Genomic DNA, 57,671 nt, shown 5'->3' with positions numbered 1-57,671 from the left:
GTATTGCTCGATGGAGGTCATGTTACTAGTGCAGGACGATTAGCCGGGGCATTTCGTAATATCGGTAGAGACTTAATTGCCAATAACATCATTAAAGGCATGGATGCTGTGGACTTTAAGGTAAGAGAAGTTGATCCATTTGAAGATAAAACACACATTACCTTTGGTCGCCGTGAGGTTTCACCCTACGTAAATCGACTGCGTTTACTGTGGCACAGCATGCGAACCGATGTGATAGCCCATTTTCCTGATGCGCCTGTCGCTAAAATTAATGTGCAAGATTATTTGGCTGAAGTAGAAGACAAGTTTGTTACTGATGCTTACCACTCACTATCTATTGAAGGCTACCGGGTTACGCATGAGTTAATTGAGCATGTACGCTCAGGTAACTGGAATCCTGAACAATCTGACGATAGTAGAAAACATTTAGATGTAATGGCTGCAAAAGGTTATTGGGATTCCTTTCAACAAGTAAAGTTAGCTGTTGAACAAGTATTAGATGGTGCAAACCCAGGTGAAGTATTAGAAGCGACTCATGCTGATTGGTATTTAGCTTTATTTGGCCCAAGTGTCGCTACTGGTATTATTAAACAATCTGATTTAGCAGGCTATCGAACAGGGCCCGTTTATATTCGAAAATCAAAACATACACCGCCAACAAAATTGGCTGTTAGGGATATGATGCCTGCGCTTTTCGATTTGTTAATGGAAGAAGAAAATCCTGCGATTCGAGTTGTATTAGGTCATTTTGTTTTTGTTTATATTCATCCATATTTTGATGGTAATGGCCGCATGGGACGATTCATTATGAACTTGATGATGGCCGCAGGCGGCTATTCATGGACTGTTGTGCCAGTTGAGCGAAGAGATGAGTATATGGAGGTATTAGAAACCGCTAGTGTAGAGCAAAATATTGCCCCTTTTACAAAATTTTTAGCTTCGTTATTATAGCCATAGCTCTTTAAATAGCTAAAAACTACAGGTGATAATGCAACCTTGAGCGGTTGTTTTGTCGTTCGGATTTCAGTCCGTCAGCTGTTAAGCTGTTGATTTAAGTGATTGGCAATCAAGCATTTACAGCTGAGTCTTGTTTTTTCAGTCGTCATTTGTGCCAAAGACAGTTAACTGAAAGCTGATCGCTATTTTTACTGACAGCTATCTATACCATGCCTTTAAATTTTTGTTAAGTAATGACTAATAATTGGCAATTTTTTGTTCGTCAGCCCAAGCGATTGCTTGATTATAGCTTTTAAGGACAGTGGCTTTGTTTAAGCCAAGCTTGGCCATGACTATGTTGGTTTTTGACCACTCAGCTCGTTCAATAAACTCTAACAGTATAATTAAGGCCGCCATATCACCTTTACGGGTTAATAACGTGTCTTTGATTTCTTGAGCTAGTGGCAGCTTGGTGAGAATATTTGCTAAGTCTTCGTCAACAATGGCATCAATTAACGACAATAAACCGGTTAAAAAAGCTATTGAGCTATCTAATGGTGATTTAATTTCACTGGCCATTAAATCACAAAACTTTGCTCGGGTCATCGCCGCGTTAATAAGTTCAGATGGTTTATCGGGATTAATATTTGCTGCAAACATTAAACCAAGAAAACGTATTAATTCAGCTGAGCCTAATACAACAAGTGCTTGTTTAATCGTGGAAATATCAGTACGACGTTTAAAGATTGCTGAGTTGGCATAACGCAGTAGTTTGTAGGACAAAGTCACATCGCGTTCAAAAACTGATGTAATACTGGCAAGATCTAACTCTTTTTTTGAGGTTTCATAGAGGAGTTCTGCCATTGCTATCTGTGATGGTGATAGACTTTTGGTTTTTATCATCTCAGGCTTAGCGAAAAAGAAGCCTTGAAATAATTCAAAATCTAACGCTAATGCTTGGTTATATTCTTCGTAGGTTTCAACTTTTTCTGCCAGTAATTTAATGTGTGGAAAATCTTTAATGGCAGATTTTACAATTTTTATGGTGTCTAATGTGGTGATTTGCCAGTCAATTTTAATAATGTGTATAAAAGGATAAAAGTGCTGCCATACAGCTTGATGAATATAATCATCTAACGCTATGGTATAGCCTTTTTCATACAAACCTTTGCATATCGATAATAACTTTTTACCTGGCTTTACGGTCTCTAAAATTTCAACAACCACTTCTTCTGGTGTTAATGTTTCTGGATAACCTTTAATGAGGGTTTCTAAAGTAAAATTAATAAAGGCAGGTTTATTGCCAGTAAATTCACTAATGCCAAGATTAAAGTTACTGGCTTCAATAATTTTTGTTGTCGCTTCATCGCCATCAATATCGGGGAAAACATTGATGATGCTATCGCGAAACAAAAGTTCGTAGGCAAATAGATTTTTATCTATATCTAATATGGGCTGCCTAGCTGCGTAAAAGTACATTCAAATTCCTAATTAATGCTATGTTATAAAAAATAATTTTATTATTTTTATTTAGTATTATTGTTTAGTTAACTTAATTTTCACATTAGCTGATTCATTTATAACACAAATAATTGTTAATACTTACGAAAAACATGGAATCAATTATTAACTAAGCCTATTATTGTTGTTCACGTTCAATTGAGTAGCAATGTGCTATTTATTTGAACAGTTTTAATGCCAAACAAATTAATTACCGTTAAGTGGTAAAATAAAGTAGTTTGATTGGCATAATGTTTTTCGGAGGTTAAATGGCTGTAGGAACGATGATTTCATTGGCACTATACTTTGTTGTTATGTTGGGAATAGGTATTTATGCCTATAGAAAATCAACTAGCGATGTATCTGGTTTTATGCTTGGAGGACGTAGTTTAGGACCTGGGGTAACAGCGCTTTCTGCCGGGGCCTCTGACATGAGCGGTTGGATGCTAATGGGTGTACCCGGGTTAATGTTCACAGTAGGCTTGAGCAGTGCTTGGATTTCTTTTGGTTTAGTCCTAGGTGCTTATTTAAATTACCTTATCGTAGCACCAAGATTAAGAACTTATACCGAGATGGCAAATGATTCGATTACTTTGCCCGATTTTTTCGAAAATCGCTTTGCTGATAGCTCACACGCACTTCGCATCACTTCTTCGATTGTTATTATTTTATTTTTTACCTTATATACTTCTTCAGGCATTGTTGCCGGTGGTAAATTATTTGAAAGTTCGTTTGGCCTAACCTATGAAGTAGGTTTATATATTACCGCTGGTGTTGTTGTACTTTATACACTTTTTGGTGGTTTTTTAGCCGTGAGTCTGACTGATTTTGTACAAGGCTGTATTATGTTTGTTGCCTTGGTGCTTGTGCCCATTGTCGCGATCTCTGATGTTGGAGGTACTGACGCTATGATGCAAGCTATTGAAAAGGTCGACCCCACATTCATAGACTTATTTAGTGGTGTCACTATTATCACCATAATTTCTGCCATGGCATGGGGATTAGGTTATTTTGGTCAGCCTCACATTATTGTACGCTTTATGGCTATTCGTTCGGTAGAAGATGTACCGGCAGCCAGAAGAATTGGTATGAGTTGGATGATCGTTTCATTGTGTGGTGCTATGGCTACGGGTCTTGCCGGTGTGGCTTACGCGGCTAAAGTAGGCTTGGTAGTTGATGATGCGGAAACAATATTTATCTTATTAGGGCAGGTACTGTTTCACCCTCTTATCGCTGGCTTTATTCTAGCGGCGATTCTAGCGGCGATTATGAGCACCATTTCTTCGCAATTATTGGTGACATCAAGTTCATTAACGGGCGATATTTATCAAGCCTTTTTGAATAAGAACGCTAGTGAAAAGCAATTAGTCTTGGTTGGCCGCATATCAGTCGCCTTGGTAGCCATTGTCGCTATTTTTCTTGCTTACGATAGAGAAAGCTCAATATTAACTTTAGTCAGTAATGCTTGGGCCGGTTTCGGTGCTGCATTTGGACCCTTGGTTATTATGAGTCTGTACTGGAAGAAAATGAATCGACATGGTGCATTAGCCGGTATGTTGACAGGAGCTATTACCGTTTTAGTGTGGATATATGCGCCTATAACGCTAAATGGTCAGCACCTTAGTGACGTGATGTATGAAATTGTACCTGGCTTTATTATGGCCAGTATTGCTATTGTATTGGTCAGTCGTTTAACAACAAAAGAGCAACCAGAAATAGAGAAATTATTTGATGAGGTTGTTGCTAAACATAGTTAAATATAGCTAAACACTAAAATAAGCTGATAGAGATAGCTTTTAGTTTTAAGTTATTAGCTGTCAGCTGTCAGTCAAAACTTTAAATTCTTAAGTAGTGTTAAGTAAGTTATAGAAGCCGTTAATCTAGATTAACGGCTTTTTTTTTGATGTCTTCGTTCTGAGTAATAGTTTTTTAAGCTGACGTTTTTAATATCTGCCTATTGTTAAACCGTGGAATTTAAACCCAAGCCATTAAGCCAGTTCTTACTTAGCGTTTGCCAGAGCTTTGAGAATAAATAGAACTTTGTATAGTTACTACCTATGTAAGAAAACTATGAGTGGTTATCAATGTCTGCAGTAATTAACACATGGATGTAGGTATTCAGGTTCAGTCTGAAACGATGAACCTGTAATCTAAGCTTTTTTAAGTTTGCTAAGTAGTAAGGGGTTTATTGGCATGAGTATAAGTTTGACTACTAAATTGACCAAGTAATATGATCACTCACTCGTTCCTGCCACTGCTTTATAGGCTCGTTCTTATCACCGACTACAATGATATTTGAATGATTAAAGTTTAATGACCGACCTTGTAACTTATCATTAGCAAAATTAGCAATAAACTTAATGTCTTCGTCATCGGGTAAAATAAAAATATTGACCGGACTTGATTGACCTTGAAACACTAAATGCAGGCTTTTACTGCCATCAAATCGACAATAATCAGCGAAGATTAAGCTACCAAAGGTACTATCAAAACTGCCCTTAAATTTCGCCATTTTCTCATTTAATGAGGCCAGTGTTACCCTTGGCTGATCATTGTTAGAGAAGTGTGATGCCTCATGATTAACATGCGCAATAGCATAGTCACCCAGGTTTTTATAGGTGCTAGAGAACATCATAAAGTTAGCAGTTAAGCCCATCACTAGTGCAACAGATGCTGCCATCGACAAACGTACACGTGTTTTACGTTTTTGTTGCTGATGGCTAGCAAAAGTTTGTCGTAAAATTAATTTATTAGTTAAATCTTCAGGCACGGGGATATGCATGGCTTGCGCGATTTTATCTTCTAATGTGTCAAGTTCTTGCGAAAATTTTTGTTTTGCCGAATCACTTTTAATCGCGGCCTTGATAGCATCATCACGGTTATTTGGATCTGCTAGTAAACTGCGTCTAAATTTTAAGTCATCCATTGTGTAGACCTCTTAATTTTGGCTCGTCGTCTACGGCCTCTTTCAATTGATTGCGTGCGCGAAATAATCGTGTCATTACGGTATTTTTATTGAGTGACAAGATGCTGGAAATTTCTTCACCACTGAAACCACCAATCACTTGTAAAACTAAGGGTTCACGATACTCTTCAGGCATTTGTGCTATTTTTTCCCGTAGCCAATAGTGTTCAATTTCCTGTTCGCTACTGGTGGCTTTGACATCGGCAATAGTGGCTTCTTCATATTCGCTCATGTCAAAACGCTTACGCTCAAAACGACGAGCGTTTTCTCTGCGCAGAATAGTGATTAACCATGACTTTGCCGCCTTTTCGTCTTTCAACGAGTCAAGCGCGCGCCATGCACGTAAAAATGTTTCTTGCACTAAATCTTCGGCAATATGCTTATCGTGGCATAACCAGTAGCCATATCGATATAAATCTGCATGTAATGCTTTAACGAGTGCTTCGTATCTAACTTGTTTTGTCGCCATGTTGTAAAAGACCTTAGGCTTTGTCATTTTATTTCACACAGATGCATTTATTTACGTAGTTCCACTATAGCTCAAATAACTGTTTGAAATTTAATTGAATTAACGTTTGCTAGATATAGCTGTTGTTAAAAAAATTTTAAGTTAAAAGTGATATTTTTTAGTGGTAGGTTTTTAACGGTAAATTTTTTTGGGTCTATGAGGTTAATTGTTTGCTTAACGCTTGACGGACTAAAGTCCGACCTACAAAAAAATCGCCAAGGTTGCATTGTCATCCATAGTTTTTTTGTAGATTGGACTTTAGTTCATTAAGTTAAATAAAATTTAACTACCTTTGACACAAAAGTCGACCTTTAATAGGCCGGAATTTGTGTTGAACAGGTGGTTTCAATAAAGCTAATGTAGAGAAGCTTGATTGCTAGGCGCTGCTAAGGATTAATGCTGATATCAGCCTCGGGTGATTTGCTGAGTTTACTTTTATGCAGTGCTTGAATGGCAAGGATCAGCTTGTTGCCTGACCAAGCACTTGGATTTTTTCCATAATAGCTTTGTTGCAACTCAATAATAGCGTTAGACAGTGCCGGGTCGTTAAAATAATCGTGCAATGAGTCAAGTGTTGTTAGTACTTGGCTTTGATTATCGCCTAATGATTGTGATTGAGAGCGTGCCCATGGCAGCAAACAGGCTAAGGCTAATTCGCCATTATTTTTCTTACAGGCAGCTAAGATAGCAAGATGAGCATTATTGACCTTAGTGTTAGTTTCACTATTGGCTTGCTTAGGCTTAAAAGGGCGCTTTGCTGTGATATACCAAGCCAATAAGGTGAGTAGCCATAAGGCTAGAAATAGCCATTGTAAGAAGCTGTTTTGCTGAATAATTACGCTTTCTACAAGCTTGGGTGTTGTTGGGTTTTCAAGATTCATGCGCGGTGGTTGCTGAATGGTACTTGGGGCTATATCAGCGTTGGGTAATACGATGATTTTTTGCCCTGCTATTGTGGCTATTTCTGCTTTATTAGTGACGGTATTCCACCAAGGAATACTAATTTCGGGTAACTGATATTCACCGGCTTTACTGGCAACAATGGCAAAGTTAACCACTTTTTGGCTGACTAAACGTTCATTGTTTAGACCAGTATGTAGCTTAGCTTGATCTGGGTACACTTTTAGTCCTTGCGGAACTTTCATGGTAATTTCAGGTAGTTGCTCTTCTGAAAGCCCCACTGCGGTAAGTGTAATGGTGCGAGTGATCGGTTCGCCCACTTTAAATTTTCTTGGCGCGGGTTGAAACTCTTGCTGTAAAGCGAATAATTCGCTGGGCAACCATAGCCCGCTAACTTGCGCTGGAATAGCTTTAATCGTTAACGCTATATCGTCACCTACGACACTAACTGGTTTAGTATCAGCAAAACTTAAAAAGTTAGATCGCCTTGCCGAAGCTTTGATGATCTCGCCAGAAAAAATCGGTGCTTTTAATATCATATCACCACTTTTTTGTGGGCTAATGGCGTACACGCGTTCAATAACGCGATAACGTTTACCTTTGATAATACTTTCTGATTCTTTGTCTTTGCCGATTTGTAAAATATTCGCGCTGACTAGGCTTGGCTCGCTTAAACTGCCACGCTTTAATTCTGCAGCGAAGTGTAGCTTTACGGTTAGCGTTATTTGCTGTTGAACGTATAAGTCGGTGGCAGAGGCTTGTGTGGTGATAAATAGGTCTTGCTGGTTTGAAGTGGCTGATTCGTTTGCCGCTAGTGAATTAATGGTGATGATTTGTGTTTTGAAACCATTAATGTCAAACGCGGGTATCACTAGCTCACCTGAACTTCGAGGTACTAACACCGTATTCCATGTGGTGGTGCGTGTGGTATCAAAATTGATCATGCTAGTTTGTGAGCTAACCGATGTTCTACCGACAATAAAGTCAGTTAATAGTGCTGATGTATCTAAGGCGTTTGCGTTAACATCATCATCGGCGGTAATGGTTAATATTATTGATTCATTAGCCATGGTCAGGCTTTTATCAACCGATGCGCTGACTTTTGTTAATGCGTAGCTATGACATGATAATAAAATAGCCAACAAAGAAATTATAACTTTTACCACTTTTTCTTAACTCCTACATTTCGACGATCTTGACTACGTTTTTGATACTCTAACTGCATTTTATTTCTCAGTAACATATAGGGGTCATCAGTGACTTTGTTGAGTAATTGTTGATGTTTTTGTTCGGTTTCTTTGGCCAATTGTTCGGCTAGCTCTTTGGCTGCTAGGCTTTGTGCATCGTTTGAATCTTCAGGGGGTTTCGCTTCTTGTGCATTTTTAGCTTGCTGTTGTTCTGATTGCTGTTGTTTATCGCGGTCAGTTTCTTGCTGATTTTTTTGCTCTTGGCCTTCTTCAGCATCTTTTTGCGCAGAAGATTCATCTTGTTTGCCTGGGTCTTGTTTTTCTGAGTTCTGTTGATTTTGCTGCTGATCGCTGTCTTTGCTGTCTTGGCTGTCACCGTCTTGGTTTTCACCTGGTTGGTCATTGTCTTGCTGGTCATTTTTCTGTTCTTCGTCACCTGATTCTTGCTCTTGCTGTTCTTGTTCTTGTTTTAACTTTTCAAGCAAGGCTTTATTAGCTTTTGCATCGGCTAAGTTTGGGTCGCGCTGTAAGGCTTGTTCATAGGCCGCTATCGCATCGTCAAATTTTTCTAATTTAGCTAAAGCATTACCTTGATTAAATAGCGCCTCTGCGCTGTTTTCTTGTTTAAATGCAGCTAAGGCTTGTTGGTAATCACCGGCTTTGTAGTAGGCACTACCTTGCCACTGTGGGTTTTTAAATTGTTCTGCTGCTTGCTGATATTGCTCACTGTTAAAGTGCGCTTGACCTTGTTGATCTTTAGTTTTCCAAAGATCTTGCCAAATATCAGCCTGAGCTTGGTTATTGGGTATTAACATTAAAGCAAACGGCAGGGTTGCTAGTAGTGCGCCACGTCTAAAATAACTTAACACCATAGGCAAAATTAATAACAGCAGGTAGGGGCCAAACTCTTGCCATTGATCGCCGGTATTTTCACTGGCTTTGGTGTTGTCTGCGTCTATGTCAGTGCTGAGCGGTTTGAAGGTTAGTCGTTCAATATCCTTGTTGTTCTGGGTCAGGGTGGCGTAGTTGCCTCTACCGCGTTGAGCTAGGCCCTGTAATGCTTGGGCTGTTAACTTAGGCACAATAATCGCGCCATTGTCATCTTTCATCAGTTCGCCATTACTGAGTTTAATGGGCGCACCAGTTTTTGTACCAATGCCAAGAATATTAAGCCGATAAGGATGATCGCGTGACCATTGGGTTATATCTTGAATATCAATGTTATCGATACCGTCAGTGAACCAATAAATATCGCCGTCTTTATGACCGGCATTGATTAACATTTCATTGGCCAGTGCCAATGCAGCAAATGGGTTGCTACCCAGTACCGGCATAAGTTCGGGGCTTAATGAGGGTAAAAGTAATTTTATGTTATTACTGTCATCGGTTAACGGACTAATATTAAAAGCATCGCCCGCATAGGCAATAAGACCGATTTCACCGTCTTTAATACTATCGAGTAAATCTATGGCTTTATAACGTGCGCGTGTCAGGCGATTAGGAGCAACGTCGGTGGCATACATAGAATACGACATGTCCATGATCAGCACTGAGCCTTGTGCTACTTGATACACCGGCTGTGGTAGTTTTTGCCAACTCGGTCCCGCCATGGCTAAAATTGACAGTAAGCCGATTAAAAACGGTAACAGCAATGAGTTAGATTTTGCTTTAGCGTTACCTTGCACTAATACTTTTGCTAAATGTGCCGGTAACAGTTGCTGCCAGCCTGACTGCTTAATACGCAGTTTTTTTAACATAAACAGCATTAAAAATAAGCCAATGATAGCTAATAGCCAGAGTGGGCGAATAAAATGAAAGTCAGCCATATTAATCCGTCACTCCGGTTGCTGCTTTTTTGTTGAGGAAAAATTGACCATTGGAGATGCTCTTAGTTAACAGCGTGAGTAGGCTTATTAGTAACGCTAAGCCTAAAGGCCAGTGGAATAAAGCGGTTAAAGGTCGCATTTGTTGTTGTTCTTGTTCTACGGGTTCAAGAGCGTCCAATAGTTGATAAATTTCACTCATGTCTTCACTGGCGCGAGCGCGAAAATAATAACCACCGGTTTCATCAGCCAGGCGTTGTAAAGACTCCTCATCAAGGTCACTTGAAGGGTTGACGCGACGAGCGCCAAATAATGAGTTTTGCACCATCACATCAGCGCCAATACCAATAGAGTATATGGTGATGTTTTTTGCCACGGCTAATTCAAGCGCTTGGTCGGGGGTAATTTTACCCGCGGTATTTTGACCATCGGTGAGTAACAATAAAACCCTATTCGATTCTTTTTTTTCATCAAAGCGTTTAACCGCAAGTGCGATAGCGTCACCAATCGCGGTTTTTTTTCCGACTAAACCCAACACGGTTTCATCAAGCATTTGTTGCACGGTTTTACGATCAAAGGTCATCGGCGTTTGCATATAAGCATCGTCAGCGAATAAGATCAAACCTAACCTGTCACCACTGCGTCGTGCGATAAATTCACCCAATAATTTTTTTAACATATTAAGACGATTAACGCTGCGGCCATTGAGGCTCATGTCTTCTACTTGCATACTGCCGGATAAATCAACCGCGATCATCATTTCGCGTCCTTCAGTGGGTACATTGACGGATTCACCTAGCCATTGTGGCTGAGTGCTCGCCAGTACCAGTAACAACCAAATAAGGCTGAGTATGAGTATTGATGACTTTTTCTTTTCGGGGGCAAACTCTGTTGTCTGAATACCTTTAATGATGGTGGGCATTCTAAGTGGCGCGGCTTGTACTTGTTTTTTAGCCGGTAACCAATAGACAAGTAACGGCAGCGGTAGGGCGATTAAGGCCCAGAGGAAATCAAAATGGATCATGATTTTGCTCCGTCATTTTCAATCACCACGTTAGCTGATTTATCTGCTGCTGGGCTGTTATGCAAGGTAGTTTTTGCGTTTTTAATTGTTGCAGGCGCTAACCTAGCTAACTCTTTTTTTGGTGGTAAAGCATGACTAAGCCATAATTTCGCTGCGCTTGAAAATTCAGCCGATATTTTGCTTGCCGTAGTATTTGCCGTAGTACTTTGGTAAACAGAAACAAAGTGTTCGGCGCTAAGTTCAGTAAATTTTTGCTGATGCTTAGTGGGTAATGTGGCGATTAAAAAGCTTTTAAAAGCATGGCCGGTTAAGTGTGCGACTTGTGATCGTGGAAAGTATTGTAAAGCCGCCCATTTTAGTAAGGCTACCATAGCGCTGATGTCAGTTGCTGTTGATAATTGTTTGAGTGCCATTTTTTGCGCCTGACGTTTAATCATGGCTTGTCGCAGTTTTAATAGGCCATAAATGATTATCGCTAAAACAATAACGGCTAAAAGCCACCAACCTGGTGCGATAGGGTAACCGTGCACATTGGCCGGTAGATGAATATCACTTAATTGTGCTAGCGGATCCATGACGCTACTCCGCGATGTAATTGAGTTTCGAGTGCTTCACTGGCACAAAAGTGCAGTAAGCGCACGCCAGCTTTGGTTAGTTTTTCTTCTTTGGTGTTACTTAAATTCAGAGCTTGTTGATGATATTTTTCAGCCAGTGCTGGGTCACCGAGTATTAATTGTTGACGCTCATCACTATCATCACCATTAGTGATGCCAACGCTAATTTTATGTTTACTTTCTGGCAGTTTTTGTTCGAGTGGATCGCTGAGCAAGCAAACGACTAATTCACAATGTCGAGTAATATGAGCTAAATGGCGCACCGCTTCATCCGTGAGATTAAAGGCATCGGTGATCAGATAAACTAAGCTACCAGGTTTAGCGAGTTGGCGTAGGCGCGCACAGTTTTGTTCAAAGGCTAATATTGCTTGTTCACGGTCTAAGGGCTCGCTAGCAATAGTTAAAGAATCAGCGTGTTTCTGGACTAACGCATGCAAGTAATGCAAAACACCTTGTTGTCTGCTACGGGGTTTTAATTCTTGGTGACTGTGTTGGTTAAAGACAATACCGCCAATGCGATCGCCGCGTGACTTGGCATGCCAAGCCACTAAGGATGCAACATGCGCTGCTTGCACTGATTTAAAAAGTAAACGGCTACCAAAAAGCATGCTGGTGCTTAAGTCGGTGGCAATAAGCACGGGGCGTTCCACTTCTTCATGAAATAATTTTGTGTGTGTTTTTCCTGTGCGAGCCGTTACCCGCCAGTCAATAGCACGAATGTCGTCACCATTTTGATAATGGCGAACTTCATCAAACTCCATGCCTCGGCCTTTGCTGCGGGCGAGATAATTGCCTGACATTTTGCCACGTAAACTTTTCGAGGCGGCTAAATTAATCAGTGAGCTTTTAGCCTGATAACGAATTAACTCTTCAATGGTTAATTCGATGCCATTACTGACCAGTTCATTAAGCAATGATTGCGGGTTGTTTTGCTCGGTCGATTTTTTTTGATTAAACCACATAAAGGTAACTTGCGCTTAGGCAACCGCCACTAAGCTGAGTAAGTGATCAAGTAGTTGATTACTACTGATACCTTCTGCTTCAGCTTGATAAGTCATTATTATGCGGTGACGTAATACGTTGTGGAAAACCGCTTGGACATCTTCAGGGCTAACAAAGTCTCGGTTATTTAGCCAAGCTCTTGCTCGTGCACAGCGGTCAAGTGCGATAGTAGCGCGCGGGCTAGCACCGTAGGCAAGCCATTGTTTTAATTTGTCGTCGTACTTTTCTGGATGACGAGTTGCCATGATCAAATCAACGATATAGTTTTCCACCGCTGGCGCCATATGAATTTGCATGGTTTCTTTGCGAGCAGAAAAAATATCAGCCTGAGTCATTTTTTGAATGGCTTTTGTTGCTACTTTTAATGCTTCACCGCGGTTAAGTTTTAAAATTTCTAACTCACTAGCGGCATCAGGATAATCGATTTCAACATGCATCAAAAAACGGTCAAGTTGCGCTTCAGGCAGGGGATAAGTGCCTTCTTGCTCAATCGGGTTTTGTGTTGCCATGACTAAAAATAATTCAGGTAAGGGGTAAGTATTGCGGCCCACCGTAATTTGGCCTTCCGCCATCGCCTCTAATAAGGCAGACTGAACTTTTGCCGGCGCGCGGTTTATTTCATCGGCTAAGACTAGGTTACGAAATAATGGTCCGGGTTGAAAAACAAAGGTACCATCTTCGGGGCGATAGATATCGGTGCCGGTTAAATCTGCTGGTAATAAATCAGGGGTAAACTGAACGCGATGAAAGTCTGCTTCGATACCTTGCGCTAATGCGTTAACCGCACGAGTTTTTGCTAAACCCGGAGGACCTTCTACAATAAGATGTCCATCAGCTAAAAGCGCTATCAGTAAGTTTTCAACAAGGGCGTGCTGTCCAATAATTTGTGAAGATAAATGTTCTTTTAATGAGGAAAAGTGTTCAATAGCCATAGTTTATCGTTCTTATTGATTAAAAAAGTTTAAGTCAGCAGGTCTGACACATAAGTTGATATAAGGTTCAGCTTTTAAAAAAACAACCATCAGGACAAAATTGTAGGGTTTTTTCTTTATCTTTTTAGTTACTTGGTGTGTTCTTGGTATCTTCCTAGTATAAGTTTGCTTATATTTTGAAGCTAATGATTGAATTATTTCTATAGTTGGTTAGAATTATCACAAATCCGAAGAGGTCTGACCTCTTGAGTGTTGCAACAAGATGGAATTAAAAATGACAAAATCAAAATTAATAACCGGCAGTGGAGAGCGCATAGCTATAGTCGCAGGCTTACGTACGCCGTTTGCAAAACAAGCGACTGCTTTTCATGGTGTTCCTGCTGTCGACTTAGGCAAAATTGTTGTCAATGAATTACTACAAAAACATGACGTTGACCCAAAAATTATCGACCAGTTAGTGTTTGGGCAAGTGGTGCAAATGCCAGAAGCGCCAAATATTGCCCGTGAAATTGTGCTAGGTACTGGAATGAATGTTCATACTGATGCTTATAGTGTTTCTCGTGCCTGTGCGACTAGTTTTCAATCTGCCGTTAATGTTGCTGAGTCAATTATGGCGGGTTTTGTTGATGTCGGTATTGCAGGTGGTGCTGACTCTTCGTCTGTTGCGCCCATTGGTGTGTCGAAGAAATTTGCTCGCACTTTATTAGATTTAAGTAAAGCCCGCTCATTTGGTGCAAAAATGGCGCTTATTCGCCAGCTTAACTTTAAGGATATATTACCTGTACCTCCGGCTGTTGCCGAATATTCTTCTGGTTTGTCAATGGGCCATACTGCAGAACAAATGGCAAAAACACATGGTATTACCCGTGAAGCACAAGATGCATTAGCGCATCGCTCACATACTTTAGCCACGAAAAGCTGGCAAGAAGGTAAGCTAGCCGGTGAGGTGATGACCGCCCATAGCGAACCCTATAAGTCATTTATCGAGAGAGATAATTGTATTCGTGAAAACTCAGAGTTAGCCAGTTATGCCAAATTACGCCCCGTTTTTGATCGCAAACACGGTACGGTAACGGCGGCGACAAGTACGCCGCTAACCGATGGCGCTTCTGCCATTTTAATGATGCGTGAAGGCCGAGCTAAAGAACTAGGTTATAAACCTTTAGGCTACATTCGCAGTTACGGCTTTGCCGCGATTGATGTTTGGGAAGATATGCTAATGGGGCCAAGTTATGCTTCGCCAATCGCCTTACAGCGTGCCGGCATGAATTTAGCCGATGTAGATTTAATTGAAATGCATGAAGCCTTTGCGTCACAGGCGTTGGCCAACGTGAAAATGTTTGCCAGTAACAAGTTTGCCCAAACGCATTTAGGGCGTGATAAAGCCATTGGTGAAATTGATATGGACAAATTCAATGTCATGGGTGGTTCGTTAGCTTATGGTCATCCGTTTGCAGCAACAGGTACTCGATTGATTGTACAAACATTGAATGAATTAAACCGTCGTGGCGGCGGTGTTGGCTTAACCACAGCTTGTGCAGCTGGTGGTTTAGGCGCGGCTATGATTGTGGAGACAGATTAATGACTGATGTAACAAATAGTGAACAACCAGAAAATAATAAAAGCTTTAGTTTAGCTCGCCAAGAAAATGGTATAGCGCATTTGATCATGGACGTTAAAGGCGACTCTATGAACACTTTAAAAGCTGAATTTTCTGATGAGATCGCGGAAATATTAAAAGAGATTCGCGAAGACAAGTCGATTACTGGCTTAGTATTAGCCAGTGGTAAAGCGGATTCTTTTGTCGCCGGCGCCGATGTGCATATGTTGGCCAATTGTACTTCTGCTGCACAAGCCACGGCTTTGTCACGTCAAGGGCAAATGATTTTTGATCAACTGGAAAACTTATCAATCCCGGTTGTTGCTGCAGTGCATGGCGCTTGTTTAGGTGGCGGATTAGAGCTTGCTATGGCGTGTCATGCCATCGTTTGTAGTGACAGCCCAAAAACCGCCTTAGGCTTGCCTGAAGTGCAATTAGGTTTACTGCCAGGTGGTGGTGGCACACAACGATTACCCAAACGTGTTGGTATTCAAAAGTCATTAGATATGATGCTAACCGGTAAGCAATTACGTGCTAAGCAAGCATTAAAAGCAGGCTTGGTAAATGATGTAGTGCCGCAGAGTATTTTGCTAAAAGCTGCAGAGCAGCTGGCGCTTTCTGGTAAGGTAAAACCTAAAGCTCGCCAATTATCAATGATGGATAAGTTACTTGAAGGTAATAGCGTAGGCCGAAATATTTTATTCTCTAAAGCGACAAAAATGGTATTAGGTCAAACTAAAGGTAACTATCCTGCGCCTTTAAAAATAATTGATTGTATTCGTGCCGGTGTTGAGCAAGCTGCTTCAAAAGGTTATCAAGTGGAAGCTGATCATTTTGGTCAATTAGTGATGAGTGATGTTTCTGTTCAGCTTAGACAACTATTTTTTGCGACCACAGATATGAAAAAAGAGCAGGGAGTTGAAGGTGTGGCGCCTAAAAAAATAACTAATACCGCAGTGCTTGGTGGCGGTTTGATGGGTGGAGGTATCGCTTTTGTCACAGCAACAAAAGCTAAATTACCTGTGCGGATAAAAGATATTTCAAATCAAGGTATCAGCCATGCCTTAAAATATGGTTATGATTTGTTAAACAAAAAAGTTAAACGCCGTTTTATGCGTCATAGCGAAATGCAAAGTCAATTAGCGCTAATAACTGGTACGACAGAATATACTGGTTTTGGCAATGTTGATCTTGTTGTTGAAGCGGTGTTTGAAGATTTAACCTTAAAACAAAAAATGCTGGCGGATATTGAAAGCCATTGTAAAGAAGGTACTATTTTCGCCAGTAACACTTCAAGCTTGCCAATAGGCCAAATAGCAGAGCACGCTTTACGACCTGAAAATGTTATTGGTCTACATTACTTTTCACCGGCTGACAAAATGCCGTTAGTGGAAATTATCGCTCACGATAAAACCTCTGATCAAACGATTTCGACCACAGTCGCATTTGCTAAGCAGCAAGGCAAAACACCGATTGTGGTAAAAGATAAAGCCGGCTTTTATGTTAACCGTATTTTAGCGCCTTATTTAAATGAAGCCGCGATGTTATTGCTTGAAGGTTGCTCTATTAAAGCGCTTGATAAAGCTATGGTTAAATTTGGTTTTCCCGTTGGACCTATGCAGCTATTAGATGAAGTGGGTCTTGACGTTGGTGCTAAAATCGGTCCAATTCTACAAGCAGAATTAGGGGATAGGTTTGCTCCACCAACGGCATTTTCTAAATTAATTGATGATGGCCGTTTAGGTAAAAAAACTAAAAAAGGCTTTTATCAATATAATACTAAAAGTAAGAAGAAATTAGTCGATGAAAGTGTATATGCCTTGCTAGGGCTTAAGGTGAGCAATACCACGGTTACTGACGCACAAGCTGAGCGCTGTGTTTATATGATGCTTAATGAAGCAGCTCGTTGTTTAGATGAAGATATTATCCGCAATGCCCGTGACGGCGATATTGGCGCTATTTTTGGTATAGGCTTTCCGCCTTTCCTTGGTGGACCCTTTAAATATATGGATAAGATTGGCGCAGTAACTTTAGTGAGTAAATTAACCCAATGGCAAGCTGAATTTGGTGAGCGATTTACGCCTTGTGATGCTTTAGTGAAAATGGCAGAGCAAAATGAAAGCTTTTATAATTAGCCGATACTCTGGCTAACATTACTTTGTACGGTATTTATTTACCGCTAAGGTGGTGACAATTGATTTACTAAGGGGCAATTTATTGCCTCTTTTTTTATTGTTTTTTGAAATAGGAGGCTATTAATTTGAGATAATAAGCTCACAATAAAACACATAGTTTTTGAATAATTACTCTAAACTTGTTAAAATGCACATGTGTGTTGGTTTTTTTACTTTTCAAGTCTAATTTTTCAAAGTGAGTAGAGCATGATTTTGTTATTCAGCGGGGTATTAAGCGTTGTTTTTTCTTTGTTTTTTTATTGTCAGGCCATCAGTAGTGGCTTAGGTATAAAGCGATGGGCAATAGCCGGTTTAATGTTTGGTCCTTTTGTTTGGCCCATGTTCTGCATGAAAAAACGTGTAAAGATATACCAGCGTTTTGGCTTTGATTGCTTGTTATTTCCAGCATAATAAAAAATATAGCCTGTTTTAATGTCAGTAACTTTTAATTTATAAAGACGCTAACTTCCTTGTAGCGTAGTGTCTAATAATCTTTATAAATATCAACAGGCTTTATAAGGTCTTAATTCCACCAAGTACTTGCAGGCATTTCTTTTATTTCGATGCTTGCAGCAATAGCGTTTTCAGTCTTCGCAGTCATAAATAATGATTTAATTAAATTAATCATAAAGCCTCCTAGATACGAACAGTGCCACGACGAGTGCCTATTTCTTCTACACTGGTCCCCTGTGCATTAATGCGAACAGTGCCGCGTCTAGTGCCAACTTCTTCTACATTGATACCCTGAGCATCAATACGAACAGTGCCGCGTCTAGTGCCAACTTCTTCTATATTGATACCCTGAGCATCAATACGAACAGTACCTCGACGAGTACCAACTTTTTCTCCTTTGGTACTATTAGCATCAATGCGAACAGTGCCGCGTCTAGTGCCGGCTACATCAAGGTTTAAATGATTTACAGTTACAGCAGTTGGTGTACCTGACATCACCAAAGATAAAATTAATGAACTAAGCATGGTATTCCTTATTATTATTAAATTAAATTAAATTAAATTCAATAAGAGTAAAGCGAAAATCGTGCCAACAATAAAACCCTTGATACACAGGGGTTTTACACAATTTTTACATGAAAATTACATCGCCAAAAAGTTGACGAATATGTTTAAATGGCATTTTTTCCAAATGAAGTGGATTTATTGGCAATTTGAAAAGAAAGCAGATATTTTTGGAAGTCACCTTTAGGTAGCGGTTTACTATAAAGGTAGCCTTGTAATTGCTCGCAACGTAAGCCAGATAAAAAACTCAACTGCTGATTGGTTTCAACGCCTTCTGCGACCACTTGCATACCTAAGTTATGTGCGATGGTCACTATAGTTGCCACCATATTCCGTCCTTGCTCTGAGGTTTCAATATCATCAACAAAGGCTTTGTCTATTTTTAACGTATTTAAGGGGAATTTTTTCAAATAGGCCAGTGAAGAATAACCCGTACCAAAATCGTCCAGTGATAAATGGATGCCCATCGCACGAATTTGTAACATAGTATCAATCGCTTTTTGTGGTGAGTCCATTACCGTGCCTTCAGTGATCTCTAGCTCAAGATATTTTGCCAGTAAGCCACTTTCTTTTAACGTATCAGCAATCATGGCCACCAAATTCGGTTGGGTAAACTGCACTGCCGAAAGGTTAACCGCGACACGCCCGTCAAAAAGCCCGGTATCGACCCATTTTTTAGTGGCAAAGCATGCTTTGCGTAAAACCACCTCACCAATATCTATAATTTGCCCTGTTTCTTCTGACACAGGAATAAATACCACTGGGCTTATTATGCCTTTATTTGGTGTTTCAAAACGAACCAAGGCCTCCATACCTGCTATTTTACCGGTAGCAATCTCGATTTTTGGCTGATAAAAAACCGAAAATAAATCTTCCTTTAATCCGTGTCGAATTAAGCTTTCTATTTGCAGGCGTTTAACGGCGGTTTTATTCATTGAGTCGCTGAAAAATTGGTATTTATTACCACCCGTGTTTTTCGCATGGTACATGGCCGTATCGGCATTTTTCAGGAGCTCTTGTGGACTCGCGCCGTCTTCAGGGTAAATTACGATACCAATACTACTATAAAGCACAATTTCTTGGCTTTTAAGCCTAAGCGGTAGTGCAATAGATTTTAAAACTTCTTTGGCGATGTGGGTGATGGTATGAAGATCATTAGTATTCTCAACAATTAAACTAAATTCATCGCCACCTAAACGATAAACCGTATCTTGACTTCGCCCTAGAATTTTAATGCGTTCGGCCACTTTGCATAGCAAAACATCGCCAACTTCGTGTCCTAATGAGTCATTAACTTTTTTAAAGTTATCTAAATCAAACACCAGTAAGGCATGTGGTACTTTACTGCTAACTAATTTTTGTTGGTTGGCTTGAAAATAAGCACGATTCGGTAACCCAGTTAAGGTGTCGGTATTAGCAAGTTTTCTTAATTCTGCTTCTGTTTGTTTACGCTTGGTTATATCAGAAAAAACGCCGACAAAGTGTGATATATTGCCACTGTCGTCACGAATTATATCGATATTAAAGTCAGTTGAATAAATCTCGTCATTGTCACGTTTACTTTTTATTTCACCGTGCCAACTACCTTGGGTTATTAAATGCTGTTTAACCTTTTGATTAAAGCTATCAGGATATTGTTCAAAATTAAGTAAAGTCCCTTGCATTTGTAACTTATTTTTACCGGTTATATTTTGAAATGCTTTATTAATATCAACCACAGTAAATTGACGGTCATAAATAACAATCGCGTCTGAAATATTCTCGATACATTTTGCAAAAAGTTTTAAACGTTCATCGGCGCGTTTAATTTGACTAATATCTTTTAAGGTCCCTGTCATTCGGCTGGGTTTGTTTTTTTCATCTCGTTCAACAATTTTTCCACGGTCGAGCACACAGATCCATTTTTCGTTTTTATCTTTAACACGATAGGTCGCCTCAAAGTGTTCGCTATTGTCTTCCATGTGCTGGTTTAAAGCTTCTCGTACTCGTGGGATGTCGTGTTGGTGGATGTTGGTTTCATCTTTGCCAACATTTCGCTTGCCATCTTGCGGGAATTCTAAAATTCCCCAGATATTTGAACGGAATATTTTTCCACTTTTGATATTCCAATCCCACATTTCATCACCACTACCCCACAGTGATAATTTAAGTCGCTCTTCACTTAATTTAATCTGTAAGTGATATAAGCGTTTATGGCGAACTTGTTGCAATATATAGGCAATTATTAACAAGATAACAAGGCTATAGAATAATAGTGCGCTCCGCGATAACCACCAAGGTGGCATGACTGTAATATCTAATGATTTTATTGAACTTTCTTGACTACTTTGTAAGTCATATGCTTGCACTTCAAAGGTATAATCACCTGAACTTAAGTTAGTGTATGTAGCTCTTTGATTGTTTTTACCAGAATCGATCCATTTATCTTCTAATCCAACTAACCGGTAACGATAATTAAGTTGATTGGGTAGTTTGGTGTTTGGTGTGATGAATTCAATGCTAAATTGTGATTGAGTATGCTGTAGAGTTAAAGTACTTAAATAATTTGGAGCTTGATCTAAAAAAAATTCTTTCCCTAATACGTTAGGCTGTGTGTTTTTTCCTACGGGCACTTGCTTATTTGCAATCAATATATTTGATATACTAGGTGTTACTGTAAGTTGTTTTATTTGAGAAACTTCTTGAGGGATGAAGGTATGAAAACCATTTACTCCACCAAAAAAAATAGTATCCCTAGATGTTAGTAAAGAGCTATCGCTAATGTATTCATTGTCACTTAAGAGCATGTCTTTATTAAAAGTTCTGATTAATTGGTTTGTGGGGTTAACTGAATTTATACCAATATTTGTTGATAACCACCCTGTACCTGAGGAGTCAATAACAATGTCGGCTATAAAATTATTACTAAGTCCATTTTTTTCGTTAAAAAATAAATTTTTACTGTTGCTTTTGTTTATTAAGGCTAAGCCATTACGTTGAGAACCTAACCATATCCATTCATCTGATACTGCAATAGTAGAAATTTCACCAAATTTAATTCTATTTGAAAGTAAGTAGGATTTTTTTGAAAATTCCAGCTTAGGAACGCTGAAGCTTAAAACCTCACCTTTATCTGTAGAAAGCCAAATTGTACTATCGTCATCATATCTTAAAGAAGTAAAAGCACTTTTATTTTCTTGTTCATAAGTTTCAAATTGACTAGTTTCAATATCAAATGATGTTAACTGCAAGGTTTTATCAATAAACCAAATTTTATTATTTATTAAGTACAATAGGCTTAAATTGGTGTGATAGGTGTTGTTTTTCCAAGATTTATTTTCAATTAATGTTGATTTTTTGGTGTCGAAGTAATAGAGGTGCCCAGGTTGGTTCGAGCTTTGTGCTTCAGTTCTAAGCCAAAAGTTATCTAGTTTGTCTATCATTAGGCGTGAAATAGGAGATTTATTTCCAATTTTGAGTTGAATAATATCTTCATCTGAATTTAAATAGTTTAATTTTCCATCATCGGTTGCAAACCAAACTTTACCATCTTTAGATTCCGCAAAAGTATAAACTGCGTTTGGGCTCTTGTTATAATTAAACAAACCATGCTTAATATTTAGCTGTAAGCTATTAAAGGTGTTGATTCCACTTCCGTCAGTTCCAATCCAAATATTATCTGCTGTATCTTTGTATAGCTTTAAGATGTAATTATTAGAAATAGCATTTTTATGTTGTACGGATTGATATGAATCTATATTACCAGATAACAAGTTAATGATATTTAAGCCATTTAGCGTGCCGAGCCAAACCATTGAATCATTTAATATCACAATAGATCTAACGTTATTAGATATTAGCTTATCTTTCACATCTTCAGCGTTAGCGGAGTAATGTTTTATTATTTTATACTCTTGAGATATAACAAATAAGCCGTTATCAGTTGCTAACCAATATTGGTTATCGATGAGGTTTAAGTCGTAAAGCGCATTAGCGTTAAGTTTTAAATTCCATTTATTTTCATCGTTTAAAGAAATTGCAAAAGTTAGTGTACTATTAGTTAAATATATACCTTTATCATAAGTACCAAGCCAATAATTATCTTTTTCATCTTGAAAAATAGTTTTAATTTCTTTTAAAGCGGTATCAAAACCACGAATTTTTATTCGTGAGAAATTTTTATTTTCTGGATTGTATTTATGTAGACCTTCTTTGGTGGAAACCCAAATTTTATTGTTGTGATCTTGATAAATATCCCAAATTTCATTGTCTTTTAGTGAATAACTATCGTTAGCTTGATGGAAAAAATTATCAAAATTATCTAATGATTCGTTATATCGGCTTAACCCTTTGTTTGTACCAACCCACATTATATTTTGGTTATCTATAAAAATTTTGCGAATAAAGTTATCAGCAATTGATTTTTTATCCGTACTGTCGTGACGATAATAAACAAAGTTTTTACCATCGTAACGATTTAAGCCGTCTTGTGTAGCAATCCATATAAAGCCATTGTTGTCTTGTATAATATCGTAAACATAGCTCTGTGATAAACCTTCGGCAATTGAGATGCGTTCAAACTTCAGTGGGGGGTTATTAATATTATTTTCTGACGCGAGAATTTTGCCATAAGGGTAAAGGAGAGCCACTAGAGCCAAGACAGCAAGCGTTAGATGAAATTGAGAAATTAATTTTTTTTTGAAAAAAAGAAAAAGCACTAATACAACCCTTTTTAGTTAAACCTATACCTTAATGATTTAGCTTATTAGGTATGCCATATATTTTGATTATTTCTGGATGCTAGGCCCTATTACAATGGATGTAAGGAACTAAGTCAATCTTTGCTGTTATTGTGTCGCTATTGTGTGGTGATATTCTGATTATTAATATATTTTCATGTTTGTATCGGCTAAATTAATATTTTCTTTGACATTTTTTTAATAAAAATTCGATATTGTCATTAATGGTTACATTCTTGGTCATTTTATCTAACTGCGTTTTGTTTTCATAACTTAATAACGACAAGCGATCTTTTATCTCTGCGTCATTAAAATATTGTTGGAGAAATTCAGCTACATTATCTATTGAAATAGTTTTAATCATTGAAATGAGTTTTTGCTTTTGGTCAAAAGAGGCTTCTTTATTACAAATAGCCGCCCAGTAACGCTGACTTTTAATTCTCAAGTTTGTATCTTTTTCTTGTAACTGACTTGCTAGGCCAAATTGTAAATGCTGCCAGTGCTCAATAGGCAAATTGGTAATGTAATGATTTGTTCGAGCGATAAAGTCATTCATGGCCTCTGTTAATGTTACTGAGTCGGTGTGCGGCGATTGAATATAAAAAGCAATGCCTGGGTAGCAATTAATCGGTATAAAACCGACACCAACCAAATAACCATATTGTTTTTCTGTGCGCATTTCTTGGAAGAAAATAGGCGACAATAATTGATTCGTTAACATGGTTAAGGCGATTGTGCGCAAATCTTTATTTGGCATGGGGTAATAGAGTAAAGCGGCGTGATCATGCTCTGGTAACTCCATTGGTAGTGTTAATGGGCCTAGGCCTTGAAGATCTAGACATGGAACTTCAACTTGGTTATTTTGAGATAACTTGCCATCAAATACTTGTTTAACCTTGGTCATAATATGGTCAGCAGATTGTCTGGACCAATTGCCATGAATGAGTAAATTGACCGCGGTGTTTTCAAAAATACGGGCGACAAAATTTGTAAAGGTTTGAAACGATATCTTCTCTAGGGCACTAATTAAACTTTGGTTACTGGGGCTTTTGGGTTGCATTGTAGCGCTAAGGTTGGCAAATAGTTGTGAAATTGATTTGCTGTTTTCTGCGTTTTTCCAGTGACTGAGCAGTTCTTGCTTAAATAATGCGAATCTATTCGGACAAAATTTCCCTTGCATTAAACTAGCTAACAATAGCGGCAATAGTTTTTCTTGTTTTGTACTAATGCCTGATAATTTTAGCGTTAGCCCACTCTGATGAGAATATAGGTGATAATGAATGCCTGCTAATTCGGCGTTGTAATGCTCCTCAATAACAGCGTCGCTGTAAAGGTCAATAAATAAACGTGTCATGGCTATTGTGCTAGCGCTTTCTATTACTGCTGGAGAGTCTATAGAGAGATAGATATAGCCTTTAGGCGTATTAAAACTAGTGTCATGTTTAAACCAAACATTTAAACCATTTTGCTGACAAATCTTTTTGGGCGGTGTCAGCGGGCTATTTTCTGTATCATCATTTTTGATCAGCTCAGGCCGAGACACTATATAGGGGTTTTTGCTGGGTAAAAAAAGCGCGTTTATCTTAGGGGCATTTTGCCATTGCCCAATGTCTTCGGGTTTAATATCCTTGACCGAGTAGGGAACTTGATACCATTTACTGGTGTTGACATGGGGCTGTTGAGGAACATTTTTATCGATAGAAATAATGCGAATATTAGTCGCAACCATTAAGCCAAGTAAGGTATTTAGTGTTGCTTGATTTTGACCTTCCATAACGTAATCACCGAAAATGTAATCTTGCTCTGGATAATGTTGCATATTGATCACAAGTTGGCTGACAGAGTTCAGAGGTGATAGTTTTTCTTGGTAAGAAAATGATAACTCAGCTAAGGCTTTTTTCTCTTGATAATACTGTTGATTAATTGGCGCTTGCTTAAGTAAATTTAGATATGAAAATACGATACTGACAATGGTAGTGATGTGCTGTGTACCTAATTCAGAAAGTGAGATGCTAATATTGAAATCTTTAAAATTAGAGCCATTTATGCCTGAGCCAGCCGTTAAAGTCAGCGCCCATTGTTTACTTTTTAATAATGACAAAATGCTACCCGGACCTTCATGACCAATTAAGTAGGCCAGAATAGCTTCAGGTTTTTGACGATAAAATTGATCAATACTTGGCATGGCAAAGCTAATAATCAGTTGTTGATCGTTTTTAACTGGCTGCACTGTGATCAGTTTCTGTTGATGCTGGGCCAAGTACAGGGGTTCACTAATTTTTGTTTTAGCCATGCCATTAGTGTTGATCTTGGAAAAATGCTCATGGGCTAAATTTTCTAATTCGTTGAGCGTTTGTGGCCCTTCTAACACCAAGGTCATAAAATGCGCTTGATAATGCTTTTGAAAAAACTCACACAACTCATCGCGTAAATTGTAACCGACTTTATCGGCTAAGGTCTCACTGCTACCGACAGAAAACTTTGCGAAAGGGTGAGCTTGATTAATGGTTTCTTTGTGAACGTCGTAAAGGCGTCGAATATCGTCTTTAAGCTTGAGTTTGAATTCGGCGTCAATGTTCTTGCGTTCTTTGTTAACAAATTCTTCAGATAATAACGGCATAGTAAAAAACTCGCCAAAACGTGCTATTGCCGCGCTGAAATGTTGATAACCTATATCAAAGAAAAAACAAGTATGTTCTGTTGCTGTCCAAGCGTTGTTACTGCCGCCATGTTGATTAATAAATTTCTGATATTCACTGCCATCAGGAAAGTTTTTGGTGCCAAGAAATAGCATGTGCTCAAGAAAATGAGCAAGTCCCTGTCGATGATTAGGATCATCAAAATGACCCACGTTAACGGCTAAAGCAGCAGCAGATTTATTTGATTCAGGGTTATGGACCAGTAAAGCTCTTAAGCCATTGCTTAAGGTGATGGTTTGATAGTGTTTAGCGTCATTCGGGCTTTGTTTCACGGTTACTCCCGCACAATTTATGCTGTAGCTCGGCATGGCTATGTTCTATTGATAATCTTTCTAAATTACCTTAAGGAATAAGGTGAGTCCATTTTATTCTTAATAGATGTTATAAAAAGCTAAACAATTCCTTTACTATAGCCAAAATCATTGAGAACTAGGGCTAAACCACTTGAATACATAAGATTCATGTTGTTTAGACATACAATCAACTATATTGAAAATTGTGTTGAAATTAAGGTGTTTATGCAAGTTTTTGTTATGCGTCACGGACAAGCTAAAATGGTTGCGCCGTCTGATGCACTCAGACCGTTAACTGAAAACGGCGTCAAAGAAGCTAAAATCATTGGACAATGGCTATTAGAAAACAGTCTGACATTTGATTGTGTTTTTGTTAGCCCATATTTACGCGCGCAACAAACGGCAGATGCTGTCATTAGCCAGTTAGGCAATGTAGGTAAAAAGCAAACCTTAAGTATTATTACGCCAGAAGATAGTGCTAAAGATGTTCATGATTATCTTGATGCCGTTTGCGCTGTTGAGCAGTACCATAAAATATTATTAGTGTCACATATGCCTTTGGTGAGTTATTTGGTCGCCGAATTAAGCAGTGATGACACTATGCCGATATTTCAAACTGGCTCCGTAGCGCAAATTGACTATGATACCGACAAAATGCATGGCGAGCTTATTAGCTTAATGTCACCTAATGAAGTCGTCAGTTAATGAAGTTCGGCGCTAGGTTGCCATGATGTTGTTGAGACTCAGGCTCGTTAAGTGTTGGCGTTACTCAATACTAAATTTGTCTTTTAATTCGACTAAAACCAGTATGGCGCCATTGCCTCCCCATTCCAATGGCGCTTGATGAAAGGCCATCACATCAGGGTGCTGTACTAACCAGTGTGGCACTTTATTTTTCAATATGCGGCCACCTAAACCATGAACGATACAAACACATTGTGCATGCTCTTTTTCGCAAGCGGCAAGCAATGCCGCAATTTCACGTTTTGACTGGTACAGATCAAGGCCGTGTAAGTCTAAAATTAAGTCTGGGGCGTATTGACCACGACGTAAATTTTTAGCTTCAAAACTATCAACGCCATCACGAACGTACTTTAGAGGACCATTAAGATTCAGCGCGGGTTCAAATTCATCAGAGAAATGAAACTCAGCTAAGGCTTTTTTATCTTTTTGTTTTGCTAAAGTCGTTTTCTGCTTGCTGGTTCTTTTTGCCGGGTGTATTCTGTCCTGCACCATAGGTTTTACCTTACCTATGGTATCTTTAAATAAATTTATTTCTTCCACATTAAGTGCGTCTTTAGATTTCATTTACGAAGTTTAAAAACATCGACGAACAATAACAAGTGAAAGTATAATAATAAAAACAACTGTTATGATAATAAAACCTGAGGAAAGCGTGGGAATAATAAATTTTGTAGAGGTAAGCGAACAATTACATACCGTTAATGATTATGTGCGTTTTGGTGCGAGTCAGTTTAATCAAGCTGAGTTGTATTTTGGCCATGGTACAAACAATGCTTGGCATGAAGCGCTTATTTTGGTGATGCATCAACTGGCTTTACCGCAAGAAATATCTAATGATCTTATGCAATGTCGTTTGGTATCCCAAGAGCGAATAGCGATTTTACACTTGTTTGAACGGCGAATGGTTGAAGGACTCCCTGCAGCATATCTAACTAATCAAGCGATGTTTTGTGGTTTGCCATTTTATGTTGATGAGCGGGTGCTAGTGCCACGTTCACCCATAGGTGAGTTAATCGATAATAAATTTGCCGGTTTAATTGATCATGCGCCAAAGCAAATTTTAGATTTATGTACCGGTAGTGGTTGTATTGCTATTGCCTGCGCTGTTGCGTTTCCTGAGGCAGAAGTTGATGCAGTCGATCTTTCTATTGATGCACTCAATGTGGCGCAAATCAATATTGAAGGTCATGGTTTATCAGCACAAGTTATGCCAATTGAATCTGACGTTTTTTCTGGGGTTGTAGGACAAAGTTATGATTTAATAGTGACAAACCCCCCTTATGTTGATCAAGAAGATGTCGATGCATTGCCGCAAGAGTATTTACATGAGCCAGTAATGGGTTTAGGCAGTGGTTTTGATGGCTTAGATATCGTAAGACAAATTTTGGCGCAAGCCGCGAGTCATCTGCATGATAATGGCGTATTGATTTGTGAAGTGGGCAATTCACAAATCCATTTAAGTGCTGCTTTTCCCAATGTGCCATTTCAGTGGTTGGCGTTTGAACGAGGTGGCCATGGCGTGTTTCGTTTAACTAAAGCACAACTAGAAAATCATCAGCAAGATTTTCAGACAATAAATAATTAATACCAAACAAGCTGCCTAGCGTAGTTTGTTTGGCACTCTGATACCAATTCATTAAGGCATTTGGTATATCATCATTTTTTACGGGTAAGATTCATTATGTCAGGTAATACTTTTGGTAAGTTATTTACAGTTACTTCATTTGGTGAAAGCCATGGGTTAGGCTTAGGGGCCATTATTGATGGTTGCCCTCCAGGCTTAGAGCTTAGCGAAGCTGATTTACAGCATGACCTTGATCGACGCCGACCAGGCACATCGCGTTTTACCACCGCGCGCCGAGAAGCCGACGAAGTCAAAATAATGTCAGGTGTTTTTGAAGGTAAAACTACGGGCACACCTATTGGTTTATTAATTGAGAATACCGACCAACGTTCGCAAGATTACGGTGATATTGCCAAGACATTTCGTCCTGGACATGCGGATTATACTTACTGGCAAAAATATGGCATTCGTGACTACCGTGGTGGCGGTCGATCTTCGGCGCGTGAAACCGCGATGCGCGTGGCGGCTGGCGCAGTAGCAAAAAAATATTTAAAACAAAAATTTGGAATCACTATTCAAGCTTGTGTCACCCAGATTGGTGAGGTATGTGCTGAAAATATTGATTGGAATATTGTTGAAGAAAATCCGTTTTTCTTCCCCGATGCGAATAAACTTGAACAATTAGATGAATTATTACGTGGCATTATGCGTAAAAAAGACTCTATCGGCGCTAAATTGATGGTAGTAGCGAATAATGTGCCAGTGGGTTTAGGTGAACCTATTTTTGATCGTTTAGACGCGGATATTGCCCATGCCTTAATGGGCATTAATGCGGTGAAAGCGGTAGAAGTTGGCGACGGCTTTGCTGTTGTTAATCAAAAAGGCTCTGAGCACAGAGACGAGTTAACCCCTGAAGGTTTTGCGTCAAATCATGCTGGTGGTGTTTTAGGTGGCATATCTTCAGGCCAACCTATTGTTGCGTCGATTGCATTAAAGCCAACCTCTAGTATCGGTGTAAGTGGCAAAACAGTTGATATTGCGGGTAAGTCTGCTGACATTGTGACCAAAGGCCGTCATGATCCTTGTGTTGGCATTCGGGCAGTGCCGATTGCTGAAGCTATGCTAGCCTTGACCTTGATGGATCATTATTTGAGACATCGTGCACAAAATATGGATGTGATTTGTCAAACGCCAGATATTGAACGTTAAGCTTGCGGGTAAATCCCCAAGCGATGGTAGCCTAACCTAATGGCTTCAAAACAATTCATGCGTTTGTCGACAAATTATTTTTGGTATTTTGGTCTCTTAGGTTTAATCGTGCCTTTTTTAGCGGTATTCCTTGATGCCAGAGGTTTTACGTCGCTAGAAATTGGCGAAATATTAGCGGTGATCACCGCAACAAAAATAGTAGCTCCGTCATTATGGGCGCAGCTTGCTGACAAGTCAGGTCAACAACTAACGATAGTGAAAGTAGGCGCATTGCTGTCGTTGTGTTGTTTTAGTTTGATTATTTGGACATTCAGTTACTGGCCATTAATGTTTAGTTTGGCCATGTTTAGCCTCTTTATTACCTCAATATTACCGCAAATTGAAGTGATGACCCTGAACTCTATTCGCAAAAGTGCGAAAATATATGCCCGTATTCGTTTATGGGGCAGTATCGGTTTTGTCATTGTTGCTATGCTCAGTGGTGAACTCATTGAGCGTTATTCTGCCGAAGCCTTTAGTTATATTGGTATTGTCATATTAGCCGGTCTTTTTATATCGACACTGTTCAATAAGCAACCTCGAATAGCCAAAAAAACCTCCGTTGATAATGTTTCTATTAAGGCCAAAGTGTTCAATCGTAACTTTTTGTTGTTCTTTTTTGCGGGCTTAATGTTGCAAATGAGCTTTGGGCCTTATTATGTTTTTTTTGCTTTATACCTTAAAAACTTAGCTTACTCAGGCTTTTTAATTGGTATTTTTATCGCTATTGGTGTGGTTGCTGAAATTGGAGTTTTTGTTTTTGCCGCTATTTTCTTTAAGAGTTTTTCGCTAAAAACGTTAATTAGTATGAGTATATTATTGACGGCATTTCGTTGGTTTATTGTCGGACATTTTGCCAATAGCGATATGGCATTGGCATTTTCCCAACTGATCCACGCGCTAAGTTTTGGTTTATACCATAGTGCCAGTATTAGCTTTATTCAACAGCACTTTAACGCGAACCAACAAAGCCGAGGGCAGGCGATTTATATCGGTGGTGTTTATGGTGTTGGTGGTGCGATTGGTGCCTATGTAGCTGGTCTATTATGGCAAGAGGGCATTGGCGCCGTGATAACCTTTGATTTTGCGGCGATTACCGCACTAATTGGTGGGGTTTTAGCGCTATTTTTACGTAATAAACCCATTAAGCGAAAAGTTAGCCTAGCTTAGAATGATCGATTATTTATTGCAATGGCTATAAGTTAACCGTGTTTACTTGACGAGTAACAAAAAAGCTAGCCATTTTACTGGCTAGCTTTTTTTATTTTGCCTAGTAAGGTTAATTAACTAGGCGGTATGTACTGGTAGGTACTATTTTACTTCTTCACCAGCGGCTTGTTTATCAGCGTGGTAGCTAGAACGTACAAGTGGACCACATGCGGCGTGATCAAAGCCCATTTTATCTGCTTCACGTTTAAACATAGCAAAGTCATCTGGGTGAACGTAACGCTCGACCGGTAAATGATGTTTACTCGGTTGTAAGTATTGACCAATAGTTAACATGGTAACGCCATGAGCACGTAAATCCCGCATCACTTGAAGAATCTCTTCGTTAGTTTCACCTAAGCCGACCATTAAACCAGATTTAGTCGGTACACTTGGGTTCGCCTCACCAAATTTTTTCAATAGATCTAATGACCATTGGTAGTTAGCGCCTGGGCGAGCTTTGGTATATAAACGCGGTGCGGTCTCGAGGTTGTGGTTGAAGGTACCCGGTGGATGGGTATTTAAAATCTCTAAAGCACGATCCATGCGGCCACGAAAATCAGGGACTAAAATTTCTACTTTAGTATGTGGTGAATGTTCGGCAATTTCGGTAATACAATCAACAAATTGTTGTGCGCCGCCATCACGAAGGTCATCGCGATCAACAGAAGTGATCACTACGTATTTCAGCTTCATGTCTTTTAGCGTTAAGGCTAACTTGCGCGGCTCTTCTTTATTTACCGCCATTGGGCGGCCATGGCCAACATCACAAAATGGACAACGACGGGTACAAATATCACCTAAAATCATAAAGGTTGCTGTACCGTTATTAAAACATTCTGATAAATTTGGGCATGACGCTTCTTCGCAAACAGAATGTAAATTATGTTTGCGCAGTGCTGCTTTTATACTATCAATACGCTCTGAACTTTTTGGCAGTTTAATGCGTAACCAATTAGGTTTTCTTAGCATGGTTTCGCGCTCAGAAGTCATAACCTTAATAGGAATATGCGCCATTTTTTCGGCATCGCGTAGTTTAGTGCCTGGAGTAATTTGTGATGATTTAGTGGTCATGTATTGTTTCCAATCCCGTTTGATAAGATAAATGCTGGGTGTTTAATAACTCACTTAGGTGTTTAACTAATGAGTCACCCGCTTGATCTACTGTGGCAGGGCCTTGTAAATCGATTGTTTGTATCATTTCTAAGCCTTGGTAACCGCAGGGGTTAATGCGTAGAAATGGTGATAAGTCCATATTAACATTTAATGCCAAACCATGAAATGAGCAGCCTTTACGTACTCTAAGGCCTAAAGAGGCAATTTTTTTATCTTCAACATAAACACCTGGTGCGTCAGGCTTTGCTTTTGCCGTAATGCCAAAGTCTGCCATTGAGGCTACGATGCCATCTTCAATTAGCGTCACCAGTGTTCTTATACCCATTTTTCTACGGCGGAGATTGATCATAAAGTAGATCACTTGTTGGCCAGGGCCGTGATAGGTGACTTGCCCGCCACGATCTACTTTTACCACTGGAATATCTCCAGGCATAAGTAGGTGTTCATCTTTACCTGCTTGTCCTTGAGTAAAGATTGACGGATGCTCTACCAGCCAAAGTTCATCAGCAGTACTTTCGTCTCGATTATCGGTGAAATTTTGCATGGCATGCCAAACATCGACATAGTCGAGGTTATTCAGTTGCCGAATAATCAATGTGTTTTTCAAAATACATCTCTATAGGTTTCATTGCAGGTATTATAGCTAAATAATAATGGGAATACACCGGATAAGAAGTAGGGTCAAAGCACGTAACGTACTTGCTCAATGGCGTTCAAGGTTTTATATATTGTTTCAATATGTTCTTTACTGGTAACCGTAACAACCACTGAAATTGAATGATAATTTCCTTTCGAGCTTGGTTTAACCTTTGGCGCATAATCACCAGGCGTGTGTTTTTGCAACTCACCAACCACTAGGTCTGGTAATTCGTCACACGCTATACCCATGACTTTAAAGTTTAGTACGGTGGGGAAATCTAATAATTCATCAAATTTAGTATTCATTTTATTCTCTTAATCGGTAAAGAAACCCATATGCTGTAGGTATTTTAATCATGACTAGCATATTCGAGTTAGTGGTAAATAAACCAATCCATGTGGTAATCATTTAAGCGGCTGAATGTGCCCATTGGTGATATTTTAACACTATTTATTACGAATGTGACCAGTCGAGGCGAGTTATTGGATATAAATGAGGGGGAGAATAACTAATATCAATGTTTGCTGGTGGTTTTATTTTCTAATACAGCCGAATTAAAGCAGAAAACTTAGCCTAGGCTAAGTTTTCTGTGCAGTTTGGTATAACCCATAAAACAGTGATTAAAACTAGTTAATAAATTGCAGCTTTACATAGTCGATCAATTTATTAAACAGGCTACCTTCTTGAATTTCTTGTAGCGTTACTAACGGGTATTGGGCAATATCTTCACCGTCGAGTTGTAAAAATAATTTGCCTACTACTTCACCTTTTTGTAGTGGCGCTGTAAGTTGCTTGTCTAACTCAAAATTTGCTTGTAAGTTTTTACGTTGACCACGAGGAATGGTAATAGGGGTATTAACCATAATACCTAAGTCAACTTCTTTACTATCACCCATCCAAACTCTATCACTAACAAACTTTTCGCCGGCTTTATAGGGTGTGTATGTTTCGTAAAAACGGAAACCATAGTTCAGTAGCTTTTTACTCTCTACTTTACGAGCACGCTCGCTGTCGGTACCCATAACGACACTGACTAAACGCATATCGCCTTTAGTAGCCGATGTAACTAAACTATAGCCTGCTTGTGAGGTATGGCCGGTTTTTAAACCGTCAACATTCATACTTTTATCCCACAATAAACTATTGCGGTTATATTGTTTAATGTTGTTATAAGTAAAGGACTTTTGGCGATACAACTTGTACTCATCGGGTACATCGCGAATAAGGGCAATAGCCAGTGTTGCCATATCACGCGCTGTGGTTTTGTGTTCCTTGCTGTCTAAGCCATGACTGTTTTCAAAAAAGCTACTATACATGCCTAATTGTTCAGCGTGAGCATTCATTAATTGGGCAAATGCACCTTCACTGCCGGCAATATGTTCAGCCATAGCAACACAGGCGTCATTTCCTGATGCAACAATAATACCTTGGTTTAACAAGCTTACTGATACTTCTGTACCCACTTCAATAAACATTTTTGATGACTCAGGGAAATTTTTTGCCCAAGCTTTTTCGCTAATTTTAACGGGGTCATCATTGTTGATATTACCATTATCTAGCTCTTTACCTATGATGTAACTAGTCATCATTTTGGTCAAGCTTGCTGGAGCAAGTAAAATATCGGCATTACTTTCTGCAATAACTGTACCCGTGGCATAATCTATTAAAATGTGGCCTTTAGCACTTACTTCTGGAGCGGGTGGGATAATAGTTTGTGCATGAGAAAGGGAGCAAACACTTAATAATACAGAGCCTAAAACAGCTAATAACTTTATCGGTTTTTTAGGTACTCGAGTAACTTTGATTTGGGGCATAATTGTCCTACAGCGCTATCATTTAATGGAAATTATAAAAACATTTAATGGAAATTATAAAAATTTTATGCAGTATAACATTTTTCTTTTTTAATACTAATCAGTGCTACCATCAATTTGTTACCTTTGATGAATTTTGCTGATTATTTCTCTACGTTAAGTTGCAGTAATCTGACTTTTTCGCTAAACATATTCGCTAAAAAATAAAGGCTAATGTTAAGGTTTAACATTTTACTCGTGCATAAAAGTTACTAGTGAATAAAGTTACTGGCGAATAAAAGCTTTAGGGTAACCATCTGCTTTAATTACTAACAATAACCGGGCTAATTCATCACTGCGCTCTATCGGACCAACAAGCACACGAAAAATTCCATTTATTTGTTCTAATAGGGTATTTATTTGATGTTTTTGGATTAATACCTTGGCAATTTTGGTCGCTTGAGTATGACTTCTACTAGCAAAGACCTGAATATATTGTGCTGTAGGTGTAACCTTTAATAGCGACGGTGTCGCTGTTTCAAGATCAATTTTTCTCGCGGCTATTGTTTCAGTTGCGACTGAAAGCGTTGTTTTTGGTAAAGGCGTGATTTTTTTTGCGCTATTTGTAGGGCGTTGATTGCTGTCCTGAAGTTTGGCTAAACCATTAAGCGTAAAATCAGTGATGGCTGTAATGGTTACATCGGCAGTGCCTGTTTTTAACATATCGAGCTTATAGGCGGCACTATATGACAAATCAATAATACGACTTTGATGAAAAGGGCCTCGGTCATTAACTCGAACAATAACAGATAGCCCATTGCTATTATTAACGACCCTTAAATAACTAGGTAAAGGTAAGTTTTTATGGGCTGCACTCATGGCATACATATCGTAAATTTCGCCATTCGAGGTTAAGTGACCATGAAACTTTCGACCATACCAAGAGGCTGTTCCGGCTTGGCTAAAATTTTCTGCACTGTTTAATACTTGATAGTCTTCACCCCGTACTTGATAGTGTTTATTACCACCAAGGCTAAATGCTTCTGCTCGCGGCGTAGCATCATGAAGTTCGCTAGCGGTAGGTAAGCGGCTTGGTGTACTGTCATTTTTTTGTTGGTAACGACCATAGTTAGCGCTACAAGCCGAAACAAGTATGATCAGTACACATAAGTATATAGGGTGGTTGATGTTTAGTTTCGCCATAAATATCAGTAGACTCTATTATTATTTACGTCAATCGTTTATTCGGTGATTTTGTTCATGCGTTGTTATTTCATACGCCATTCTTTTTGCTAGATATTAAATTTTCTATGGGTGCTTATCGCCATAAGCATGCCAAATCCTGCCATTAATGTCACCATTGATGTTCCACCGTAGCTAATTAAAGGTAGGGGTACACCCACCACAGGCAATATACCAGAGACCATGCCGATATTAACAAAGATATAAACAAAAAATGTCAGTGTTATGCTGCCAGCCAAAAGTTTAGTAAAGGCATGCTGAGCATTGACCGCAATCCATAAGCCGCGCATCACAATGGCCAGATATACTGTTAACAATAAGCCTACACCAATTAAGCCAAATTCTTCACTAAATACCGCAAAAATAAAGTCAGTATGGCGCTCAGGTAAAAACTCTAATTGTGATTGAGTACCTTGTAACCAGCCTTTACCGTGTATACCACCAGAGCCGATGGCAATTTTAGATTGAATAATATGGTAGCCTGAGCCGAGTGGATCTTGTTCAGGATTTAAAAATGTTAGCACCCGTTGTTTTTGATAAGGTTTCATCAAAAACATCCATAAAACTGGCGCAAATGCAGACGCTAAACCAATACAGGCACCGATAAGCTTCCAGCTGGCACCCGCAAGAAATATAACCAATATGCCGGAGCTTGCGATCAGTAAAGATGTGCCTAAATCAGGTTGTTTAGCAATGAGCAGCGTGGGTATTAAGACTAAAATAAAAGCAATGATTATTTTGGATATTTTGATCGGTAAATCGTATTGACTAACATACCAAGCGATCATAATAGGCATAATAAGCTTCATAATTTCAGAGGGTTGAAACTTAGTAAAACCAAGGTCTAACCAACGTTGAGCACCTTTGCCAACATGACCAAATAGTAGCACGGCACTTAATAACATTAAGCCGACAATGAATACAGGCACCGCCCATCTTCGATAAGATAAGGGGGGGATTTGCGCAACAATAAACATCACAAATAGTGCTAAACCAACACGTTTTGCATGTCTTATTAGCACGGCAGATTCTTGTCCACCTGCGCTATAGACGACAAATAACCCCAGTGTTAGTAAGACTAAAATTCCGATTAATAATGGCAGGTCAATGTGTAAACCTTGCCACAAAGTGCGCTGTTGGTGTTGATCATGTCCGGTATTACGCACTAGGGATTACCTGCTGTATTTTTAATTTTTTGACGAAAATCCTTGCTATGATGTGGATGCTTGCTCGGGTCTTTACTGATAATTTCGCGATCACCAAAATACTGATCCATAATCTGGCGTGCAACCGGTCCGGCATTGGTACCACCACCACCTTTAGCGACATTCTCTATGGCAACCGCAATCACTATTTCAGGGTTTTCGTACGGAGCAAAGGCAATGAACATGGCATTGTCACGCTTACTTTCTTTAACTTTACTCGCATCGTATTCTTCACCTTGTTCGATGTTAGCGGTTTGTGCTGAACCCGTTTTACCTGCCGCGTCGTATTTACTGCCTTTAAATGCGGTATAGCCGGTCGCGCCAAATTTTTGCACGGTATTATGTAAACCGTCTAAAACCAGATCCCAGCTATGTTGGTCTTTTAAGATGATAGGCTGTTTTTCATCAACCACATATTCAGTGACAATGGTTTGCGCTGTGCTAGCATCCTGGTCGTTAACAACTACTTCAGTGGTTGCTTTTAATAAGTGTGGAACCTTAATCTCACCCTTGTTGACTAGGATAGCCAGGGCTTGTGACAATTGCAGTGGCGTGACTGACCAGTAACTTTGACCAATACCTACCGATAGGGTTTCACCCGTATACCAAGGTTTATTATAACGGGCTCTTTTCCATTCGATACTGGGCATAATTGCACGACTTTCTTCGTGTAGATCAATACCAGTATATTCACCGAAGCCAAATTTTTTCATCATTTGACTAATACGAGTAATGCCCAATTTATAGGCCAAATCGTAGTAATAAACATTACAAGACTGCTCTAACGATTTAGATAAACCGACTTTGCCATGGCCCCATTTTTTCCAGTCACGTCGCTTAGTTTCTATCCCGGGGAGTTGATAAAAGCCGGGATCATAAATTTCTGTTTCTGGCGTAATTACCCCTGCGTCTAAACCCGTAATGGCTAATAATGGTTTAATCGTTGATGCAGGCGGGTAACCTTGTAATGCTCTATTAAGTAAGGGTTTATTACTTTGTGGGGCTAAAAGTTTTTTATATTTTTTACTGCTAATGCCATGAACAAACAAGTTGCCATCAAAACTTGGGTTTGAATACATAGCAAGCACGCCACCATCTCTTGGGTCAATGGCGACAATCGCACCACGTTTACCTGAAAGCGCCCGTTTTGCGATCATTTGTAGCTCAATATCCAAGGTTAAGGTCAGGTCTTTACCAGGAATGGGTGGGGTAAAGTTTAAGGTACGAATGATCCGACCTTGGTTGTTAATTTCTACTTCTTGGTGGCCAATGGTGCCGTGTAAAATGTCTTGATAATAACGTTCTAATCCGCGTTTACCAATATTGCGCGTAGCGGCATAGTTTTCAGCTAAACCTTGCTGTTCTAGCGCGAGTGAGTCTCTACCATTAATACGTGCGACATAGCCCAGTGAGTGTGTGGTTAATTCAGCAAAAGGGTAATAACGCTTTAAACGAGCATCAATAAAAAAACCCGGAAATTTATGCTGATTGACCGAAAATAAGGCGACTTGTTGCTCGCTTAAGCGTGAATAAAGCTCTATCGGTTTAAAACGACGTTTGCTCTTCATTGCTTGCAGTAGTTTGTCTTGTTTTTCTTGGCTTATATCTAACAGTTGGCTAACTTCTGACAAGCGCTTTTTAATGTCATTTACTTGCTCGGGGATCACTTCTAAGCTGTAAACGGGGGTATTGTCAGCCAGTAAAACACCGTTTCTATCGTAGATTAAGCCTCTATTGGGCGCGACAGGCAGCAGTTTAATGCGGTTGGAGTTTGAGCGTGTTTGGTATTTTTCATAGGAGCTAACTTGAAGATTATAAACATTACTAAATAACACTAATGAAAGTATGATGATACCGGCAAAGGTGATGAAGGTACGGCGGGCAAATAAATTGGCTTCAGCGCTATGATTTCTAATAACAACACGTTTTTTGGCTGCCATTATTTATTCTCTATGATAAGGATGATTATTATTGATTGACCAAGCACGATAGAGGCTTTCAGCCACAACAATTCGAACCATAGGGTGTGGCAAGGTCAGTGGTGACAATGACCACTTTTGCTCAGATGCCTTAATACAAGCAGGTGCTAAACCTTCAGGTCCACCAACTAAGAGCGCAACATCTCGGCTATCTACATGCCAACGCTCCAGTTGTTTGGCAAGATCAGGAGTCGTCCAAGGCTTGCCTTCTACTTCTAAGGTAACAATGCGATTACCTTTTGGAATAGCTGCTAACATTAACTCACCTTCTTTTTCAAGAATGCGAGCAATGTCTGCATTTTTACCGCGTTTCCCTGGTGAAATTTCCACTAGATGGAAACTCATATCACGAGGAAATCTACGGCAATATTCGCTAAACCCTTGGCTAACCCAAGCAGGCATTTTATTACCAACGGCATATAAGGTAATGCGCATTGTTGTTTAGACTACTGCCATAGTTGTTCTAGTTGATAACGCTCACGAGTTTCATCAGTCATCACATGCACAACAACATCACCTAAGTCGACTAAAGACCATTCACCAACATCATTTCCTTCAACACCTAAGGCTTCAATACCAGCTGCACGGCATTCAATAGTGAGTGATTGTGCAATGGAAATAACGTGGCGTTTTGAGTTACCAGAGCAAACTAACATGTAGTCAGTGAAACTCGATTTTGTAGCTACTTCTAATGTAACGATATCGCGGCCTTTCATATCTTCGATTTTTTCGGTAACAAAAGTAATTAGGTCTGAACTTTGCAAAGTGGGATCTCTATAATTAACAACAATAATCGGCGATAATAGCATTATTTTGTTTGTCAGTTAACCATCTAATGCAGTAAATAGCCGTTTTTTTGCACAACAATGGATTTATTTCACTTAACTTCTCCCCAAGTGATATGAAATGAGTGATTTGGCTGCAGTTATTGAAAAATAATGGCGTTATCGATAGAGCTTATGTTGCTCTATATAATCATATACGCATTGAGGTAGGTATTGGCTGACGTCTAAGCCCGCTTTAATTTTGGCTCTTATTGTGGTCGAGGAAATATCCACAGGGGTACTTTCATGGATAAGTATTTGTCCCGTTTGCTGGCGCTGTAATTGTGCAAGACTATAAATTAAACAAGATTTTAGTGCTGGTTCAAGTGCCGATTCTAACGCTAGGTGCGGGTAACCTGGGCGAATATTAACCACTAAGTTACATAAGGTGAGAATGTCTTGCCAGCGGCGCCATTGGGTAAATGATAAGAGCGAGTCCATACCCATAATAAAGTATAAAGCTGCATTAGGTTGCTCAGTTTTTATTTGCTGTAAGGTATCGACGGTATATGAAGAGCTTTGACGCTTGAGTTCACGATTATCGAGGGTAAATACTGCGCTTTTATCACAGACTAAAGCGACCATTTTAGTACGCTGTTTCGCATTGGCATGAGTGCCAGCTTTATGTGGTGGAATATGAGCAGGAATTAAATGTACTTGTTTTGCGCCTAACCATTGCGCGGTTTCTTGGGCAGGTAAGATGTGACCAAGATGAATAGGGTCGAAGGTACCGCCAAGTAACGCGATAAGCGTTGGCGTTTTTTGGTTAGTTATACTCATAATCTAAACTGAAGTGTTGACTGATGTTATCGTGAAATAAGCTGATAAAAACATCACTGAGCAAAATAAAAGCGTTAAAGTCGCTACTGGTTTTACTGAGTAAATCCACCTGCGCTAACCTCGCTAATGCTTGCTCGGCATTGCTTAAGCTTATATTGTTTAACGCATGCTGATATAAGGGTTTTTTCTTCTCCCAAATACGGTATTGCTGAAAAATGTCGTTAATACGGCTGCCCTGTTCTATTTGTTCCAACATGGCATAAAGCTGATTAATTTCTTTGTGAACCACCCAAACTAATTGGCCAAATGCGCTACCGTCATGCTGCATTTGATCTAAGATAGTTAAGCACTTTTTAAGATCGCCAATCAGCAAAGTGTCGATCAGTTGAAAAGGATTAAATCGCGCTTGTTTAATTAAAAGTTGCTCTGCTTCTTCAACACTCACGGCTTGCTGTGAGAATAATATCGACAGTTTTTGTAACTCTTGAGCTAATGCCGGTAAATTACCTTCAAATAATTCAGTCATTAAATTAATAACATCGTCAGGTAAGGTTAATTGCAACTGCCGAGCTTGATTGCTGAGCCATTGTTTTAATTGTTTACCTTCAATATCGTATAAAGGCACAAAGCAACCAGCAGCTTCTAACGCTTTGAACCACTTGCGCTTTTGTGTGGCAGCGTCAAGTTTAGGGCCATGAAAGATGAGTTGAATATCTTGATGTAACAGGCTGAGTAATTGCGCGACACCTTTCGCACCATTATCGCCAATTTTACCCGTGGTAAACTCTACTTCTATAATACGTAATGATGAAAACAAACTCATTGACTGATATTCTTGAAATAGCTCATCCCAATTAAATTTATCGTCAATGCTAAAACGAATAACTTCATCAAAGCCTTGTTTTTTAGCACTATTTTTTATTTTTTCTAAAGCGTCATTTTTTTGCCATGGCTCATCACCAAAGACTAACCATATCGGCTTAAAGCCTTGTGTTAAGGTTTTTTCTAGGTGATTATGATAAATGCGCATGTGAAGTTACCTACAGCTGAATACTAGCCATGTCACGTAAAATTTTATTGGCGGCTTCTGTACGCATTTCTCGTAACATTAATGACAATTCGCGACTTTTTGCTAGGGCAATATCAGGATCATCTTGATAATCACGATTAAGTTCAAAGCTGAAATTTTGAATATCCTGTCCGGGAATTAAAACTTGATAGCGTACGGTATAAATAAGCTCGTATTCTGCTACTTGACCATTCGGAAAAACTGACAGTGTTCTTCGGTCTAAGTTATCTTGTAGTATGCGCATTTGCGGAATAGCTTTTTCACTTTGTTGCACTAAAGTAACATCGTTAATGCTTAAGTGCTGCTTGACTAAACGGGTGAGTTCACCATATTGATCAACCGAGCTAAATATAATTGTTTGTAGCTCAGGCGCTAATAAATAATTGCCGCGTAGTTGAAAGCCACAACCATTTAACATCATTAAGATAATGCTAAAGGATAAAAGTTTGCTTACTCGACGAATTATTAATGGCTGCATAAAGTGTTCACTTTTTATAGGTAAAATTCAATCAGTGCATAGCCAAAATTTTAGCTATGCACTTTTAAATCGCTGTTTTAATTAAGTTATCATTAACAGCTGTAACAATAGAAGCTATTAATTAGCAACAATATTCAATAGCTTACCCGGTACATAAATCACTTTACGTACGGTTTTACCGTCAATAAATTTGCTAACATTGACATCATTAAAACCGATTTCTTCAACTGCTTCTTTTGTTGCCTCGGCTGAAACGGTAATTTTAGCGCGCAATTTACCGTTAACTTGTACAATAATAAGCTTTTCATCTTCCACTAAAGCTGTGGGGTCAACCACTGGCCATGCAGTATTTTCAACCGGCTTACCATCGCCAACCATGTTCCATAAATGATGACTTAAATGTGGCACGATAGGTGTTAGCATTAATACTACCGCACGAATAGCTTCATGCATCACCACGCGATCTTCAGTGCTAGCAATATTCGCTTTACCTAAATGATTCATTAATTCCATGATCGCGGCAATAGCGGTATTAAAAGTGTTTCGACGACCAATATCATCACTGACTTTAGCAATGGTTTTATGCAATTCAAGGCGTAATGATTTTTGCGCCGAGTTAAGCGTTAAGTTGGCAATGTTGGGTGCTGCTTTTGACACTTCTGCAACTTGGGTAAAGTCATAAGTGAGTTTCCAAACCCGCTTTAAGAATCTATGTGCACCTTCCACGCCCGCATCACACCATTCTAATGTTTGCTCTGGTGGTGAGGTAAACATAATAAATAGTCGTACGGTGTCAGCGCCATATAAATCAATAACTGCTTGTGGGTCAATACCGTTATTTTTCGATTTTGACATTTTGCTCATGCCAGCAGAAATGACTGGTTTGCCATCTAATTTACTGATAGCAGAAGTGACATTGCCTTTTTCATCACGCTCAACGTCAACATCTGTCGGTGCAATCCAATCTTGTCCGCCATTGTCTGCTTCACGATAATAGGTATCAGCTAATACCATGCCTTGGCAGAGCAATTTTTTAAAAGGTTCGTTAGATTCTACTAAGCCAGCATCACGTAATAATTTATGGAAAAAACGGGCATAAAGTAAATGTAAAATGGCATGTTCAATGCCGCCAATGTATTGATCTACCGGCAACCAGTAATTAGCTTTGGCTGGATCTAACATTTGCGTGTCATCGTTCGGTGAACAATAACGTGCGTAATACCATGATGATTCCATAAAGGTGTCAAAGGTATCCGTTTCGCGAAATGCTTCTTCACCATTGAAGGTGGTTTTAGCCCATTCAGGGTTGTCTTTAATCGGTGAGGTTACGCCATTCATCACCACATCTTCGGGTAGTTCAACGGGTAATTGATCTGCCGGTACCGGCACAGACTCACCCTTGGCTAAATGTAGCATTGGAATGGGTGTACCCCAATAACGTTGACGAGAAACACCCCAGTCACGTAAGCGATAATTTACCGTTACTTTACCTTTGTTTTCAGCGATTAATTTTTCTGAAATGGCTTTAAAAGCCTCTTCAAAATTTAAACCGTCAAATTCACCAGAATTAACTAAAACACTCTTGCCAGTAATCGCCGCTTTTGTAACGTCAGCGCTTTCATCGCTGGCAATAACTTGTTTAATATCTAGACCATACTTAGTGGCGAATTCCCAATCGCGTTGGTCGTGACCCGGTACAGACATAACGGCGCCTGAGCCATAGTCCATTAGTACGAAGTTTGCCGCCCAAACCGGTACTATTTCACCACTAATCGGGTGCAGTGCTTTTAAGCCGGTATCAACGCCTTTTTTCTCCATTGTCGCCATATCGGCTTCAGTAGATTTATTCGTTTTACAGCCTTGAATAAATGCCGCTAGTGCCGGATTCGTTTCAGCCGCAGCTAAGGCTAATGGATGCTGTGCAGCTAAGGCGACATAAGTCACACCCATGATGGTATCTGGGCGCGTGGTGTAGATATCGAAGCTTTCAGTCGAGTCGGCCACTTGAAAGGTCATATCTACACCTTCAGAGCGACCAATCCAGTTACGTTGCATGGTTTTAACTTGTTCAGGCCAATCGGTTAATTGGTCTAAATCGTTAATTAATTCTTCAGCATAAGCCGTAATTTTAATGAACCATTGCGGTATTTCTTTGCGTTCAACTAGCGCACCAGAACGCCAACCACGGCCATCTATTACTTGCTCGTTAGCTAATACGGTTTGATCAACAGGATCCCAATTCACCGTGGAATTTTTCTTATACACTAAGCCTTTTTCATATAGCTGAGTGAAGAACCACTGCTCCCAACGGTAATAGTCTTTTTTACAGGTGGCTAATTCACGACTCCAGTCGTAACCAAAGCCCAATGACTTTAATTGGTTACGCATGTAATCAATATTTTCATAAGTCCATTTGGCAGGCGCAGAATTATTTTTAATCGCGGCATTTTCAGCCGGCAAACCAAAAGCGTCCCAACCCATAGGTTGCATTACATTTTTGCCTTGCATGCGTTGGTAACGAGAAATCACATCACCTAAACTGTAGTTACGTACGTGGCCCATATGGAGTCGACCACTTGGGTATGGAAACATCGCCAAGCAATAAAACTTTTCTTTTCCTGGTAACTCTTCAGCTTTGAAGGTGTCGTTATCAGTCCAAAATTTCTGAACTTCGGCTTCAATTGATTGGGGATTGTAGATGGATTCCATTAAGATTTCTCAAACACACTTAAATAAGAGCCTCAACCCGCTTTTTTGACAATTTTACCTTGATAAAATTTGTCATGTTAAGGCTAGGTTTTAGCGATAAAATATTCTTGATAGGATACCTTATCTCTAGCCGTTGCGACAAGTTAAAGCAGGGCTATGCGGAAATTTTTTCTAGATAAGCCAAAAATATTGCGTATTAATAGCTAAATAGCTGATAAAAGCCACTTTAGTCCTTGTTATATGCTTTAATAAAGTGCTAATGGCTGAGGTTATCTACTCAATAAGTAGACTAATAAGTGATTTTTAAATGAGGGCAGCATGATGAAAAAAAAGCAATCTCAAATTCAAGAGCTTTATCAAAAGTTACAAACATGGTTGGAAGACACCAAGGATAACGAAATTCGCTCAGCTGTTGAATTACTCGATCAAGCGAAAACGATATTGATGGCTGCCGAGCAAATTCCTGAGCAGCAAGTTAAACAGTTTATCGCTAATCTTAAGTACGACTTGGGTGATTTTTATCAGCAATATCAAGCGGACATTAAGCATTCAATATATTTAGAGCTACTTAATGAAAACCTTTGGTCAAGCTTGGCGCAAATTACCGATAAGTCGCAAGTTGAATGGGCCGAGCTGATGGATGATTTTCAACATCAAGATGGCTACCATGTCGGTGATTATGTTGGTTTTGGTCAGTTAAAATGTAAAGCATGCCAACATTGTGTTACTTATAGCCACCCAAATGTTGTTACGGATTGTATTGCCTGTGGTGGTAAAGACTTTGATCGTTTGAGTTTAACGCCGTAAAAATAACTTTTTTGATAGTTTTTCTTTATATTATTTTGCTGTTCAGTGGCGTGTCGCTGTACACTGGGCCTACTGTAGCCGTATTTATTTCACCTGATATTAAAATCGCACTCCCGAGAGATCTTCTATGACAAATGTGTCAACAAATACACGTCTTAAACCTTGCCAGTTAACCGCAGACCTAACGGTTAAACAATTTGCTAATGCCACATCGACCTCAGAAATTGAACAAGTATTTATTGGCCATGAAAGAGCGAAAGAAGCACTAACTTTTGGCTTGTCAATGGATGCACCTGGTTTTAATGTTTACGCCATGGGTGAGCATGGTACTGGGCGTCAAACCCTAATCAAGCAAATGTTAGCCGCGACAGCAAGTCAAGAACCCACACCTGATGAATGGTGTTATATCAATAATTTTGATGACCCAAATTCGCCATATAGCCTTTATGTTAGCCCCGGTGATGGTAAGCAATTACTTACACGTATGAATACCTTTATTGATGAGTTAATGGATTTGTTTCCAGAGATTTTTGATAACCTGGGCTATCAAAGGCAGAAAGCGGCCATCGATCGCGACTTTAATAAAAAATATGACCAAGCGATTACTGAGGTTGAAGAAGCTGCATTAAAAGACGACGTGGTGTTGTTCGAAGAAAATGGTGAAATTGGCTTTTCACCATTAGTTGAAGGTAAGCGACTTAATGATAAAGAGTTTGCGGAACTTAATGAACCAAAACGTGCTGATTTTTATATTCTGTTGGCCAAATTAGAAGATTTACTTTCTGAAAAATTAATTGAATTACCGCAATGGAAACGAATTTCTTCCGACAAATTACGTAAGTTAAAACATGAAACTGCGGCACAAAGTATTCAACCTTTTTTGAAAGAATTAGAGACAGAATTCGCGAGTAATACTGGCGTACAGAAATATTTAGCTAAAGTTAAAGCGCACGTTGTTGATGCTGTTTTAGAGTTACTGGTCGATGAAAGTAACGAGGCGCCTAATGACAAAGACATGCGTAAACTCATGGTGGAACGTTTTTTACCTAACTTACTGGTGACCCGAAAAGCCAATGAAGGTGCGCCGGTTATTTATGAACAGAATCCGACCTTTCAAAACCTGTTTGGCCATGTTGATTTTGGTAGTTTTCAAGGCAGCAGTTACACCAGTTACCGTTTAATAAGACCCGGAGCGCTGCATAAAGCCAATGGCGGTTATATACTACTTGAAGCGGATAAACTCTTGACCCAACCTTTAGTTTGGGCGCGTTTAAAGCTAGCGCTAAAAACGCAGCAAATTACTATCGAAAATCCGCATTTAGAATATGCACAACCGGGTGCATTTAGTTTGCAACCAGAAAAAATCCCGTTAAATGTTAAAGTGATTTTACTGGGCGACCCTGAAATTTACTATACCTTACAAGATTATGATCAAGAGTTTACCGAGTTATTTCGGGTTTTGGCAGACTTTGATCGTCATTTAGAAAAAAATCAAAGTAACTTAAATGATTACGCCAGTTTAATTCGCCAGCGTGCCCATCGTAACCATTATCCACAAGTGACAGATGAAGCGGTATTTGAGTTAGTTAAATATGCGCTCAGGCGCGCAGAGCACCAGCAAAAAATATCAGCCAATATAGTGGAGGTTAATGACTTATTAGACGAAGCTTTTTATTTATGGCAGCGATCAGATGGCAAAAATGACTTGTGCGGTAAACATATCACCATGGCATTGGCGGCAAAACAACGACGTACCGGCCGCATGAGTGAAGCTTGGTTAGAGGAAATTAAAGAGCGTCAGTTACTTATTGATACCGAAGGTGGGCAAGTAGGTAAAATTAATGGTCTAACCGTGTTAGAGATTGGTGATAGTGTTTTTGGTACACCGGCTCGTATAACCGCGACCGTATATGCTGGTAGCCAAGGGGTGACAGATATTGAGCGTGAAGTCGATTTAGGTAAATCTATTCACTCAAAAGGTGTGTTGATTTTAACTGGTTATTTGGGCCACAAGTATGGGCAGAAATTTCCAGTGACTATTTCTGCTAATATTGCCATTGAGCAATCTTATGGCCATATTGATGGTGACAGTGCGTCAATGGCCGAACTTTGTGTGTTAATTTCCGCTATCGCTAAGTTACCCATAAATCAAGGTTTCGCGATAACAGGGTCGATGAATCAACATGGCGAAGTGCAATCTATTGGCGGCGTTAATGAGAAAATAGAAGGTTTTTATCGTCTCTGCAAGGACAAAGGCTTAACGGGCGAACAAGGTGTTATTATACCTAAAACCAATACCATTAATTTGATGTTGGCACCTGAGGTGATACAGGCAGTGGCCGATGGACAGTTTGCCATTTATGCGGTTGATAATATAGATCAAGCGATCGAGATTTTAATGGCGCAACCCGCTGGAGCAATCACGCGTACTGGCCGTTATCCAAGAAAATCAATACATGGTATGGTGCTAGATAAACTGTCAGCGTTTTCAGAGCTAATTAATGGCGCTGAAGAATAAATTTTAACTATAAGTTTAAAAGATAAACTAGCTTGAATAATTAAGCAAAAAACCTCCTCTAGCAATAAACACGGCAAGCGCCGTGTTTATTGCTTTTTACGCCCGCTAAAATGTTTAAATGTTAATGTTCGCTTAAAAAACAAGCATTTCTTGAATTCTTTTCTATACTGTTATTATCAACAATATTTTTCAACTAACATTTTGCCAAGCACACTAGCAGAAGTTAATGATGGAAATATTGTTCATTTACGCTTAATTATAGGTGCTATCTCAGTAGGATTTATGAAGAGAGAATGTTAGCGACAGCGGATAACAACAATAAAAAGTAAATGCAGCGAGTTAGCGTTATGAATCAGTAATGGTGAGCTCCCTATAAGATAAGGTCAGGTATTTAACCTACCGAACAGACACTTTTTCTGTCCCATCTACTTAGTTGTTAATGTGTAATGAATTTTAGTAACACTGAAATCTAATTTAACTAACTAACATTGACATTTTTTTAATGGCTTAATGCGATTACCAAGCTGCTGATAAGTATCTTATTGATGCATTATAAGTAGATATCGATGAGTTTGCTGTTTGTCGATTTGTAGTTTAATGAATTGTTTGCCAATGATATTTGGCATCATCACGCATTAGGTTATCAATGGAGGCTTTGTGGAAACATCTGATCAAATGACACAAGTATGGCCCATTGCGGCTTACTTTATTATTTTGGCTGCTATGCTCGTTCTGATGATGCTGCTATCCCATTTTCTTGGCCCCAAAGGTAAACAGCGAGCGAAGAACACCCCTTATGAATCCGGCATTGTTTCTGTCTCTGACAATAAAACCCGCTTTACCAATCACTTCTTTTTATATGCCATTTTTTTTGTCATTTTTGATGTAGAAACCATTTATCTTTTTGCTTGGGTTATTGCTTTTGATGAGGTGGGTTGGCCTGGTTTTATCGAAGCCAGTATTTTTATTACGGTATTACTGGTGGCATTAATTTATTTAATTCGCATTGGCGCCTTAGAGTTAACTCGACGCCATCAACCTTTTAGAGCAACACAACGGGCTGGTTTGCAACAAGTTGAAAACCAGCCCGTTGAGCAAAGCCTTTTTGATAAAACTATTTTTGATCAAACTCTTTTTGAAAAAAATAAAGGACAGCAATAATGGAATGGTCACTGACGAAAGCAAAATTAGATGATGCCATGGGGGAAATGAAAGGTGTTTCTGAAGCAGAATTAAAGCGCAGCGTTCTGTTTGCTAGGCTTGATGACATGGTGAACTGGGGGCGAAAAAATTCCATCTGGCCATTTAATTTTGGTTTAAGTTGTTGTTATGTCGAAATGGCAACGAGCTTTACCTCGCGACATGACATTGCCCGCTTTGGCGCTGAAGTGATTCGTGCAACCCCAAGACAAGCTGATTTAATGGTGATTTCAGGCACTTGCTTTCGAAAAATGGCGCCCGTAATTCAACACCTTTATGAACAATTATTAGAACCTCGTTGGATTATCTCCATGGGATCTTGCGCTAACTCTGGAGGTATGTACGACATCTATAGTGTTGTGCAAGGGGTTGATAAGTTTATTCCGGTTGATGTCTATGTGCCGGGATGTCCGCCAAGGCCAGAAGCTTTACTTGAAGCCTTATTGCTGTTGCAAACTAAAATTCAACATCAGCCACGACCGCTAAGTTGGGCGGTCGGTGAACAGCAAGTCAGTGAAATTGGTAAGCCGTCATTGCGAGACATTAAGCACGAAGAGCGTATTCAAGTGACGAATTTAGATTCGCCCGATCACATTTAAGCGGGCGTTTACCTTCTTTTAATAAATGAAGTTTTAATAAAGTGAAAACACAATAAAGCAGACTAATAATAAAAATGGCGAGAGTGAAGGGAAGTTAATGGCAATACAAGTAGATATGAAAGCGAGTAATGATTGGCAGATGCTGCAAGCTGTGCCTTTACTTGATGAAATTATTGCCCTTTCACCTAAGCTTAATTTACAGCCAGTCAGTGCTGTCGAAAACATTGTGGACGATATTCCTTCCTATTGGTTAGAAAAAAACCAGTTAATGAAATTGATGCAAGTGTTAAAGCAAGAATTAGCTCAGCCATTTGATATGTGTTTTGATCTTACCGCTATCGATGAAAGCGAGCGAGAGCACCAATCATTATTATCACAAGCCTTTACGGTCAGCTACCATTTACGCTCATATCAGCGTAACCAAGATATTCGCATTAAAGTTGCCCTGAACACCAAAGATAAAACCTTAGAGAGTGTTTGTAGTTTATGGCCTAATGCCAATTGGTACGAACGAGAAGTGTGGGATATGTTCGGTATTGTTTTTGAAAACCATCCGCATTTAAGCCGAATTTTAATGCCAGATACCTGGCAAGGACACCCGTTACTTAAAACTCATCCTGCGCGTGCAACTGAAATGGACCCGTTCACGCTTCCTCCTTATCAACAAGATAAAGAACAAGCAGCGCTACAATTTAACCCTGAAGCTTGGGGCATGAAACGACAAAGTAAAGATAGCGATTTTATGTTCCTAAACCTTGGGCCCAATCATCCGAGTGTTCATGGTGCCTTTCGTATTGTGTTGCAAATGGAAGGCGAAGAAATAGTCGACTGTGTGCCCGATATCGGTTATCACCACCGCGGTGCTGAAAAAATGGGCGAGCGACAATCTTGGCACAGTTATATTCCTTATACCGACCGCATTGATTACCTTGGCGGCGTAATGAATAACTTTCCCTATGTAATGGCGGTTGAAAAACTGGCGGGCATTACCGTGCCAGATCGCGCGAAAGTTATTCGTATTATGACCGCAGAAATGTTTCGTATTCTTAGTCACTTGCTGTTTTATGGCACCTTCGCGCAAGATCTTGGCGCACTTTCACCTATATTTTATATGTTTATCGACCGAGAAAAGCTCTTTGGCATTATTGAAGCCTTTACCGGCGCCCGCATGCATCCGAGTTGGTTCCGCATTGGCGGTGTTGCACAAGACTTACCTAAAGGTTGGGATAGTTTAGTGCGCGATTACGTTAATTATCTACCTAAACGCCTTGATGAATATGAAAAAATGGTCATGCAAAATTCAATTTTAAAGCAACGTACTGTCGGCATTGGCGCTTATTCTACACAAGAAGCTATCGACTGGGGCGTAACGGGCCCAGGATTAAGGGCAACCGGTTTTTCATGGGATTTACGCAAGCAGCGGCCTTATGGTGGTTATGATCAATTTGATTTTGAAGTACCGCTTGGCCACAAGGGTGATTGCTATGATCGTTGTCGGGTGCGTATAGAGGAAATGCGCCAGAGTATTCGCATTATTAAACAGTGCCTTAACAATATGCCTGAAGGGCCGTATAAAGCTGAACATCCGCAAACTACGCCACCATTAAAAGATCGCACCATGCGTGATATTGATACCTTAATACCGCATTTTCTCAATGTTTCATGGGGGCCTGTGATCCCCGCAGGTGAAGTGTCTATCAGCGTTGAAGCAACGAAAGGCATTATGGCCTATCACCTTATTAGTGATGGTAGCACCATGAGTTATCGCACCCGTATCCGCACACCGAGCTTTCCCCATCTACAAATGTTGCCATTAATTAGCAAAGGACAAATGGTGGCTGATCTTATTGCGACACTGGGCAGTGTTGATTACGTGATGGCAGATGTTGACCGATAAATTTTTAAGTTTGTTTAATAGCAGTAAATTCAATATTAAAAAATATAGCTAAGTGAGTAATACCAAGAATTTCAGCTTTTTTGACAACAAATACTCGTTAATAAAGAGATAGTGATGGAAACAATCAACACCACAATAATTGATTATCAACATTATTTAACAGCAACTGAAATTGCTGCAATTGAGCATGAGGCGAGTATTATGGAAACGCGCGAAGCTGCTGGTATTGAAGCACTTAAAGTGGTGCAAGCACATCGTGGTTGGATCAGTGATGAAAGCTTATTTGCCATTAGTGACTTGTTAGCTATTCCCGTTGCCCAACTAGAGGGTGTGGCGACTTTCTATAATTTAATTTACCGACAACCTGTTGGTCAAAATGTTATCCACTTGTGTGACAGCATCGCTTGTCATTTAACTGGCGCAGGCTCAGTGCTTGTCGCGATTAAACAGTACTTAAACATCGATTATGGCCAAACAACAACTGATGGCAAATTCACGCTACTTTCGAATGCTTGCTTAGGCGGTTGTGATAAAGCGCCCGCGATGATGATTGGCATCGAGCATTATCAGCACTTAAGCCCAGAAAGCGCTGTTGATATTTTACAACAGCTTGCGGCTAAGGGAGAAGTAAATGGCTGAGTCGATATCTAATAATAACATCAAGCCGTTAACCCAATGGGTAAATCTACAGCAACCGTTGTCATTTGATGCATATTGCCAAGCGGGTGGTTATCAAGGAGCAAAAGTAGCGCTAGAACATTCGCCAAACGACGTATTAGAGATCGTTAAAAACTCAGGTTTAAAAGGGCGTGGAGGTGCTGGTTTCCCTACGGGTATGAAATGGAGTTTTGTGCCTATGTTTACTGATGGTGATGAAGAGGCGCCGGATAATAAATATTTAGTCGCCAATGCCGATGAAATGGAGCCTGGGACATTTAAAGATAGGTTTTTACTTGAAGGTGTGCCACACCAGTTAGTTGAAGCTATGATTATCGCGGCTTACACCATAGGCGCGAACAAAGCTTATATTTTTCTGCGCGGTGAATATTACTTAGCGGCAAAGCGCTTACAAGATGCCATTGACCAAGCGTACCAAAATAATTGGCTCGGTGAAAAAATTCAAGGCAGCTCATATTCAATGGATTTATACATCCATTGTAGTGCTGGTCGCTATATTTGTGGCGAAGAAACCGCCTTGATAAATGCGCTGGAAGGTAAGCGAGCAATCCCTAGAGCCAAGCCGCCATTTCCGCAAGTCAGTGGTTTATTTGGCAAACCTACCATAGTCAATAATGTTGAGACCTTATGTAATTTACCGCACATTTTAAAAAATGGTATTGCATGGTTTCAGGCTATTTCTCCTAACAGTGATGCCGGTAGTAAAATTTACAGTGCTTGTGGGCGGGTGAAAAATTCGGGCTTGTGGGAACTTCCTATGGGGCCAACCTTGGGGGAGGTGTTATATGACTATGCAGGTGGTATGCAAGATGGCTTGAAATTTAGAGGGCTACTACCGGGTGGTGCATCGACTGATTTTCTAGTGGCAGAGCATTTAGATACGCCAATGGATTTTGACTCCATCGCTAAAGTGGGTAGTCGTTTAGGCACGGGTGGCTTGATTGTTTTAGATGATAAAAACTGTCCTGTGGCTATGGTATTAAATTTGATGCGCTTTTTTGCCCAAGAGTCTTGTGGTTGGTGCACGCCTTGTCGAGATGGCACGCCTTGGGCTGTTGAAGTGTTAACACGTATTGAGCATGGCCAAGGAAAAATAGAAGATTTAGACACCTTAGCTAAGCTCTGTGATTTTATGTGGATAGGTAAAACCCATTGCGCCTTGGCTCCGGGAGCCGTAGAGCCGCTAAGAAGCGCTTTAAAATATTTTCATGATGATTTTTTGCAGCATATTGAACATGGCTGTTGTCATTATAATCCATCAATGAGCGCTAAACGCACTAAGATATCTCAAGCTCAAGTGACAAATATTAAAAAACATCAGTCAGTTAAATCACCTCAGTCACCTCAGTCAACAAAGGTAGGGCAATAACATGAGTGAAAAGAAAGTCACTATTTTCATTGATGACATGCCTTACCAGCTCAGCACTGAAGACAATTTGCTGGCTGGGGTGTTATCACAAAAATTAAATTTACCTTATTTCTGTTGGCATCCGGCTATGGGCTCGGTTGGCGCTTGTCGTCAGTGCGCTGTTACGCAGTTTCAAGATCAAGTGGATCAACAGGGCCGCATTGTTATGGCTTGTATTACGCCAGTTACTGACGGTATGCGCATTAGTATCAAAAATAAAGCGGCTAGTGAGTTTCGCGAACAAGTTATTGCCGCGATGATGACTAATCATCCTCATGATTGTCCTGTTTGTGCTGAGGGGGGCGAGTGCCATTTACAAGATATGACGGTAATGACCGGCCACAGTGTACGAGAATATCAAGGCACAAAACGCACATTCACCAATCAATATTTAGGCGAATTGGTTGGCCACGAAATGAACCGTTGTATTACCTGTTATCGCTGTACGCGTTTTTATAATGATTATGCGGGCGGTAAGGACTTTGGGGTTTATGGTTCAAAAAACCAAGTGTACTTTGGTCGCCAGTCCGAGGGTGCTTTGGAAAGTGAATTTAGCGGTAACTTAGTGGAAGTTTGCCCAACCGGCGTGTTCACCAATAAAGTTTTCTCATCGCACTATACCCGTAAATGGGATTTGCAATCTGCCCCGTCGGTTTGTAGTCATTGCTCTGTGGGTTGTAACCTAAGTATTGGCGAACGCTATGGTTCGGTACGTCGGGTGATGAATCGCTATAATGCTGATATTAATGGCTATTTCATCTGTGACCGCGGTCGTTATGGTATCGGCTTTGTTAATGGCGAACAGCGTATCAGACAAGCTAAAGGTATTGCGCAGCAGTCACCTGTAGCCTTAACTAGATTAGATGTTGCTAAAGCTTTCTCGCATTTTAGAAAAAAACAATTTCTCGGTATTGGCTCTGCTCGTACCTCATTAGAAGCGAACTTTTATTTAAAAAATATTGTCGGCGCTGAGCAATTTAGCCCTGGCTATAACGATGAAGAAATGAAAGTGGCGGCACAACATGCGCAATTACTGACCTCAAACAAAGCACCCAGCCTTGCTGAGATTGAAGACAGTGACTTTGTTTTTATTATTGCTGAAGATATTAGCCAAACTGCGCCAAGAATGGCCTTGTCGGTGCGTCAAGCATTGCGTAATGCCGCTAAGACTAAAGCCGAAAAAATAGGTATTGCATCATGGCAAGACAGCGCGGTGCGAACCATTGGCGGTAAGTTACTGTCACCGTTATTTTCCCTGCAAAGTACCAGTACTAAACTCGATGATGTTTGTCAGCAAGCATTACTTTTACCTGTAGAGCAAATATCAAAATGTTTAGCGACACTGGAAAAGCTTTTACAACGGGGCAATGATCAAACGATTAACCATGACCAAGTTTTAGCACAAGCCGTTAAGCACTTAGCTGAGCAAGATCAGTTGAGCGTCACTGAACAAGACTTTATTGCTTCAGTTTATAAAGCCTTGCGTAAAGCCACTAAGCCATTGTTTATTTCAGGTACCAGTGGTGTTTGTGCCAAAGTACTGAGTAATATTGCCAATTTAATGTTGACGTTTAAAGCGCAAAATAAGCTGATAGCGCCAGGGTTAATTATTGTGCCGCCGTGCAGTAATAGTGTTGGGTTATTATCAATCTTAGATGAAAAATCCTTGTCTATTGAGCAAGTTTTAGCAGAGCTTAATGACCCAGATAAAAGCTATCAAGGATTGATTCTACTCGAGCAAGAACTAGCAAATCTCTCAGCTGTTCAAATCACGCAGTTACGAAAATCTGTGCAAACCCTGATTGTGCTAGATCATTCAGCACACCGGCTTTCAAGTATCGCCGATATTGTTTTACCTGTTGCGGCGGTTAGCGAAGGAGATGGTCATTATGTTAATTACCAAGGCCGAGCCCAACAGTTTTTTCAAGTGCATCCTCCTGTTCTGCCCATACAAGAAAGCTGGCGTTGGTTAGATAATATTGCCGATATTGTCGGTATAAAAGTTACCCGTAAAGCCTCAGGCGCAGGTGACCTTGAGTCAAATGACTATACTCAAGTTGTGGCTAAAAAAACTCCTTATGAATCACTGACTCAGTTGCATCAATTTTTTATTGATACTTATGCTCAATGGCCAAAGTTAATAACAAAAGAGGGAGATAAAACACAGCGTGATAAGAGCCAGCAAAAAGCCATTGCTAGAATGAGTCACCGAGCCAGTGGCCGAACAGCTCAAATGGCTAATATCACGGTACATGAAGCAAAAACCACCCAAAAAATTGATGATAACTTTACTTTTTCAATGGAAGGTAAAGCTGCTGGACAAGGTAGCGATATGCCCTTTACTTGGGCGCCAGGGTGGAATTCAAATCATGCGATTGGCCAATTTCAAACAGACATTAATGGTGCTTTATTGAAGGCAATAGCCGCGGTATTTATCCCACTATCAAGCGCATTAGCCAACAACCCTTACTGGCGATTAACTAAGACTATTAAAAATAGTACTTTTGAAAGTGATGCTGATGACAGTACGATAGCTAAAAATAAAACGGCTAATCACTTAACTTATGTTCAACAAAAAAATGTTTATTTCAGTGAGTGGCAAGCATCGCTCACCGCTGAATTTCAAATGTTGCGACAAAGTAATCGAATCTATATTAATGCTAAGACAGCTCAGCAAGCCGAGGTTACAACAGGCCAATGGGGTAAAATTATTTTTTCAGCGACAAACGAAAAAATGCTATTGGTTAGTCAAACTGTCATCAGTCAAATTTTTATTGTTAATGATTTGCCTGACACTTTAGTTTTTGGCAACTTCGCCCTCTGTCAGTCGTTGCACCATCAACTAGAAATGACAATATCTTTAGCGTGTGAGCAAGAAATTGCTGATTACCTTGCTCAATTTAATGATGCGTTAATAGCGGCGAAAAAAAGTAAAGAAAACATACTTGAGAGCTTGAAAATAAAGGATCAAACCATTCCAATTCGACTGTTCTCAGGAGGGTTGAATGATGGCTGACATGCTTTGGAAACTATTTGAAATAACCACTATTATCGCCTTGCTTATCCCTATAGCCGCGATGTTGGTATGGGTTGAGCGCCGAATGATAGGTATCTGGCAAGACCGTTGTGGTCCAAATCGTGTTGGGCCATTTGGTGTTTTACAATCATTGGCAGATTTATTGAAAATTCTGGGTAAAGAAGATTGGATCCCGCCTTTTAGTGATCGTTTAGTCTTTGTGCTAGCACCCGTGATTGGTGCTATGTGCGTCTTAATGAGTTTCGCTGTAGTCCCGTTTTCTCCAAGCATTGGCGTTTCTGATTTAAACATTGGCTTACTATTTTTTCTCGCTATGGCTTCGCTCGCTGTTTACAGCGTGGTGTTGGCGGGTTGGGCGTCAAACTCTAAGTATGCGCTGTTAGGTGCCATGAGAGCGGCGGCTCAAACTGTTAGCTATGAAGTGTTTATGGGCTTGTCTGTCATGGGCGTGGTGCTACTAACCGGTAGCTTTAATTTGCGTGAAATCGTGTTGGCACAAGCCGATGGCTGGCTTATTCAATCACAATTTGTTGGCTTTTTTATTTTCTTAGTGGCTGGTATTGCTGAAAGTCACCGACTGCCTTTTGATTTGCCAGAAGCTGAAACTGAACTCACTGCGGGTTTTCATACCGAATATTCTGGGCTGAAATTTGCCTTGTTTTTTCTCGGTGAGTATTTAAGCGTCACCTTAATATCAGCCATGTCAGTGGTGCTGTTTTTTGGCGGTTGGTTAATGCCAGAGCCGCTTGCTTCATGGTTGCCTCCGCTACTGTGGTTTATTATTAAAATCATGCTTTTTGTGATGTTTTTTATTCTTCTTAGAACATCGCTGCCACGACCACGTTTTGACCAACTACTCAAGTTTGGCTGGGTCGTTATGTTGCCTTTAGCGTTATTAAACCTTTTGGTCACCGCAGTATTGCGCTTAACGGGAGTGCTATAACTATGATTAATTATCGGCAAACTTATGCGGTTACTTTTAAGGCAAACGGGGGCGATAATGTTTAGTCAACTTCGAACCATTTGGTTAGTGCTTAA

45 protein-coding genes (2 of these 45 cut by a window edge) are annotated in these 57,671 nt (G+C 39.8%); 19 read left to right on the top strand and 26 right to left on the bottom strand.

Translation table 11 applies throughout. From position 1 onward, the window contains the following. On the top strand, positions 1 to 951 hold the 3' portion of the coding sequence (locus tag H4J59_RS13965) for a Fic family protein (protein ID WP_182240311.1). 561 nt of this gene lie to the left of the window's left edge; only the last 951 of its 1,512 coding nucleotides appear in the window; the start codon falls outside the window, past its left edge; its stop codon occupies positions 949 to 951. Between the two features lie 243 nt (positions 952 to 1,194). On the opposite strand, the gene H4J59_RS13960 is transcribed toward H4J59_RS13965, so the two are convergent. Beyond that, the gene (locus H4J59_RS13960; protein ID WP_182240309.1) at positions 1,195 to 2,415 is read right to left on the bottom strand and encodes an EAL and HDOD domain-containing protein; all 1,221 of its coding nucleotides are present in this window, start codon (positions 2,413 to 2,415) and stop codon (positions 1,195 to 1,197) included. A gap of 290 nt (positions 2,416 to 2,705) precedes the next feature. Here H4J59_RS13960 and putP point away from each other — a divergent pair, with 290 nt between their 5' ends. Next, positions 2,706 to 4,193 carry a sodium/proline symporter PutP gene (gene putP, locus H4J59_RS13955; RefSeq protein WP_182240307.1) on the top strand — a complete coding sequence of 496 codons (1,488 nt, stop codon included), beginning with the start codon at positions 2,706 to 2,708 and terminating at the stop codon, positions 4,191 to 4,193. Positions 4,194 to 4,648: 455 nt separating this feature from the next. Here putP and H4J59_RS13950 read toward each other — a convergent pair whose 3' ends face one another. The 8 genes from H4J59_RS13950 to H4J59_RS13915 form a co-directional block, all read right to left on the bottom strand. Next, complete coding sequence (locus tag H4J59_RS13950) at positions 4,649 to 5,362, bottom strand: DUF3379 family protein (protein WP_182240305.1); 714 nt, start codon at positions 5,360 to 5,362, stop codon at positions 4,649 to 4,651. Then, positions 5,355 to 5,870 (bottom strand): sigma-70 family RNA polymerase sigma factor, encoded by a 516-nt coding sequence (locus H4J59_RS13945; RefSeq protein ID WP_259369536.1) that lies wholly within the window; start codon positions 5,868 to 5,870, stop codon positions 5,355 to 5,357. Before H4J59_RS13945 ends, H4J59_RS13950 begins: the two co-directional genes overlap by 8 nt. Positions 5,871 to 6,295: 425 nt before the next feature. Continuing rightward, entirely contained in the window at positions 6,296 to 7,975 is a 1,680-nt protein-coding gene (locus tag H4J59_RS13940; RefSeq protein WP_310733198.1) for a BatD family protein, read from the bottom strand. Beyond that, the gene (locus tag H4J59_RS13935; protein ID WP_182240301.1) at positions 7,969 to 9,822 is read right to left on the bottom strand and encodes a VWA domain-containing protein; all 1,854 of its coding nucleotides are present in this window, start codon (positions 9,820 to 9,822) and stop codon (positions 7,969 to 7,971) included. Before H4J59_RS13935 ends, H4J59_RS13940 begins: the two co-directional genes overlap by 7 nt. Before the next feature lies 1 nt (position 9,823). Beyond that, positions 9,824 to 10,843 (bottom strand): VWA domain-containing protein, encoded by a 1,020-nt coding sequence (locus tag H4J59_RS13930; protein WP_182240299.1) that lies wholly within the window; start codon positions 10,841 to 10,843, stop codon positions 9,824 to 9,826. Further along, on the bottom strand, positions 10,840 to 11,418 hold the full coding sequence (locus tag H4J59_RS13925) for a DUF4381 domain-containing protein (RefSeq protein ID WP_182240297.1): 579 nt from the start codon (positions 11,416 to 11,418) through the stop codon (positions 10,840 to 10,842). The genes H4J59_RS13930 and H4J59_RS13925 overlap by 4 nt, the downstream gene beginning before the upstream one ends. After that, the gene (locus tag H4J59_RS13920) at positions 11,406 to 12,419 is read right to left on the bottom strand and encodes a DUF58 domain-containing protein (RefSeq protein ID WP_182240295.1); all 1,014 of its coding nucleotides are present in this window, start codon (positions 12,417 to 12,419) and stop codon (positions 11,406 to 11,408) included. The genes H4J59_RS13925 and H4J59_RS13920 overlap by 13 nt, the downstream gene beginning before the upstream one ends. A gap of 15 nt (positions 12,420 to 12,434) precedes the next feature. Then, the gene (locus H4J59_RS13915; RefSeq protein WP_182240293.1) at positions 12,435 to 13,391 is read right to left on the bottom strand and encodes a MoxR family ATPase; all 957 of its coding nucleotides are present in this window, start codon (positions 13,389 to 13,391) and stop codon (positions 12,435 to 12,437) included. A gap of 274 nt (positions 13,392 to 13,665) precedes the next feature. Here H4J59_RS13915 and fadI point away from each other — a divergent pair, with 274 nt between their 5' ends. The 3 genes from fadI (at position 13,666) to H4J59_RS13900 (ending at position 17,576) form a co-directional block, all read left to right on the top strand. Then, positions 13,666 to 14,973, top strand: a complete 1,308-nt coding sequence (gene fadI / locus H4J59_RS13910) for an acetyl-CoA C-acyltransferase FadI (protein ID WP_182184489.1) — start codon at positions 13,666 to 13,668, stop codon at positions 14,971 to 14,973. After that, positions 14,973 to 17,126: a fatty acid oxidation complex subunit alpha FadJ gene (gene fadJ, locus H4J59_RS13905; RefSeq protein WP_182240292.1), complete on the top strand. Its 2,154-nt coding sequence runs from the start codon at positions 14,973 to 14,975 to the stop codon at positions 17,124 to 17,126. The genes fadI and fadJ overlap by 1 nt, the downstream gene beginning before the upstream one ends. Positions 17,127 to 17,372: 246 nt before the next feature. Further along, a complete protein-coding gene (locus tag H4J59_RS13900) occupies positions 17,373 to 17,576 on the top strand; it encodes a hypothetical protein (protein ID WP_182138290.1) in 204 nt (67 codons plus the stop codon). 225 nt (positions 17,577 to 17,801) lie between these two features. On the opposite strand, the gene H4J59_RS13895 is transcribed toward H4J59_RS13900, so the two are convergent. The 3 genes from H4J59_RS13895 to H4J59_RS13885 form a co-directional block, all read right to left on the bottom strand. Then, positions 17,802 to 18,143 (bottom strand): hypothetical protein, encoded by a 342-nt coding sequence (locus tag H4J59_RS13895; RefSeq protein WP_182240290.1) that lies wholly within the window; start codon positions 18,141 to 18,143, stop codon positions 17,802 to 17,804. 146 nt (positions 18,144 to 18,289) lie between these two features. Then, entirely contained in the window at positions 18,290 to 22,879 is a 4,590-nt protein-coding gene (locus H4J59_RS13890) for an EAL domain-containing protein (RefSeq protein ID WP_182240288.1), read from the bottom strand. A 196-nt stretch (positions 22,880 to 23,075) separates the two neighbouring features. After that, positions 23,076 to 25,871 (bottom strand): insulinase family protein, encoded by a 2,796-nt coding sequence (locus H4J59_RS13885; protein ID WP_182240286.1) that lies wholly within the window; start codon positions 25,869 to 25,871, stop codon positions 23,076 to 23,078. A gap of 246 nt (positions 25,872 to 26,117) precedes the next feature. On the opposite strand from H4J59_RS13885, the gene sixA reads away from it, so the two are divergent. Then, positions 26,118 to 26,597 (top strand): phosphohistidine phosphatase SixA, encoded by a 480-nt coding sequence (sixA, locus tag H4J59_RS13880; protein ID WP_182240284.1) that lies wholly within the window; start codon positions 26,118 to 26,120, stop codon positions 26,595 to 26,597. Positions 26,598 to 26,657: 60 nt separating this feature from the next. Here sixA and smrB read toward each other — a convergent pair whose 3' ends face one another. Continuing rightward, positions 26,658 to 27,200 carry an endonuclease SmrB gene (gene smrB, locus H4J59_RS13875; RefSeq protein ID WP_182240282.1) on the bottom strand — a complete coding sequence of 181 codons (543 nt, stop codon included), beginning with the start codon at positions 27,198 to 27,200 and terminating at the stop codon, positions 26,658 to 26,660. Between the two features lie 88 nt (positions 27,201 to 27,288). On the opposite strand from smrB, the gene prmB reads away from it, so the two are divergent. The 3 genes from prmB to H4J59_RS13860 all read left to right on the top strand — a co-directional run bounded on the left by prmB (position 27,289) and on the right by H4J59_RS13860 (position 30,618). Continuing rightward, positions 27,289 to 28,221, top strand: a complete 933-nt coding sequence (gene prmB, locus H4J59_RS13870; protein ID WP_310733197.1) for a 50S ribosomal protein L3 N(5)-glutamine methyltransferase — start codon at positions 27,289 to 27,291, stop codon at positions 28,219 to 28,221. A 96-nt stretch (positions 28,222 to 28,317) separates the two neighbouring features. Beyond that, positions 28,318 to 29,409: a chorismate synthase gene (gene aroC / locus H4J59_RS13865; protein ID WP_182240278.1), complete on the top strand. Its 1,092-nt coding sequence runs from the start codon at positions 28,318 to 28,320 to the stop codon at positions 29,407 to 29,409. A 39-nt stretch (positions 29,410 to 29,448) separates the two neighbouring features. After that, positions 29,449 to 30,618, top strand: coding sequence for an MFS transporter (locus tag H4J59_RS13860; RefSeq protein ID WP_182240276.1), 1,170 nt, complete (start codon positions 29,449 to 29,451; stop codon positions 30,616 to 30,618). 141 nt (positions 30,619 to 30,759) lie between these two features. Here the strand turns inward: H4J59_RS13860 and lipA are convergent, their stop codons facing one another. From lipA to leuS, 13 genes are all read right to left on the bottom strand, one after another. Then, positions 30,760 to 31,728 carry a lipoyl synthase gene (lipA, locus tag H4J59_RS13855; protein ID WP_182138299.1) on the bottom strand — a complete coding sequence of 323 codons (969 nt, stop codon included), beginning with the start codon at positions 31,726 to 31,728 and terminating at the stop codon, positions 30,760 to 30,762. After that, positions 31,718 to 32,380, bottom strand: a complete 663-nt coding sequence (gene lipB, locus H4J59_RS13850) for a lipoyl(octanoyl) transferase LipB (protein WP_182240661.1) — start codon at positions 32,378 to 32,380, stop codon at positions 31,718 to 31,720. The genes lipA and lipB overlap by 11 nt, the downstream gene beginning before the upstream one ends. A 71-nt stretch (positions 32,381 to 32,451) precedes the next feature. Beyond that, a complete protein-coding gene (gene ybeD / locus H4J59_RS13845; RefSeq protein WP_182138300.1) occupies positions 32,452 to 32,715 on the bottom strand; it encodes a DUF493 family protein YbeD in 264 nt (87 codons plus the stop codon). A gap of 321 nt (positions 32,716 to 33,036) precedes the next feature. Next, positions 33,037 to 34,224, bottom strand: coding sequence for a serine hydrolase (locus tag H4J59_RS13840; RefSeq protein WP_182240274.1), 1,188 nt, complete (start codon positions 34,222 to 34,224; stop codon positions 33,037 to 33,039). Between the two features lie 264 nt (positions 34,225 to 34,488). Then, complete coding sequence (locus tag H4J59_RS13835; protein WP_182240272.1) at positions 34,489 to 35,406, bottom strand: septal ring lytic transglycosylase RlpA family protein; 918 nt, start codon at positions 35,404 to 35,406, stop codon at positions 34,489 to 34,491. 89 nt (positions 35,407 to 35,495) lie between these two features. Next, positions 35,496 to 36,611, bottom strand: a complete 1,116-nt coding sequence (rodA, locus tag H4J59_RS13830) for a rod shape-determining protein RodA (RefSeq protein WP_182240270.1) — start codon at positions 36,609 to 36,611, stop codon at positions 35,496 to 35,498. After that, on the bottom strand, positions 36,611 to 38,590 hold the full coding sequence (gene mrdA, locus H4J59_RS13825) for a penicillin-binding protein 2 (protein WP_182240268.1): 1,980 nt from the start codon (positions 38,588 to 38,590) through the stop codon (positions 36,611 to 36,613). The genes rodA and mrdA overlap by 1 nt, the downstream gene beginning before the upstream one ends. 3 nt (positions 38,591 to 38,593) lie before the next feature. After that, positions 38,594 to 39,064, bottom strand: a complete 471-nt coding sequence (gene rlmH / locus H4J59_RS13820) for a 23S rRNA (pseudouridine(1915)-N(3))-methyltransferase RlmH (protein ID WP_182190746.1) — start codon at positions 39,062 to 39,064, stop codon at positions 38,594 to 38,596. 11 nt (positions 39,065 to 39,075) lie between these two features. Next, the gene (gene rsfS / locus H4J59_RS13815) at positions 39,076 to 39,393 is read right to left on the bottom strand and encodes a ribosome silencing factor (protein ID WP_259364505.1); all 318 of its coding nucleotides are present in this window, start codon (positions 39,391 to 39,393) and stop codon (positions 39,076 to 39,078) included. 180 nt (positions 39,394 to 39,573) lie between these two features. Further along, positions 39,574 to 40,233: a nicotinate-nucleotide adenylyltransferase gene (gene nadD / locus H4J59_RS13810; protein WP_182240266.1), complete on the bottom strand. Its 660-nt coding sequence runs from the start codon at positions 40,231 to 40,233 to the stop codon at positions 39,574 to 39,576. Next, positions 40,220 to 41,263 (bottom strand): DNA polymerase III subunit delta, encoded by a 1,044-nt coding sequence (holA, locus tag H4J59_RS13805; protein WP_182240264.1) that lies wholly within the window; start codon positions 41,261 to 41,263, stop codon positions 40,220 to 40,222. The genes nadD and holA overlap by 14 nt, the downstream gene beginning before the upstream one ends. 10 nt (positions 41,264 to 41,273) lie before the next feature. Further along, on the bottom strand, positions 41,274 to 41,780 hold the full coding sequence (gene lptE / locus H4J59_RS13800) for an LPS assembly lipoprotein LptE (RefSeq protein ID WP_182240262.1): 507 nt from the start codon (positions 41,778 to 41,780) through the stop codon (positions 41,274 to 41,276). Between the two features lie 117 nt (positions 41,781 to 41,897). Further along, positions 41,898 to 44,489 (bottom strand): leucine--tRNA ligase, encoded by a 2,592-nt coding sequence (gene leuS / locus H4J59_RS13795; protein WP_182240260.1) that lies wholly within the window; start codon positions 44,487 to 44,489, stop codon positions 41,898 to 41,900. Between the two features lie 318 nt (positions 44,490 to 44,807). Between leuS and H4J59_RS13790 the strand changes: the two genes are divergently transcribed. The 10 genes from H4J59_RS13790 to nuoI all read left to right on the top strand — a co-directional run. After that, positions 44,808 to 45,296, top strand: a complete 489-nt coding sequence (locus H4J59_RS13790; protein ID WP_259369535.1) for a zinc ribbon-containing protein — start codon at positions 44,808 to 44,810, stop codon at positions 45,294 to 45,296. A gap of 127 nt (positions 45,297 to 45,423) precedes the next feature. Then, the gene (locus H4J59_RS13785; RefSeq protein ID WP_182240258.1) at positions 45,424 to 47,814 is read left to right on the top strand and encodes an ATP-binding protein; all 2,391 of its coding nucleotides are present in this window, start codon (positions 45,424 to 45,426) and stop codon (positions 47,812 to 47,814) included. A gap of 657 nt (positions 47,815 to 48,471) precedes the next feature. Further along, positions 48,472 to 48,975, top strand: coding sequence for an NADH-quinone oxidoreductase subunit A (gene ndhC / locus H4J59_RS13780; protein WP_310733196.1), 504 nt, complete (start codon positions 48,472 to 48,474; stop codon positions 48,973 to 48,975). Between the two features lie 47 nt (positions 48,976 to 49,022). Further along, positions 49,023 to 49,613, top strand: coding sequence for a NuoB/complex I 20 kDa subunit family protein (locus H4J59_RS13775; RefSeq protein ID WP_404852026.1), 591 nt, complete (start codon positions 49,023 to 49,025; stop codon positions 49,611 to 49,613). Positions 49,614 to 49,710: 97 nt separating this feature from the next. After that, complete coding sequence (nuoC, locus tag H4J59_RS13770; protein ID WP_220469827.1) at positions 49,711 to 51,510, top strand: NADH-quinone oxidoreductase subunit C/D; 1,800 nt, start codon at positions 49,711 to 49,713, stop codon at positions 51,508 to 51,510. A 114-nt stretch (positions 51,511 to 51,624) separates the two neighbouring features. Beyond that, complete coding sequence (nuoE, locus tag H4J59_RS13765) at positions 51,625 to 52,149, top strand: NADH-quinone oxidoreductase subunit NuoE (protein WP_182240254.1); 525 nt, start codon at positions 51,625 to 51,627, stop codon at positions 52,147 to 52,149. After that, complete coding sequence (gene nuoF / locus H4J59_RS13760) at positions 52,142 to 53,557, top strand: NADH-quinone oxidoreductase subunit NuoF (protein ID WP_182240252.1); 1,416 nt, start codon at positions 52,142 to 52,144, stop codon at positions 53,555 to 53,557. Before nuoE ends, nuoF begins: the two co-directional genes overlap by 8 nt. A gap of 1 nt (position 53,558) precedes the next feature. After that, on the top strand, positions 53,559 to 56,612 hold the full coding sequence (nuoG, locus tag H4J59_RS13755; protein ID WP_182240250.1) for an NADH-quinone oxidoreductase subunit NuoG: 3,054 nt from the start codon (positions 53,559 to 53,561) through the stop codon (positions 56,610 to 56,612). Next, complete coding sequence (nuoH, locus tag H4J59_RS13750; RefSeq protein ID WP_310733195.1) at positions 56,602 to 57,576, top strand: NADH-quinone oxidoreductase subunit NuoH; 975 nt, start codon at positions 56,602 to 56,604, stop codon at positions 57,574 to 57,576. Before nuoG ends, nuoH begins: the two co-directional genes overlap by 11 nt. 57 nt (positions 57,577 to 57,633) lie before the next feature. Then, a protein-coding gene (gene nuoI, locus H4J59_RS13745) for an NADH-quinone oxidoreductase subunit NuoI (protein ID WP_182138316.1) crosses the window boundary here: on the top strand, positions 57,634 to 57,671 show its 5' portion. The gene runs 478 nt beyond the window's last position; 38 of the gene's 516 nt are visible here — the first part of the coding sequence; its start codon is at positions 57,634 to 57,636; its stop codon lies beyond the right edge, outside the window.

Source organism: Colwellia sp. MB02u-10 (assembly GCF_014077185.1).
Lineage (GTDB): Bacteria > Pseudomonadota > Gammaproteobacteria > Enterobacterales > Alteromonadaceae > Cognaticolwellia.
The sequence above is the reverse complement of the archived record's forward strand: the minus strand, read 5'-3'. Positions and strand labels throughout refer to the sequence as shown.

Excerpts from the sequence above, each read along its gene's own strand:
- smrB (WP_182240282.1), bottom strand. The coding sequence starts at position 27,200 with ATGAAATCTAAAGACGCACTTAATGTGGAAGAAATAAATTTATTTAAA.
- H4J59_RS13935 (WP_182240301.1), bottom strand. The coding sequence starts at position 9,822 with ATGGCTGACTTTCATTTTATTCGCCCACTCTGGCTATTAGCTATCATT.
- H4J59_RS13930 (WP_182240299.1), bottom strand. The coding sequence starts at position 10,843 with ATGATCCATTTTGATTTCCTCTGGGCCTTAATCGCCCTACCGCTGCCG.
- nadD (WP_182240266.1), bottom strand. The coding sequence starts at position 40,233 with ATGAGTATAACTAACCAAAAAACGCCAACGCTTATCGCGTTACTTGGC.
- fadJ (WP_182240292.1), top strand. The coding sequence starts at position 14,973 with ATGACTGATGTAACAAATAGTGAACAACCAGAAAATAATAAAAGCTTT.
- H4J59_RS13920 (WP_182240295.1), bottom strand. The coding sequence starts at position 12,419 with ATGTGGTTTAATCAAAAAAAATCGACCGAGCAAAACAACCCGCAATCA.
- ybeD (WP_182138300.1), bottom strand. The coding sequence starts at position 32,715 with ATGAATACTAAATTTGATGAATTATTAGATTTCCCCACCGTACTAAAC.
- H4J59_RS13785 (WP_182240258.1), top strand. The coding sequence starts at position 45,424 with ATGACAAATGTGTCAACAAATACACGTCTTAAACCTTGCCAGTTAACC.
- lipA (WP_182138299.1), bottom strand. The coding sequence starts at position 31,728 with ATGACCACTAAATCATCACAAATTACTCCAGGCACTAAACTACGCGAT.
- rlmH (WP_182190746.1), bottom strand. The coding sequence starts at position 39,064 with ATGCGCATTACCTTATATGCCGTTGGTAATAAAATGCCTGCTTGGGTT.
- nuoE (WP_182240254.1), top strand. The coding sequence starts at position 51,625 with ATGGAAACAATCAACACCACAATAATTGATTATCAACATTATTTAACA.
- nuoG (WP_182240250.1), top strand. The coding sequence starts at position 53,559 with ATGAGTGAAAAGAAAGTCACTATTTTCATTGATGACATGCCTTACCAG.
- H4J59_RS13950 (WP_182240305.1), bottom strand. The coding sequence starts at position 5,362 with ATGGATGACTTAAAATTTAGACGCAGTTTACTAGCAGATCCAAATAAC.
- mrdA (WP_182240268.1), bottom strand. The coding sequence starts at position 38,590 with ATGGCAGCCAAAAAACGTGTTGTTATTAGAAATCATAGCGCTGAAGCC.
- nuoC (WP_220469827.1), top strand. The coding sequence starts at position 49,711 with ATGGCAATACAAGTAGATATGAAAGCGAGTAATGATTGGCAGATGCTG.
- H4J59_RS13835 (WP_182240272.1), bottom strand. The coding sequence starts at position 35,406 with ATGGCGAAACTAAACATCAACCACCCTATATACTTATGTGTACTGATC.
- H4J59_RS13860 (WP_182240276.1), top strand. The coding sequence starts at position 29,449 with ATGGCTTCAAAACAATTCATGCGTTTGTCGACAAATTATTTTTGGTAT.
- nuoF (WP_182240252.1), top strand. The coding sequence starts at position 52,142 with ATGGCTGAGTCGATATCTAATAATAACATCAAGCCGTTAACCCAATGG.
- H4J59_RS13895 (WP_182240290.1), bottom strand. The coding sequence starts at position 18,143 with ATGCTTAGTTCATTAATTTTATCTTTGGTGATGTCAGGTACACCAACT.
- H4J59_RS13775 (WP_404852026.1), top strand. The coding sequence starts at position 49,023 with ATGAAAGGTGTTTCTGAAGCAGAATTAAAGCGCAGCGTTCTGTTTGCT.
- fadI (WP_182184489.1), top strand. The coding sequence starts at position 13,666 with ATGACAAAATCAAAATTAATAACCGGCAGTGGAGAGCGCATAGCTATA.
- putP (WP_182240307.1), top strand. The coding sequence starts at position 2,706 with ATGGCTGTAGGAACGATGATTTCATTGGCACTATACTTTGTTGTTATG.
- H4J59_RS13840 (WP_182240274.1), bottom strand. The coding sequence starts at position 34,224 with ATGCCCCAAATCAAAGTTACTCGAGTACCTAAAAAACCGATAAAGTTA.
- H4J59_RS13925 (WP_182240297.1), bottom strand. The coding sequence starts at position 11,418 with ATGGATCCGCTAGCACAATTAAGTGATATTCATCTACCGGCCAATGTG.
- holA (WP_182240264.1), bottom strand. The coding sequence starts at position 41,263 with ATGCGCATTTATCATAATCACCTAGAAAAAACCTTAACACAAGGCTTT.
- H4J59_RS13790 (WP_259369535.1), top strand. The coding sequence starts at position 44,808 with ATGATGAAAAAAAAGCAATCTCAAATTCAAGAGCTTTATCAAAAGTTA.
- H4J59_RS13900 (WP_182138290.1), top strand. The coding sequence starts at position 17,373 with ATGATTTTGTTATTCAGCGGGGTATTAAGCGTTGTTTTTTCTTTGTTT.
- nuoH (WP_310733195.1), top strand. The coding sequence starts at position 56,602 with ATGATGGCTGACATGCTTTGGAAACTATTTGAAATAACCACTATTATC.
- H4J59_RS13945 (WP_259369536.1), bottom strand. The coding sequence starts at position 5,870 with ATGGCGACAAAACAAGTTAGATACGAAGCACTCGTTAAAGCATTACAT.
- aroC (WP_182240278.1), top strand. The coding sequence starts at position 28,318 with ATGTCAGGTAATACTTTTGGTAAGTTATTTACAGTTACTTCATTTGGT.
- leuS (WP_182240260.1), bottom strand. The coding sequence starts at position 44,489 with ATGGAATCCATCTACAATCCCCAATCAATTGAAGCCGAAGTTCAGAAA.
- H4J59_RS13915 (WP_182240293.1), bottom strand. The coding sequence starts at position 13,391 with ATGGCTATTGAACACTTTTCCTCATTAAAAGAACATTTATCTTCACAA.
- lptE (WP_182240262.1), bottom strand. The coding sequence starts at position 41,780 with ATGCAGCCATTAATAATTCGTCGAGTAAGCAAACTTTTATCCTTTAGC.
- H4J59_RS13960 (WP_182240309.1), bottom strand. The coding sequence starts at position 2,415 with ATGTACTTTTACGCAGCTAGGCAGCCCATATTAGATATAGATAAAAAT.
- sixA (WP_182240284.1), top strand. The coding sequence starts at position 26,118 with ATGCAAGTTTTTGTTATGCGTCACGGACAAGCTAAAATGGTTGCGCCG.